Raw genomic sequence first — 57,671 nt, 5'->3', positions numbered from 1 at the left:
TCTCAACAATGCTTAATCCTGAATAATCACCAAACTGATCTATTTTCATAATCCTCCCAGATAAATAATTTGACCGGTAATAAAGTTGCTTTTCGGAGAGATAAAGAAGTCGATCACATTTTCCACATCCTCCAATTCTCCAAGGCGGTGAATCGTCTGCTGTTTCAGGAGCTCGTCAATTTTATCCTGCGGAACCGTTTTTATCAGATCGGTATAGATCGGCGAGGGTCCGATGGCATTCACAGTAATATTAAAGTCTGAAAGCTCCCTGGCAAGGATGGTCGTCATTTTTTCTACCGCCGCTTTGGAAGAAGCGTAGATCATTTCCCCTTCCAGATCCAGCGGAACCGCCACCGTGGAAAAATTAACGATTCTGCCGCCCGTATGCCTCATTACCTTGGCACATTCCCGGCTGAAGAAAAAACTTCCGTAAAAATTGGTTTCAAAAACTTTTTTTACCGTAGATCCCGGCGTCAGTAAGGAGTGGTTCAGCGAAGCAATTCCGGCATTGTTGATCAGGATATCGATTCCGCCAAACGCTTTTTTCGCCTGCCGGATCACTTCTTTTACATTTTTTTCGTCTGCAACATCACAGATAAAGTGGCGGTAATTTTCGTGGGAAAAACTGCTTTCGGTTCTGCTGCAGCCCAGGACATGATATCCCTGTTCGAGATAGTACCGGGTAAGATGAAGCCCGATGCCCTTGCGGTTGCCCGTTATAAATATGGTTTTATTCTTCATCGAGCTCCAGAATAAACTTTGTTAGCTCTGTAGGATTCAGAAAAGGGCTTGTAGTCCGGGACATGGCTTTTTCGGAAGAAAGATTAAAACTCCTGTCATACTTTTCTTCAAGCATTTCCTCCAGATCCACCAGAAAGTTTAAAAGGCCTATAGAATCAAAGATTCCGCTTTTTCCGATCAGTCTCTGATCGGGAGTAACTTCGTCAACTTCAATTCCGTTCGTCTCTACAAAATCCTGGAGGGCTTCTAAAACAAGGGTCTTTATTTCTTTCTCGTTCATTTGATTTTATTTTCTGCAAATCTAATGAAATTATTTCTTTCCGATCTATAATCAGCTGATGATAAACTTTAATAATCTATATTTTTTTCTAATTTTGCACAGCACTAAAGCTGACTTTAAAAAAGCCAAATGAAAAAAAAAATTCTGTTTATCTACTATCAGAATATAAAGCCTAACGGGGTATCCAAAGTCCTGAGCAACCTTGTTTCTGAACTTTCAGAACAGGAATATGAAATTGAAATCCTTTTTCTGATGGCCCCCCACAAGGATTTTTATCCTGTACGCCCTGATATAAAAAAACACTACATCGATTCTTTCGGACATCCATATTCAAGGATGGCCACCAACCTGTATAAAAATTTTAAATCCGTTCCAAAAATATACAGCCTGTACTCTTATTTATACGATTACGGATCATATAAGACATTAAAGAAATGGATCAGCGAAAATCATCATCCGTATGATACTATTGTATCCTGCTGGTACAAACTTTCTTCAATGCTGTCTACAGACCCGGAAGTCAGCAGGAAAACCATCGCCTGGGAACACATGGGCTATACTTCAGGGGGGTTTTTCTGGAATAAAACCATGCGGCCTTATTATAAAAACCTGAAACACATCGTAAGCACCAATATTCCCGGGGAACAACATTACCTGAAATTCAACAAGAATTCCCACACCATCTACAACCTCATGGACGATGCATTGGAAAACAACATGTTCATCCGGCCCGAGGATAAAAAAAATATCATCTCCGTTGTGGCAAGACTTGACCCTGAAAAGAACATCAGCGGATTTATAGATATTATTGCCCATACCCATCTGCCTCCCGGTTGGAAAGTCGTTATTATCGGAAGCGGCAGGGAAGAACAGAAAATCAGAAAGGAAGTGGCCGACAGAAATTTAGAGGATATCATTCAGCTTTTGGGCAGCCGGAATATGGATGAAGTGTACCGGCTTTTAAGAATATCCAGGATCAACTGCCTTACCTCAACGGAAGAAGCGCTTCCGACGATTTTAATTCAGGCGATGTTCTTTTCCAACGCATTGATCGCCTATGACTGCCAGTATGGCCCTTCGGACATCATCAATAAAAATAACGGTTTCCTGGTCCCTCTTCATAACAGGAAGGCCTTTATTGAAAAACTCGGGCATCTTACGGCAAACGAAGAAGCGCTTAACAGGCTGATGAAGTCGTCCTTCGATGAAACACACAAATGGAAAAAAGAAAAAATTATACAACAGTGGAAAAAAATACTTTAGCAGAAATAAAATTATCCATCATCGTTCCGGTTTACAATACACCCGTTCCCTTTGTTAAAGAATGTCTTGAAAGCATACAGAATTCGGGTATCCGGTATCCCTACGTAGTCATTATTGTAAACGACGGATCAACTGGTCCTGAAGTTACCCGGTTTTTAGATGAATCCTGTCTCCCACACTCAATAAAGATCAATAAAGAGAATTCGGGAGTATTGGCCACCAGAAATACAGGCTTAAAACTGGCAAAAGGCAAGCTTATTCTGTGTCTTGATTCTGATGACCTCCTGCTTTCCTCCATTAATGATGCCGTCAGCTACCTTAAGACCCATCGGAAATCCGACATTTTATACTGTGATCTTCAGTTTTTCGGAGATACCAGTTACCTTCATAAAAAGTGTGAATTCTCCAAGTTTCAGCTGATGTACGTAAGCAATATGCTCACGCCTTCCTCCACGCTTTTCAGAAGAGAAATCATCTCTGAGGTTTTATTTAATGAAAACCTTTCCTACTCGGAAGACCGGGATTTTTTTTCGAGAGCGGCAAGCCTGGGTTTTGCATTCAAGCATTTCTGCAAACCTTTCTGCAACTACCGGAAGCTCTATAACAACCAGTCTCTCTCGCAAAAAAATATCGGAATGAAAAATGAAGTGGAATCTTTTATCAAGGCTCAGTTCGATGCCCATCGGGAAATTACCCAGGAAGAAGTTAATAAATATGTTATCAATAATTTTACCGCACATAAGAAACATATTGCTAAATTGTTAATTATTATATTCTTCCCGTTTTTATATAAATTTTGGGTATCCAGAAAAATATATAAGAACAACATTGTCATAGATTAAAGATGAATAGCAAACTGAAAATCCTGATCCGCATCGGATCCCTCCGTCATGGCGGAGCAGAAAAAGTGCTGGTAACGTTTCTGAAAAATCTTCCGGCAGATAAATACGAGATCGATCTGCTGCTGAACCTGTATTCAGGAAAATACCTGCCGGAAGTTCCGGAGTGGATCAATATCCTGTACCTGCACAGAGGAGAGATGATTACGACTAACAGGCCGCATGAAATTCCCCGTAAGGCCGCCCGGGTACTGCACGAAAAAATCGTAAAGAAATTCCCGAACCTGCTGTATAAAAATAAATTAAAGAACAAACCCTATGACATCGAGTTTGCCGCCATTCACGGCATGAGGGATGAAATTCTGGGTTCTCCCCTTTCTTCCAAGAAAATTGTATGGATCCATAATGATCTTTCGGAGGTGAAAGGTTATACCGATGAGGAAATCCGGAAGTTTTTCGGCTTTGATAAAATTATGGTGATCTCAGAGAAAATCGAAAAGCTTTTTCACGGTCTGGCCAAAGATCAGGCGGAGCAAAGCAAAATTGTAAAAATCTACAATCCCCTAGATACGGAGGAGTTTGTTTCTAAAGCAGAAATGCCGGTAACCCATTACAGTTTCGATCAATCCGTCCCTACATTCATCTCCGTAGGGACCGTTTTTCCCCAAAAAGGCTTCGACCGGTTGCTGAAGGTTCATCAAAGGCTTCTCCGTGAAGGTTTCAGGCATAAAGTCATGATTGTGGGAGACGGTTATGATTTCGAAAATATCAGAAAACTGAAATCGGATCTCGGAGTAGATCAGACGGCGGTAATGCTGGGATTTACCGACAATCCGTATCCTTATTTTAAAAAAGCGGATTTTTACGTTTTAAGTTCCCGGTACGAAGGCTTTCCGACAGTTCTTTTTGAAGCCATCACTTTAAAAAAGAAAATTATTTCCACGGAAGTCTCCGGCTCGGCTGAAATGCTGAACAATGGCGAATTGGGACTGCTGGTTGAAAATTCCGAGGAAGGAATTTATTCCGGGATGAAACAGGCGCTCATCGATCCGGGAAGCTTTCAGAAGTATACCGAAAAGCTGAAATCCTATGAAATGCCTTTTACGCTTAAAAATTCTGTAGAAAAAATAATATCAGTCCTTGATGGTCTTTAACATTTCTTTTCAACCTAAACCGTAAATTTTTACTTTTGTGCTATGGCCGAAAAATATTCTACCCTTCAGAAAGACTTTTTCAGGGAAAGCGGAAAATGGCTTTCCACATTTCAGATCTGGAAGAAATGCATTAATCCTAATCTTCATTTTATCTATGTATTAAGGATGGCTCAGAAATACCGGAAGACACCGGGTTTCAATACTTTCTGGAGAATTGTTTTAAGGCATTATCAGATTAAATACGGATTCCAGATTTACCCGGAAACGGAGATCGGGGAAGGTTTTTACCTGGGGCACTGGGGAAGCCTTGTCATTAACCCCCAAACAGTCATCGGTAAGAACTGCAATATTGCACAGGGCGTAACGATCGGCCGGCAAAACCGCGGAAAAAATGAAGGATCGCCTGTTATAGGAAATGAAGTATGGATCGGAGCCAATGCAGTTATCGTAGGCGCAGTCACGATCGGAAATAATGTATTGATTGTCCCAAATTCTTATGTTAACTTTGATGTTCCTTCCAATTCTGTCGTCATAGGAAACCCGGCAAAGATCATTCCTGCAGACAATGCCACAAGAGAGTATATCAACCGCAAAGTGTAGTCATCCCCGGCACACTTGTATCAAAATTTCTACACGCAGATATCGGCTATTTCATATACTTTTGCAAAATGTATTGTTTAATTGTGACATCATGATCTAAATCCCGTTTTGTGAAAAATATTGTGTTTCACAATACCGATAGCATCAGTCCTTCAATGCAGCCTATTCTGAATAAACCGCTTCATCTTAAAAACATGATCCGGGCTTACTATTAATGTAAAAATAACCTTTGATGAAAAATATACTTCTTACGATATCCTCTCTCTACCTGATGCATTAGATAGTGGCATTCTTTTTTATAACCGAACTTTGAATGCGAAGAAACAGATTGGCATCATGAAATGGTCACCTTTGATCTTTTAAAGTTTTTTTAAACTGCTACAGAACCTGGATCTCAAAAATGATCTGATTTTAATGCTCTTCATTCAGCACATGATCCGATGGTCAGCAGATGACCGTAAAAACTACTTCTAACTGATCTTAACCGCTCAGAAAATCAACACAAATATGCTCAAAAAAATAATTCTTACCCTGCTTATCATTGTATACCTTACAGGTTTTCTTCTTTCTTTCCCCTATATCTTCGATCATCTTTTCGGAGCTGAAAAGCTGGACAGCATCCGAAATTTTTTTGAATATGGAACCATGTTTTGTTCCTTCCTCGTATTCAACGCACTTCTTTTTAAGAATAAATATACTTCGGTAATAGCGATTATCCTATGCCTGGTATTAAGTCTGAACTTTCTGATTTCAGCGTCCTGCTATCTTATTTATCATTCCGGATTTAATGTAGGAATGGCCATCAGTATTCTTGAATCCAATCCGGATGAGGTTATGAGCATGTCTTATATGTTTATCCTGCCGGGTATCTTGTTTTTAGTTTTTTTGGGAATGCTCCTCTACTCCGTCAGTTATCTTAAGAAAGACGTGGTAAAATTCAATGCGAAATTTATCATTATTGCTTTGTTATGGCTTATCCTCCCATTCGTATACCACTTCAAACATACTTATATAAGCAACAAAGGTGGAGGAAAGATGATCAAAAATGTATATTATCATCTCTCAGATTTCAATATGGCATTAAATATCCAGAGAGAAATCAATGAAATAAAAAGGAATGTTCCTGTTTTCGACATTAAAAAAATACAGCCCGGTATAAAAAATGTAATCCTGATTATTGGAGAATCAGAAAGAAATCAAAACATGTCATTGTATGGCTATCATAAAAAAACGACTCCACATATGGATGAGCAGGCGGGAAATATGATGATTTTTGACCATGCCGTTTCTCCCGCGGGAATCACCAATCTGAGTGTTCCCTTAATTCTTTCAAGCATTCATCCGGACGAATTCCGATATCATTATAACAGGTTGTCTTATAACATTATCAATCTGGCCAACCAAAGCGGATATCATTCTTTCTGGTTCAGCACACAGGCCAGCGCCAGAGGAATAACTGCCATAGCTTCTATGGCTAAAAATAAAAAATGGATCAATGGTTTTGATGAAGTGCTTGTCCCTGAGCTGAAAAAGGTCATTCAGAAGAAAGAAGATAAATTTATTGTTCTCCATATCACCGGAAGCCACCCTAACCCCTGCAACAGGACGCCTCCTAACTGGAATTCTGAAGGGATGGACTGCTATGACAGCTCTATAAGATACACGGATTCCGTTTTCAAAAATATTGTCAGCATCCTGAAAAGCACGAATTCCGTAGTGATCTATACATCCGATCACGGACTGAAAATACAAGGCGACAGGTTGCTTCATGTGGATTCTAAAGAATCTACACAGGTGCCGTTTTTTGTTTGGTACGGTGATAAAGTATCAGCAAATTACAGAATTACCGGACATGAACCTAAGCAGACCCAAACGACTTATATTTATCCGCTTATCATGAAATACATGGGACTGGAAGCTCCTCGGCACTATAAAAATGAAGGAAATAAATATCTGAATTTAGAGATGAAAAGTATAGAGTACGGTAAGCTGCCGGAATAATCAGTCACTTGAACTCAAATATCTTCATTCACCCATCTCAGATCTTCATTTTTGATTCGTAATTTTATCCCGGTATTTTCTATGTTTGGATTGCTGTCGTAAAGCCAAAACGGCAATGCATAATACCGGAAGACTATTCTTCTACCAGTTTCCGGTTGATCAGATACGCGGCCAGCAAATTGGGAACCCAGCACAGCCAGGCTACGGCAAGATAGGATCCTTCGGGATCTCCCGTTATATTTCTCAGTAAAGGAAGCCAGATCCTCAACGTAACGGCGGCAAAAGTACAGGCATAACTGTAGGTCATCCATTGCTGATGACGGGAAATGTTTTCATTTTTAATGCTGATTAGTGCGATGAGGGTTGTGACCAGCCAGATGATTCCCAGGATAACAAACCCTGTTGCAGCAACAATCCCACCATTGGCATAAAAGCCCATGTATATGGAGCAAACAGAACTGATGACTACGGCGATGACATACATCTTTCCAATCACCCGGTGCACACCCATGTATTTATTCCGGAACGAACTGCCGAACTGACGCCAGCCGATAAAAAGTGCAGTCCCTCCAAAAACAATATGGGCAACGAATGCGGTTCTCCAGATGGTGTTGCGGAGGATTTCGGGGGCTTTGGAACCGAGGAGCGTATATTTCTCTTCTACAAAAGCATACAATAAAGGGTACATCCCGATAAGCAGAGCCAGTATCCCCATAAGTACAAATCCTGTTTTCTTTATCATAGCTGTTCGTTATTTTTTGCAAATCTGAGGATAAAAAGAGTTCCTGCGGTTCCAAAATGAAAGATGGTATAAATTTGATAACAATTAAGAACCAACCTGTTAGCTCAGTTATGCATTCCGGCTATTCATCAATCTTAATCGCCTGGCTTTTCAGGAATTCCCTCGGCGAACAGTTCATGTATTTTTTGAAATTACGGTTGAAAGATGTTTTTGAATTAAATCCGCTTTCAAAGGCCAGCGACAGAATCGTGAACTTTCCGTTTTCCTGCAGCAGGACCATCCTTTTGAATTCTTCGGTCCGCTGGCGGTTGATGTAATCGTAGAAATTCTTGTTTTCAATAAAATTGATGGTTTGGGAAAGTGTGTTGGGATGAACACCGATCCGTTTTGCTACAGCGTTCAGGTTCAGTTCAGGATCTTTATACAGTTTTTCTTCATTCATTATCAGGCTCAGTTGATGATAGATCTCCCGTACGGTTTCTTCACCGGCAAAGGTTTTCTCATATCTCGAAACTTCCGGAAGTGCCGCGTTTACAGCAACTTCTTTCACATCTGATAATACAACGGCAGCAGGGCCATCCAGAATTCCGGCACGGCTGATTCCGAAATAAGCCGCAGAAAGGATGAAAACGACAACCAGCGAAAAGATAAGAAAATCGTTTTTTATAGCAACGGCCACCCAGATTACCGCAATTCCCGTGATAAGATGGTATATCCAATCGATTGTTATCTTCTTTCGGTCTGGATAAAGGCCGGATATCACAGCTTTATGTTTTCTGACGGCGACGATACTCAGAGTGACATACAAAACGCCTGACAGGATGATAAGTATTTTCAGATAAATTCCCGTCGACCGGCAGATTCCACCACCCTGCTGATAAACACGAAGCTTTTCTCCAGGAGACAGGATAAAAAATTTCCAGAAAATAAGATAAATGACCAAGACCGGAGCAAGGTGGAAAAGCCAGGTCTTTTTTCCGGGCCGGTGACCGGTAAGATACAGGATGTATAAATAAAGCATGGGCCCGTGGATCAGCGGGAACGGAACTTCCAGACCGAGCACATGAGGAAACTGGATATAGCGCTCTGAAAAAAACAGAACGAAAAAAATAAGATGGATGCCAATGATCACAAACCATACCGCAAGCACATAATCTGCACCGGTTTTTCTCCTTTTCCCCAGGATCAGAAGTGAGGAAAAAAAGGCAATGATGACTCCTGCTACATAAAAAACGGAAGGCACCGTGTAAGAATCAGGAGCAGCCATCAGATCTTGATATTAATTAGGTCCTTGTAATGATTGATGTTCATTGATATATCAAATAATCGGCAAGATACGGCCAGAATCGGTTAAATGCTTCTTATTATTAAAATAAAATGTAACTTAGGATTTTATTTAAAATAGATTTAATATTAAACTTTGTTAAATATCTTTGCATTTTCAGCAGAAATTCTATTTTTGCAGTATTATTGATTTAGTCTATTGATTTTAAAAATAATTTAAACGAAATAAATAATTAGACCCTATAAAAAATCTTATTTATGTCACAATCGTACAAAGTTATTTTTGAAAACAACAGGAAGTGGGTGGAATCTAAAATTGCAGACAATCCCGACTTCTTCCATGATCTTGCCAAAACCCAGCACCCCGATTATCTATATATCGGATGTTCGGACAGCAGGGCAACCGCGGAAGAACTGATGGGCGCCAAGCCGGGTGAAGTTTTTGTTCACAGAAATATTGCCAATGTGGTCAATACCCTGGATATGAGCTCAACGGCAGTGATACAGTACGCTGTAGAATATCTTCGGGTAAAGCACATTATTGTCTGCGGGCATTACAACTGCGGAGGCGTAAAAGCGGCAATGACGCCAGAGGATCTGGGATTACTTAACCCCTGGCTGAGAACGATCCGCGATGTCTACCGGTTGCACCAAACCGAACTGGATGCCATAGAAGATGAAGGAAAACGTTATGACAGGCTGGTGGAACTGAATGTTCAGGAGCAATGCATCAACGTGGTAAAAATGGCCTGTGTGCAGGAACGCTATATTCTGGAAGAATTTCCTGTGGTACATGGCTGGGTTTTCGACCTGAGGACCGGTAAAATTATTGATCTGGAGATCGACTTTGAAAAAATTCTGAAAGACATCCAGAAGATTTATAACCTTACCAGTTCAGATTGGGTCATGAGCAGAAAGAAATAGCTCAAAAAAATGTGAAATGAAACTTTGGAGTATAATTACATTGGTATTTTTTCTCAACTTTACGGCCTTACCGGGTATGGCCGCCGTATTCGGTTGGGATCTTACCCGTACCAATGTCGTTATCAGCGAAGAAGAACCGCACTCCCACCTCACCTCTTTTATTGTCTACGAAAAAACACTTCCCAAACCACTGGATGTTTTTGATTATCTGAAATTTTCCGAGCATTCAGATGAAGAGAAATCTTTTGTACTGATCGATGATTCCTTTCATCTTTCACCGCTTCTGACTATATTTTCCCCACCTCCGGAAGCTTAATTTTACCTTTCTTTTTTTACTGTTTATATCAGAATGCTGATATGAATACCTATGCTTTTTAAAAATTAAACTTCATTTATGCAGCCGATTTATTTCTTAAAATAAGCCGGTTATCTTTCACAGCTTTACATCATGAGAAAAACATCATTCATCGGAGGAATGAAGGAAAATTTCCCTTCAGGACTCGTCGTGTTTCTGGTGGCACTTCCTCTGTGCCTCGGAATCGCTTTAGCATCAGGAGCGCCGCCGTTATCCGGAATTATCGCCGGAATCGTAGGAGGACTGGTCGTAGGAACCATCAGCAACTCGAACGTTTCGGTTTCGGGGCCGGCCGCAGGGCTGACCGCCATTGTTTTAACAGCCATCAAAGACCTGGGGGCCTTTGAGCTTTTCCTTTGTGCCGGGATCATTGCCGGGCTGATCCAGCTCATCCTTGGATTTATCAGAGCAGGAAGCATTTCCAACTATTTCCCGAATAATGTGATTGAAGGAATGCTGGCAGCCATCGGGATCATCATCATTTTAAAACAGGTTCCGCATGCACTGGGATTCGATAAAGATTACGAAGGCCATGAATCGGTATTCGACAACGGGCTGAACTTCGGATATTTCACGGAGTTATTCGGAGCCGTGCAGCCGGGTGCCATTCTGATTACCCTGGTTTCCGTGGCTATTCTGATCACCTGGGACAAAGTGTATGCATTAAGGCGGATTAAAATGCTTCCGGGTGCCTTGGTTGCCGTCATTACCGGAATTGTCCTGAATGAAATTTTTAAAATGGCCGGCAGCCCTCTCGCCATCCGGTCCCAGCATTTGGTTTCATTACCGGTTCCACAGTCGTTTGACGATTTCAGGAATCTGGTTACCATGCCTGATTTTGCGGGATTTGCCAATCCGAAAGTATGGATCGCAGGTGCCACCATTGCTATTGTCGCTTCTATTGAGACCCTGCTTTGCATCGAGGCCTCGGACCGTCTGGATATCCAGCGGAGAATAACGGATACCAACCTGGAGCTCAAAGCCCAGGGAATCGGGAACCTCATCAGTTCATTTATCGGCGGGCTTCCGATGACTTCGGTGGTGGTAAGAAGTTCTGCCAATGCGAATGCTGGTGCTACTTCCAAGATGTCTACCATTATCCATGGCGTTTTATTGCTCATTTGTGTCCTGTCGATTCCTGTGGTATTAAATCTAATCCCACTGGCTACTTTGGCTGCTGTTTTGATTATGGTGGGGTATAAACTGGCCAAGCCTGCAACATTCAGGCATTTCTGGCAGCTGGGTAAATTCCAGTTTATCCCGTTTGTGGCAACGGTCGTAGCTGTGGTGGCCACCGATCTGCTGAAAGGGGTAGGCATCGGTCTGGGCATTTCAGTTTTCTATATCCTCCAGGGGAATATGAAAAGAGCCTATTATCTGAGCCGGAAAGAATTGGATGATGCCGATGGAATTACCATCAGGCTGGCCGAAGAAGTTTCATTTCTAAATAAAGCAGCCATTAAAAAGACCCTGAAAAATATAAAACCGAATTCTACAGTAACCATCGATGCAAGAGGGACATCCTATATTGCCACAGACGTTCTGGAAATGATCCAGGATTTTGCCAATATCAGGGCGAAAGAAGAAGACATTACCGTAGAACTCTTAGGCTTTAAAACTTCATACGGGGACTATGAAAGAGACGAAGATTCCCATATTCTGGTAACCCATAGAAGAGCCATGTAACATTTTCAGCCGAAAATTTTTAACTTTAAGAAAATAATTCAAAAAAAATCAATTTATATGAAAGCACATACACACGAAACCCAGGCAACCATCACTCCTGAAAGAGCACTGGAATTCCTGAAAGAAGGAAACCAGCGGTTTGTAAATAACCTGAAAGCCAACAGGGACCTGCTGGAGCAGGTGAATGCAACCCGCGAAGGACAGTGGCCTTTTGCCGTTGTTCTCAGCTGTATCGACAGCCGTACTTCTGCAGAACTGATATTCGATCAGGGCCTGGGAGATATCTTCAGCATCAGGATTGCCGGGAATTTCGTCAATCAGGATATCCTGGGTTCCATGGAGTTCGGATGCAATGTTGCAGGTTCCAAACTGGTGGTGGTTTTGGGACACACCAAGTGCGGTGCCCTGAAAGGCGGTCTTGATGCAGCCCAGATCGAAGGGATGGGAATGGACAACCTGAACCACCTGATCAACCATTTCGACCCGATTATCGACAAAATCATCGAAAACGGAGAAGAACGTTCTTCGGCCAATGCCGAACTTCTGGAAAGGCTGAACCAGCACAACGTGAAAAATGCCATCGAAGACATCCGTAAGCAGAGCTCTACCCTGAAAAGGCTGGAGGCTGAAGGAAAAATCAAGATCGTAGGCGCAAATTATGATGTGGAAACGGGTGTGGTCAACTGGCTGTAACAGTCTGATCCCGCAATTACGGAAGAATATTATCTTCTGATCCATTGGAAGTTAAATTTTTAAAATCACAATAGAGGCTGCCGGATCCGGTGGCCTTTTTATTTTTTAAAATACTTTTTAAAGCTGAAGGAACCACAGATCAGGCCTAAAAATGATTACATTTGAACTTATTAAAAAGAATTTTGTCTGTATGAAACGAACTGCCCCCATTCTCTTTATTATGGCTCTGGTTTTCTTAAGCGGCTCAGCCAAAGCCCAGAGAGCTGTCAGTGATACCCTGGCCTATGCTAAAAAGTTTGAAGTCAATAAGGAAAAATATATCGGAAAGAAGTTTTCCCTTTTACTAAAGGACATGACCCAGCTCCCGTTTAAAAAAGCGAAATCCGATATCAGACAAGACGGGAATGATCCCCTGCCAAGCACCTTATTCAGGTTTTCCGGTAAAGATATCGATGCTTCCGGCGAGGTCACTATGGTCATCCGGTGGAAACCCGACGATACGCCTACTACCCCCCTAGAATTTTTCGAGCAGGAACACAATTACGGGTTTACTGTCAACGAGAAAAACTTCTTCGAAAATAAAATCATCCGGGATCTTGTGGTCTATAAGCAGTAAAACCTCCGCTATGGGGGGCTTACTGATGGATTTTAGTTTGACCGGAAAAACTTACCGCTTATCTGCTCCAGCCCAATCATCCGATTTTCCTTCGGTTGATCCTATTTACTATGAACTTGGCCATATCAATATTGTATTCAAACATTTCCTTAATTCAAAAATAAAATTAAAGCTGATTCAGTCAGGATTATGAGTAGAATTTCTCTGGTTAAAATAAATAAAAGGTTTACGCTCCTGATAGGATTTTATTTTATCCTTTAATAAACCGTCCTTTCGGGACTTAAAACAATATAAATCAGACCTTGGCTTAAGGCTGTTTATTCAGGATTAAACAGGAATTTCCTTTGATAGAATAACAAAATGTTTTGTGATCATCAAGACCTTCATGATATTTTTGACGGGAAAGACTTCGTGCATCCAGCTTCCATCTTCCAGCTCCGGTCCTTCTTCGAGTTCACGTTATTTACCGTTAAATGCAGACATGGTGTTGCTGATGCCCGCAAAGACAAAGGAAAGAGCGGCTTTGGCAAACTTTTCAATCCGTTCGGCCAGCTTTGCGTTTTCTTCTTCATTCCATGTCCCCAAGACGTAATCTACCTGCCGGCCTTCTGAAAAATCGGCGGAAATCCCGAACCGGAGGCGTGCATAATTCTGGGTCTGCAAAACTTCATTGATGTTCTTCAGTCCGTTGTGTCCCGCATCGGAACCTTTGCCCTTCATCCGCAGGGTCCCGAACGGAAGTGCAAGATCATCCGTAACGATCAGTACATTTTCCAGGGGAATATTCTCCTTCTGCATCCAGTAGCGCACCGCATTTCCTGATAGGTTCATATAGGTATCCGGTTTCAGTACCAATACCCTCCTGCCTTTGTATTTACCGTCTGCCATCCATCCGAAATTGGTCGTATTAAATGAAACCTCCAGTGTTTCGGCAATTTTATCCGCTACTTTAAAGCCGATGTTGTGACGGGTATTTTCATATTCGGCGCCTTTGTTCCCAAGTCCGACGATTAAATATTTCATTACGGAATTTTTTGCAAAATTAAGCCATTCTGAATAAAAAAGCCCAATCCGGAAAGATTGGGCTTCGATATTATTTAAATTATTTTTTATAAAGGCTTGTAAATATAGTTTACGCCATACCCTTTTCTCATGTAGGTCTGAGCATCATAATTATAATTCGTTGAGAAAAAAACCGAAACAGGAACCGCCGGTGCCAGATTGGTAATGGAATATCTTGTCGGGCTGTTCGGTGATAAAATCCAGCTCTTTACCACATTACCATCCGTTGTTAAAAGCCTTGAAATCTTATAAACTGACGGAAGTAAGGTAAAAGGATTAATTTTATCGTCGTAATTGGAATATTCAAAACTAAGCTTTTCGTTAGCATTCCCCATTACGCCTCCTGTGATACTTCCTGCGAGTTTTGTCACTTTAGAAACATTGTCTCCTACATATTCATATTTTGTTTTTGAATACTTGCTGTAAGAAGGGGCTCCGGAAACTTCAAGTCCGGTTCTCATATTGATGGAATCAAGCTTCGCCGTTGCTGCTGAAAATTTTATACCGTAAATGGTTTTTGTTTTCTGGTAAAGCGTCTGCGGTCCAGGTGCTGCTACCGTATAAGGGGAAGTAGTGCTTCTTTTGAAAAATGACCGGCTTTCGGAAATGGTCTCCAGTCTTCCCGTACTCCCGTAGGTAAACTGCTGGGTGTAGGTGATGCTGTCTTTATTCAAATATCCGTTTCCGTCGAGATCAAGGAATCCTCTGAAATCGATCCTGCTGATCTTGTCTCCGCTCCAGGAAATATCTGCCGTGGAATTCATACTGTCGGTAACCACTTTGGATAGCTGCAGCCCATTATAATAATAGGTAGCTAATGTATCGGAGTCGGTGATTTCCCTGTATAGAGCCCTTGGCCCGTTAAGTCCTGAATTGCCGTTGATGTCCACCAGCGGATCTCCGTTTTCATCCATCACTTCTTTACAAGAATGCACTGAAGAAACACCTACCAGTAGTAAAATAAAATAAAAAAGTCGTTTCATTCCAAAGGGGGATTATTTATTTTGTCAAAAATATAATTTTTTTTTGAATAAAAAGTATCTTTTCACGTATATCGTGATAAAACCATTAAAAAATCATTCTCGTTTATAATGCCTTGTAGATATACTTTACGAGCTGGCCGAGATCGGAAACCGGATAATTTTGGGAATCGTATAAATAACCTTTCGGATAAGAGATCTGCGGACCGGCAGGACTTTGCATCGTCACCTTCCCAACATTATTCGCCGAAAGCATGGAGCCGTTAACCTGCGTCATTGTAGAAGCGACCATGAAATATTCTTTCGGCAAAGTGGTGTACGGATTGATTTTGCTGTCATAATTATCAAAGTAATACACCATGGTTGAAGCTGTAGAAGTATCGGGATTCCCTCCGCTCATCAACATCCGGATATAATCCAGCTTAACGATATTACCGGCAGAATAGGTAAATTTCATTTCATTATAAAAAGAATAGGAAGCACTTCCGCCTACTTTTTTCTTCTCTACGATCCGGTACAAGGTTCCGGCCGCATCATAATATACGGTAAAATCGCTGTGGTTGGCAGATCCCATGATCGTCTGATCCATCGTAAAGGCAGATAATTTTCCGCTTGTATAGGTAAGGGCGTAGGTGTTGTCAGTAACGTGAGGGTTCACATTATCCTGAATTTTAATCTGGCTGATTGTGGAACCTGTATAGGTTACCGTTGAGAGCGTCGCATTGGAAGATCCCGCATCCCTGACGTAAACCTGGGAAAGCATTCCTCCACTGGTAATATACTCCTCCAGGTCTTTGCTTCCGTTGTTCACTCTGCTCAGGATCCTTGGTCCTGTAATTGTAGCGGTGGACGTATTGTTTTTATTCTGGTTCGGCGGATCTTCTGTGGTATTATCACATGAAACGACAAAACCTAATGCCAAAGCGGCCAGAGAAGAAAGAAAGTATTTTTTTATCATAAATTATTAATTTTAATTCCGTCAAATATAATTGATTTTCATTTAACAAAAAGTTAAAATTCCCAAATAAAATTATTTTTAATTAAAAAACTGAAACGGACATGTTCAGAAGATCACGTTGATGATAAAACTGATCCTGTAAACTCTCCAAGAATAAAAGCCCGGAATTCGAAACGTTATTGAATTCCGGGCTTTTAGATCAGTCTTCACTTTTTAAAATCGACTTCAGCAGTGCATTCACCTCATCTACATTGACAATCCGGTCTTTTCTCATCATGAGCTGATTGCCTTCTTTTCCGGTCTTTTCTTTCAGCTGGGCCTGCGACGGATTCTGGGTGAGGTAATTGATTATTTTTCTGAATTTACTGGTCTGATAGAATTTATCCTGCGGATTACCCGGAAAGTAGCCCAGGAAAACACCGTTTTTCATCACAATTTTTTCAAAACCGATGTCCGAAGCCAGCCATTTTAGGCTTACGCTCTTCAGGAGGTTGACGGCTTCTTTAGGCAATTCCCCAAATCGGTCAACGAGCTCCGACTCGAATTTCAAGAGGCTTTCTTCATTATCGATCTCAGCCAGCTTCTGGTACAGTAGCAGCCTTTCTTCGGTATTGGAGATGTACCAGTCCGGCAGCATCAGCTCCAGATCCGTATCGATATTGACATCTTTGGTCGTTTTGAAGAGCTTGTTTCTTTCTTCTTCATTCTCAAAGAGATTTTCGAATTCCTGATCGTCTTTCAGTTCTTCCAGTGCTTCCTGCATCAGTTTCTGATAGGTCTCGAATCCCATTTCATTGATGAACCCGCTCTGTTCGGCACCCAGCAGATCCCCGGCGCCCCGGATTTCGAGGTCTTTCATCGCAATCTGGAATCCGCTTCCCAGATCGGAAAACTGCTCAATGGCCTCCAGCCGTTTCCTGGCATCGGAAGTCATCATATCATACGGCGGGGTAATCAGGTAGCAGAATGCCTTCCGGTTGCTCCGCCCGACACGTCCCCTCATCTGGTGGAGATCGGCCATCCCGAAACGCTGGGCATCATTAATGAAGATGGTATTGGCATTGGGAACATCCACGCCGCTTTCCACGATCGTCGTGGATACCAGCACATCATATTTCCCCTCCATAAAATCCAGGACATTCTTTTCCAGCTGTTTACCTTCCATCTGCCCGTGGCCGGTAATCACTTTCGCATCGGGAACAAGTCTCTGGATGAGTCCCGCGATATCCTTGAGGTTTTCTACCCGGTTGTTGATGAAGTACACCTGTCCGTCGCGCTGCAGCTCATAGGAAACCGCATCACGGATGATCTCTTCACTGAAACCGATAAGCTGGGTATCCACCGGCTGTCTGTTGGGCGGCGGTGTTTTGATCACCGAAAGATCCCGGGCCGCCATCAGAGAAAACTGCAGGGTCCTTGGGATAGGCGTTGCCGTGAGGGTCAACGTATCCACATCGGCTTTTAAGGTTTTCAGCTTATCCTTTACCGAAACACCGAATTTATGTTCTTCGTCGATAATCAGCAGGCCAAGATCTTTAAACTTCACAGAACTGCCTGCCAGCTGATGGGTTCCGATGATGATATCGACTTTCCCGTTTTTGAGCTCCTGTAAAGTCTCCGATTTCTGTTTTGCCGTCCTGAAACGATTGACATAGGCTACATTTACCGGGAAATCTTTCAGCCGGTCTTTAAAACTGCGGTAATGCTGAAACGCAAGGATGGTCGTAGGTACCAGGACCGCCACCTGCTTCCCGTCTGTTGCCGCTTTAAATGCCGCACGGATGGCGACTTCCGTTTTACCGAACCCTACATCACCACACACAAGCCGGTCCATCACGGTATCATTTTCCATATCCCGTTTCACATCAATGGTCGCTTTTTCCTGATCCGGAGTATCTTCGTAAAGGAAACTGGCTTCCAGCTCATTTTGCAGGTACGAATCCGGGGTGTATGCAAAACCTTTTGCCGATTTCCGCTGTGCGTATAATTTAATAAGGTCAAAGGCAATCTGTTTTACTCTGGCTTTCGTTTTCTGCTTTAAAGATTTCCAGGTTGGTGACCCCAGTTTGCTCAGGACGATTTCCCGGCCTTCCGGACCGTTGTACTTGGAAATTTTATGAAGGGAATGGATGCTTACATACAGCAGGTCGCCATTCTTATACGTCAGCTTGAAACATTCCTGTATTTTTCCGTCGTTATTTACCTTCACCAGTCCCATGAATTTTCCGATTCCATGGTCGATATGGGCAATATAATCGCCGATCTTCAGGGACATCAGGTCTTTTAAGGTAAGCTGTTCGGATTTGGCAAATGTGTTTTTGGCTTTATACCGCTGGTAACGGTCGAAAATCTGGTGATCCGTATAGACCAGGAATTTATGGTCGCTGTCCACAAACCCTTCATGAAGTTCAGAAGTAAAGCTTTTGAAAGGCAGTTCATGGTCCAGTTCTTCAAAAATAGACTCCAGCCTTTCTTTTTGTTTATCGGATGAAAATGAGATCCAGGTATCAAAGCCTTCCTTTTGTTTTCCTTCAAGATCCTCAAGCAGCAGTTCGAAATTTTTGTGGAAGGAAGGCTGTGCCGCCTGATTCATCTTGAGTTCCGCCAGCTCAATCAGCCCTTCGATCGGAACCGCCCCGAAATCTACGGTTTTGAATTTTTTATAATCAAACAGGAATTCCTGATCGGAAATAAACAGTTCCTGAGGAGCCTGGTGGGCAATATCTTTATTTAAGCCCTCATATTTTTCCAGGGATTTTTCATAAAATGCCCTCAGCTTCTGCATCCCGACAATTCCGTTTTTAGAAACCACATAACTTCCTTTCGGCAACAGCTGAAGCAGGGATACCCGGCTGCCGGTTACCGTAAAATTCATATTGGAAACCAACTGGAAACCGGTAACTTTATCCACCGAAAGCTGGGTTTCGATATCAAAGGTTTTAATGCTTTCCACTTCATTTCCGAAAAAGGTAATCCGGTAAGGCTTTTCATTGGAATAGGAAAAGACATCTACGATACCGCCCCGTACGGAAAACTCCCCCGGTTCGGAGACAAAATCCGCCTGCTGGAAATGGTAATGGCCCAGCAGTTCATCCACAAAATCGAAATCAAGCTGATCGCCCACGTTGATATGATGGGAAATCGCTTTGAAATCTTCCTTTTTCAGTACTTTTTCAGACAGTGCCCCGGCATAGGCCACAATGACTTTGGGTGATTTCTCAGAAGTAATTTTATTAATGGCTTCCGTCCTGAGGACGAGGTTGGCATTTTGTGTCTTTTCTACCTGATACGGTTCAAGATGGGTTGCAGGAAAATAGAGGATTTTTTCTTTTCCCAGCAGGTCTTCCATTTCCGTATTGGCATACAGTGCATCTTCTTTGTCATCTACAACGTACAGGATATGTTTTTTCTGCGTCAGGAAAAGTTCGGCTATAAACAGGGAAATGGAAGATCCCGCGCTTCCCTTGACAGAGATATGCTGATGGTTTTCCAATTGAATGAAAATCTCCTTTCCGAATTCTTTCTGTAGCAGGTCCGGAAGGAATTTTTCGCTGATGGTTTTTAATTGCATAAAATATTTTAGTATAAACGCCAAAAGCGATTCCGAAAGTTTCCGGAACCGTTTGATCTTCCCAAAGATAAGGATAAATATTTTTTTATGAAAAGGAAAAGAAGTTCTTAAATTTTTGCTAAAATTTAATCTTAAAAGTTAAAATTACTTTCATCAGGGCCCATGGCATCCTGTTTGAATAGTGAGTTTTACAAACCATTAGAAATATTATTATGAAAAAAGCAATCAGAATTTTAGGATTATTCCTGCTAACGTTTTTTGTAGTCACGGCCGTAACGTCATGTAGTGATGACGACGATCCTGCCAACAACGATTTCTTTGCGGGAACTTACAAGGGAAGTGTATCGTATAACGGCGACGGGAACAACATCAGCACCAATGACGGAAGTGTTTTCGTAACGAAAATTGCGAGTGGAACAAAATATAATTTTGCTTTCTCCAACAGCATTCCGGATCTTAACGGAGTTGAATTCAACCAGCAGGGTGACAATACTTTGGTTATGGTGGGATCTACTGCAACTTCTTACATCAGAATTGACAATAATGAATTGAAAATATTCTATACGAAAGATGGAAAGACATGGACAGCTAATGCTACGCGTTAATTAGCTTTTCATTTTTTATGTCAGGGCCTGCTTTTCCTTTGAGGGAAAGCAGGTTTTTTTAAACCTAAAGCGATGCAGTCATGCGTACAATCTTTAAAGTTTCTATACCTTAAGCTTTCAACAGTTCCATTTCTATTAAATTCCGGTGGCTTTCTGCCATCATAGTACCACGGTTTAATCTTTTTTTAATCTGTAATAAACTTTAGTTAAGTTTGAGAAACAATGCTTTTCAGTCTGTTTTTTGTATAACTTTGAATCAACAAAAAAAACAAACGTATCCATTATGAAAAAATTTTTAACCGCAATGTCTGTTGTTTTAGGACTGGGACTTGCAACGGCTCAACATACAACAGCAGCTGTAAAAACTCAAACGGTAAAAACAGTAAAACCGGTTAAGCAAAATATGCCTGCAACAACGGCAAAACCGGCGGCATCCATGAAACCGGCAGCAGCACCTGCTGTGGCAAAGATGAAAAAAGACGGAACTCCTGACAAAAGATACAAGGTGAACAAAAACCTTAAAAAGGACGGAACGCCTGATAAAAGGTACAAAGCCAATAAGTAATCAACATTATAGTTGTTATTTTCATAATCAAATTTCGAAGACCGATGCATACTCATTCATCGGTTTTTTTGTGCCTTATTTCCTGAAAATGTCCTCCAAGTCTCCAGTTATTTATAAATTTGACCCATGCTAAACTTCCTAAAGAAAACAGCCGCTTTGATCTGGGCCGGAAAACATGTCCGGAAGGCAGAAGAATTCAAGAGAAATTCAGAGAAGAAGCAGGAGGAACTGCTGCTGTCCTTAACATCTGCAGCTCAGAAAACCCTGTTCGGAAGAGAACATGATTTTGAAAATATCCGGTCGGTGAAAGATTTTCAGAAACGGGTACGAGTTTCGGATTATGAAGCCCTGAAACCCTATATCGAAAGGGTAAAAAGAGGCCAGGCCAATATCCTGTGGACGGATGTTCCCGAGTATTTTGCCAAAACTTCCGGCACTACTTCCGGCTCCAAGTACATTCCCATTTCCAAAGAAGGCATGCCTTTCCAGGTAAAAGGAGCCCAAAGCGCCCTCTTTCATTATATCGCCAAAAAAAATAATGCCGACTTTGTGAACGGAAAAATGATCTTTCTTCAGGGGAGCCCTGAACTGGAAGAAGTCTTCGGGATCAAAACCGGGAGGCTTTCCGGGATTGTTGCCCACCACATTCCTCAATATTTACAGAAAAACAGGCTGCCGAGCTGGGAAACCAATATGATGGAAGACTGGGAGGCTAAAGTAGATAAAATCGTAGAAGAAACCGAGAACGAAAATATGACCCTGATCTCGGGAATTCCGCCCTGGCTGATCATGTATTTTGAAAAGCTTACCGGAAAGCATGGAAAAAAGATCAGACAGATTTTCCCCAATCTTCAGCTTATCGTTACCGGAGGGGTAAATTACGAGCCTTACCGCGACAAAATGGAAGAACTGCTTGGCGGCCCCGTGGATATCGTCCAGACCTTTCCTGCATCAGAAGGTTTTTTTGCTTTTCAGGATGATTATACAAAAGAAGGGTTACTGCTTCTTACCGACCATGGTATTTTTTATGAATTTATTCCGCTGGAAGAATACGGAAAGCCGGATGCCAGACGGCTGACCCTGAAAGAAGTGGAGCTCCATAAAGATTACGCCCTGATTTTATCCACCAATTCGGGACTGTGGGCCTATTCGATCGGCGACGTGGTCAGGTTTACCGATAAGAAGCCTTACCGGATCCTCGTGAGCGGCAGGACCAAGCATTTCACGTCTGCATTCGGTGAACACGTCATTGCGTTTGAAGTGGAAGAAGCTCTGAAGGCTACTCTGGAGAAATACCCCGCACAGATCACCGAATTCCATCTTGCCCCACAGGTAAATCCTGCCGAAGGACTGCCTTATCATGAATGGTTCATCGAATTTGAAAAAGAACCGGAGGATGCCGAACTCTTCAGGCAGGAACTGGACAACCAGCTGAGAAAACGCAACACTTATTACAACGACCTGATTTCCGGTAACATCCTTCAGAAACTGCAGATTACCCGGCTGAAAAAATATGCGTTTCAGGAATATGCCAGATCGCAGGGCAAACTGGGCGGGCAAAATAAAATCCCCCGGTTGGCGAATGACAGGAAAATCGCGGATTTGCTGGAAATAGATAAACTTTAATGACATTTTTTCAATTCCGGAAACGTATATTGGAAAAAAATTATAAATTTGGAAAACTAAAAAATAATAATGAAAGCATCTGTACTTTTAAAATCATCTTTACTGACGTCACTGTTTGTCATTTCATCTTGTGCCACCACAAAATACAGTATGGATACGGCTAAAAACGATTACTCCAATCTTGAGGCAGGGAAAATGTATACGGTCATGATGAGGGATGGTTCGAAAAACCAAAAAATGTTATTCCGTAATGTGGAAGGAGACAACCTGATCGGAACGGCAGGCAAAAAAGACAGTGCAGTGGTAACCATTCCTAAGGCGAATGTAGCAGCTGTAAGAGACAGCAGGAAAGCTGGTATTGCTACCGGAGCCGTAGTTATCGGTGCAGCCGGTGTAGCCGCTCTGGTATTCAGTGCTTCAAGAGCCGACTAAAATAGATTTTATCTTTTGGTCCTCATTTAATTTTTCATTTAAAAAATTATACATAAAAATAGCCTCAAATCAATATTTGAGGCTATTTTTGTCGGATGATGTCGTTTACCCCGTTACAGACGTTGAAAAACGTTGAATTCAGGAACCTTCTTACGGGAAGATTTTTTATTGTTCTTGCTTTCAGAATGCTCGCTACGTTACTCGGCTGGTGGGTGTACCAACTTACAAAAGATCCTTTTTCTATCGGACTGATCGGACTGTCGGAAGTGATTCCGGCAGTAAGCTGTGCCTTGTATGCAGGGCATGTGATTGATATGAATGAAAAGAAAAAACTGCTGCTGATCTGCAATTATGTTTATATTTTCCTGATCGGGCTTCTGCTGATCCCTGCATTTCTGGATGTCAGGATGCACTTTACCGGACACGAGATTACCTATTTTATTTATGGGGTGATTTTCTTTACAGGCATTGCCAGAGCTTTCATCGGACCGATTATTCCGGTCATGATTCCCAAAATTGTAAAAAAGGAAAACCTTCCGAATGCCGTTACCCTGAATCAGGCAACTTTTCTGATCTCTTCAGTCTGCGGGCACGCTGCAGGCGGTTTCCTGATCGGCTATTTCGGGATCAAATGGACCTTGCTGGTGATTATTTTCCTGATATTTCTGGCCTCATTATTCTTTTTTCAGTTAAATAAACAGTACTCCGGATACAAAAAAGAGAATATTAACGTTATGGATAGTATGCGGGAAGGAATTTCCTATATTTTCAAAACGAAAGAAATTCTTGGAGCGCTGTGTCTGGATATGTTTGCCGTTCTTTTCGGAGGTGCTGTTGCCATGATTCCGGTTTATGCAACCGACATTTTAAAGGTGGGAGCAGAAGGCTTCGGACTGCTGAATGCGGCCTCTGATATCGGATCGATGTGTATCATCACCCTCTTGTCGGTCATTCCTTTAAGGAAAAACCAGGGGAAGATTTTACTTGCCGTTGTTACGGGGTTCGGACTCTGCATCATCGGCTTCGGATTATCAACCTGGTACTGGCTGTCTTTTATGTTTCTCGTCATGAGCGGCATGCTGGACGGAATTTCAGTAGTCATCCGGGGAACCATCGTTCAGCTGAAAACTCCGGATCACATCAGGGGGCGGGTAATGAGCGTGAATTCCATATTCATTATGTCGAGTAATGAGATGGGACAGTTTGAAAGCGGTCTTTCCGCAAAACTACTGGGGGTAGTACGCTCGGTTGTTTTCGGAGGAACGATGACGGTACTGATTGCATTGGTTGTAGGAAGTACCAATCCGAAACTGAGAAAAATGCAATATTAAAAAAATATATGCGATATTATTAAATTAATCTTAAAAACTTTAAATCAAAGTTAATAATTTTTTATATTTGCTTAATAAAATATTTTCTATTATGATAAAACAACTATTTATTTTCTTGTCATTAGCGACGGGTGTATACGGTTATGCCCAGACGTCTACTGAAAAAGCATTGGCGGGCCAAATCACCAAGTTGGAATCTGCAGAAAAACCTGAGGATCTTCAGCAGTCCAGGGATTATTTTATGAAATATGTAAATACCCTTTCCAGAGGTACTGAAACCAAAAAAGAAGATTGGAGGGCTTATTATTATGCCGCTCTTTCTATGGTAAGGAGCGAGATCAATTCCATGAAAGCAGGTAATATGCAGAATATCGAGGAAACTTCGGCTCTGGCAGAAAAATACATCGGCGGAATCTTTGTGAAAAACCCGAATAATGCAGAAGCCAATATTCTTTTGTCACAAATTTATGTATTGAAATCCTTAAACAATACTTCCGGAAGTGCTGCCAACCTTGCTAAAGCCAATGACTATCTGGCCAAGGCCAAGGCAGAAGACAAAAACAATCCGAGAATTGACCTGATTCAGGGAGAAATCGTATTGAATTCTCCGTCAAAAAACGCAGGAGATAAGGAACTGGCAAAAACCCATTTCAATTCAGCCCTGGCTAAATTCAAAACCTACACTAAAAAATCCAATCTGGATCCGAGCTGGGGAAAAGAAGATGCCAATTATTACCTTTCAACTCTTAAATAACTGCTCATAATTAAGATAACTTTATCATTATGAAGAAACTCTACCTTATATTACTGTTAGCCTTTTCACAGATCTTTTTTGCACAGTCGGATTGCGCTTCTGCCATACCGGTCTGCGGCAACTCGGATGTCTCTTATTTTCCTACGGGTCCGGGAGTGATCGATGATCAGGTGAATGCCAACGGAAGCTGCCTGAGTGCAAACGAGCACTTCTCGGTATGGTACCAGTTTACCATAGCCACTTCAGGAACACTAACGTTTACCATTTCCCCACAGGCTCCTTACAATGCCGATTACGATTTTGCCGTATACGGACCGAATAAGACCTGCGGTACCAAAGGAGCTCCGATCCGATGTAACTACGCAGGCGTACAGGCCGCTCCGAACCAAACCGGATTGCAACTTGGTCTTACCGCCAACTCCGGGGCATGGAGTCCGGCAATGAATGTGGTTGCAGGCGAATCGTACTATCTTATTGTTGATAACTGGTCCGGTGCCAATGCGGCATTGGCCTTCTCCATGACCTGGGGAGGAACTGCTACGTTAACCTCACCGTTTAATGATCCTGCCGTTCAGCCCAATCCGTTTAACCCGATCGGAATTCCCGGTGCAGCACCGTCCGATCCAAGACTGATCGAACTTTGTAATATTGTGCCACCGTACAATTTTGAAGTGAACAGCACCAATATTATTAACGGAAACCCGAATTTCTTTGTTAAGTATTACCGGACATCCAACGATGCTCTGTCCGACACGAATGCCATTACCGCTCCGATCGTCGTAAATACTACAGACACCTATTATTACGCTATCCGTTATCAGGACCCTTCCAATCCTAATAACCCGACGAATAAATGCTTCAACATCAATGCATTCAAGTTTAAGGACATAACCTTTAAAGCGACGAATGCTACCCTGACAGCATGCAACAACAATAATAACGGGGTTGCAGTATATGACCTGATGTCAACCACGTTGTATACCCCGTCCCCGGGATACACCTATACCGTCAAGTACTACCCGACGATTGTGGATGCCAATAACGGAACCAATGAAATTACGACTCCATGGGCTTACACTTCTTCCACCGGAGATGTATATGCAAAAGTAACAACCAATTTGGGATGTTCCGATATTGCCAAGATTACCTTAAACTTTTTCCCTGTGGTAACGGTTCAGGATGTTACGCTGAGATCATGCTACATAGAAACAAATCCGGCAACGGCTTCCTTTGATATTACCTTAGCACCGGTAACTTCGCAGACCGGTACCAAAACCTATTATCCATCCATGGCCGATGCCATTGCAGGAACCAATCAGATATTAAATCCACAGACCTATATTTCCCCGAACGGAGTGGTCTATGTAAAAGTAACCAACTCCAACGGATGTTATGCCGTAGCAAAAGTAACCCTGGTTGTTCTTCCTCCGGTTTATTCCAGCCTGCTGGAAGATAAAATCATCTGCATGGAAGATACGACAACATTGGATGCAGGTCCCGGATTTACTTCTTACAAATGGAGCACCGGTGCCACGTCACAGTCCATCAATAACGTATCGGTAGGAACCTACTGGGTAGAACTGAAAACCGGAAACTGTATCACAAGACAGACGGTAAAAGTTTACCCTTCCGAACAGCCTGTAATTTCAAACATTGATATTACCAACAATACCGTAACGGCAAATGTTGTCGGAGGAACAGCACCTTACAAATATTCATTGGACGGCATCAAATGGCAGGATTCCAATGTCTTTAACGATGTTCCGAGAGGAGATAATACCATCTATGTAAAAGATGATTATGATTGTGACCCGATTACGGTAACGGTCGTAGTTCCTAACCTGGTGAATGTCATTACGCCAAACGGAGACGGAGTGAATGATGTTATTGACTATTCTGCCTTAGCCGGCAAGAAAGGCCTTGTGTTAACGATTTATGACCGATATGGTGTAAAAGTTGGCCAGGCTGATAAATCCAACGGCTACAAATGGGACGGAACGACACTGGGTAAAAAAGTGCCTACCGGAACTTACTGGTACTCGGTAGAGTGGAACGAAAACGACAAGAAGAATACACCATTTAAATTCTCCGGATGGGTAATGGTGAAGAACAGAGAATAAAAACTACTGACAGTAGAGAAAAACCGCTTGGTAAAAGCGGTTTTTTTCACATTTAATAAAAAAGAAATTTAATCCTAAAAATCAGTTATAATGAAGAAACTATTACTTCTGACTGTCTTATTTCTGTCACAATTCATGTTTTCCCAGTCGGATTGCGAATCAGCAATACCGATCTGCGGAAACTCTGATATTTCCTATTTCCCTACAGGATCAGGAACCGTTGATGACCAGGTGAATGCCAACGGAAGCTGTTTAAGTGCCAACGAACATTTCTCCGTATGGTATCAGTTTACCATTGCTACTTCGGGAACTTTAACATTTACCATTTCGCCTTCGGCACCTTATAATGCTGATTATGATTTTGCGGTATACGGACCCAATGTGACCTGTGCGACCAAAGGAGCTCCTATCCGGTGTAATTATGCCGGCGTTCAGAGTGCTCCCAACCAGACCGGATTACAGCTTGGCCTGACCACGACCACCGGTGCCTGGAGCCCCGCAATGGATGTGGTTGCCGGCGAAACCTATTATCTTATTGTAGACAACTGGTCCGGTGCCAATGCAGCTTTGGCCTTCTCTATGACGTGGGGAGGTACCGCTACTTTAACTTCGGCCTTTACAAATCCTGCACTGACGCCGAATCCTTTCATTACACCGGGTACACCGGCGGCTAATCCGGCCGATCCGAATGAGATCCTGAAATGTGCCTTACCGACGATGTTTGATTTCAGCACATTATCTGCAGGAATCATCAATAATAACCCGAACTTCACCGTAACGTATCACCTGACCAGTAATGATGCCATCACAGGAAATGCACCGATTACCACTCCGATTATGGTGAATGCTACAACCGTTTATTATTACAGGCTTAAATACACAGACCCAGCAAACCCTGCCAATCCGATCAACGGCTGTTTCCAGATCGGGAAGTTCAAATTCAGATCGGGGAATATTGTGGTCAACAATGCCACCATCACCGCCTGTAATTATGATGACACAGGGATCGGCTATTTCGATCTGAACTCGGCAAACGTCTATGGTCCGACCAACGTAACAAGAACCTATTACCCGACGATGGCGGATCTTAACGCCGGTACGAACCAGATTACGACGCCTTCGTCTTATGCATCGGGACCGAAAAAAGTTTATGTAAAAATCGTTACCAGCGAAGGTTGTGTGGGAACCGGTGAAATCACCCTGCAGTTCCTGCCACCGTTAACGGTAGTTGCGGCTACGGTAAATGCCTGTAACAACAACAGCGCCGGAACCGGAGTCTTCAACCTGACGACACCGGATGTGTATCCTACCTCCACCAACGTTACGAAAAAATATTATCCTACGGTTGTGGATATGAATGCAGGAACCAATGAGATCACCAACCCTGCTGCTTATACTGCTGCTGCACCGAAAACGGTTTATGTAAAAGTAAGAACGCCACAGGGCTGTACCGGGTATAACCAGATCAAACTGGAGTACTTCCCCGTAGTTGTCGTGAATGATGCCAGCGTGGAAGAGTGTTATATTGAATCCAACATTACCAATGCTGCATTCAACCTGACTCAGGTAAATGTAACTTCTCAAACCAGCGTTATAAAAACATATTACAAGACTCTGGCCGATGCGGTAGCAGGAACCAATGAAATCCTGAATGCGGATACTTATATTTCAACCACAGGGGTTGCTTATGTAAAAGTAACCAGCATCCAGGGCTGCTATGCGATTGCTAAAGTCAGCCTTAAAGTCCTTCCTCCGGTAAAATCAAATGTTCTTAAAGATAAGATCATCTGTATTGAAAATAAAACGACCCTGGATGCAGGTCCCGGATTCGATGCTTATCAGTGGAGCACCGGCGCAACGACTTCGTCCATCACCAATGTAGGAGCAGGCGCTTACTGGGTAAAACTGAAAACAGGAAAATGCTGGACACTGCAGGAAGTGAAAGTCAATGCTTCAGAGCAGCCGGTTATTACCAATATTGAAATCAACAATGACTCATTTACGGTAACGGCTAACGGCGGAAAAGGTCCTTACCAATATTCACTGGACGGCACCAACTGGCAGGATTCCAATGTTTTCACCGGTCTTCCGAGAGGAGAAAACAAAGTGTATGTTAGGGATTCTTACAACTGTAACCCGATCAGCGTTCAGGTAACGGTACCGAATCTTCTGAATGCCATCACACCGAATGGGGACAATAAAAACGATTATATCGATTATTCTGCCCTGGCTTATAAGAAAAATCTCGTTTTCACAGTTTTTGACCGGTATGGAAACATGATCTACAAAGCAGACAAAATCAGGAATTATACCTGGGACGGAACTTCCAACGGGAAGAAAATCTTAACCGGCACCTACTGGTATACCATTACCTGGACTGAAAGTGATAAAAACAATACCGAAACGAAATACAGCGGTTGGGTATTGGTAAAAAATATCAATTAAAAGGAACTCATTATTTTCAGATAATCATCACCTCAGTTTTTGAGGTGATTTTTTTTGCACATCGACTTAATCCCTTTCCTGCAATAAATCCGCTTCAAATTGTGTTTATAAATTGTTGAATACTATTTTTAATTCAATTTTCAAAAAAACTATCTTTGCAGAATTATGGCGCAGAAAGAAACATTATCTACATTGACGAACGGAAACTTTGCAAAAGAACTCTCTATTGCCGACGGGAAAATGCCGCCCAACGCGCTGGACTTCGAAAGGCTGGTTATCGGAACTTTTTTAATTGATAAAAAAGGGCTTGACCATTCCATCGATTTGCTGACTCCGGAGGTTTTTTATGATCCGCGACATCAGGTAATTTTTTCTACCATCCTGAAATTATACGAAGGCAACCAGCCGGTCGATTTAATGACGATTATTCAGGCGCTGAAAAAAGAGGAACGGCTGAACCTTGCCGGCGGAGATGCCTATATTATCGATCTGACCATGGGAGTAAGCTCATCGGCCCACATCGAGTACCACGTCCGGGTCATCCTTGAAAAATATATTTTACGAAGCCTGATTAACGTATCAGCCAATGTAATCGACGCTTCTTACAAAGAATCTACCGATGTTTTTGAACTTTTGGATAAAGCCGAGCAGTCCTTTTTTGAAATTACCAACGGAACCATTAAGAAGGGGTTCGATACGGCCAACTCGTTGGTAAAGCAGGCTATCGACACCATTAAGTCGCTGAAAGATAAAGAAGGGCTTTCCGGAGTACCTTCCGGATTCCGTGATGTGGATAAAGAAACCGGAGGCTGGCAGAATTCCGACCTTATTATTATTGCGGCACGTCCGGCGATGGGGAAAACGGCATTCCTGCTTTCCATGGCGCGGAATATTGCGGTCGGCCATAAAATCCCGATGGCGCTTTTTTCACTTGAGATGGCCTCGGTACAGCTGATTACCAGGATGATTGCTTCCGAAACCAGGATTTCCTCGGAAAAGCTCAGAAAAGGAACACTGGACGATGAAGAATGGCAGAGGCTGTTCTCCAACGTATCCGAACTTGAAAACGCACCGTTATACATCGATGAGACCCCTTCCCTTTCCATCTTCGACTTCCGGGCAAAATGCCGGAGACTGGTGATGCAGCATGGGGTAAGGATTATCATGGTCGATTACCTTCAGCTGATGACCGCAGGGGGCGGCAGTGGAAAAGGTGCGGGAAACCGGGAACAGGAAATCTCCATGATCTCGCGTTCCTTAAAGGCTATTGCCAAAGAACTGAATGTTCCTGTAATTGCCCTTTCGCAGCTTTCCCGTAGTGTGGAAACCCGTCCCGGAAAACGGCCTCAGCTTTCCGACCTCAGGGAATCCGGAGCGATCGAGCAGGATGCAGATATCGTATCCTTTATCTTCAGACCGGAATATTATAAAATTACCGTATGGGACAATGATGATGAAGGACAGGAAACCTCAACGGAAAACCAGGCCGAGCTTATTATTGCCAAGCACAGAAACGGAGCCACTGCCGATGTACGGCTATCGTTCCTGAAACACTTTGCAAAATTTGCCGACATCGAGATGGCATTCGATGGCGGCGGCGGATCGATGGGATATGGTTCTGCCGGCGGATTAAGCGGAGAGCCGAGCGGTTTCGACAAGATCAAAACCACCATTCAGCCGGGAGCAGCTTTCGACCTGCCGGACAGCTCAAAACTTTCCGGTTCTTCCATGAATGATTTTGATGACGATGATGATTTTCCTTTTTAAATAAGGTTAAATAATTAAACTAAAATTTAGCTTTAGCCATAACCTGACATGAGAATAGAAATATATACCGACGGAGCATGCAGCGGAAATCCCGGAAAAGGCGGATATGGAATTCTCATGCGCGTTCCTGAAAAAAATTACCAGAAAACATTCTCCAAAGGCTTCCGCAAAACCACCAACAACCGGATGGAACTGCTGGCAGTCATTACGGCACTGGAAAAATTGAAATCCCCTGACAACGACATCCATGTTTACACAGACAGCAAATATGTAGCGGATGCCATCAATCAGAACTGGCTTGCCGGATGGATCAGACGGGGCTGGAAAAACGTAAAAAATCCGGATCTGTGGCAGAAATTCGCAATCCTTTACAATCTCCATAAGCCTGAGATGCACTGGATCAAGGGACATGCCGGGCATTTTGAAAATGAGCTGTGCGATAAACTGGCTGTAGCAGCAGCGGCTTCACCGGATCTGGAAACAGATGCCTATTTCGAAAATCAGGAAAGCAATACTTTATTTTAAATTGAATTTGATACTATTCAACGTGAACTCATAGAGGAACCCGGATTAATAGATTGGAAGCTGGATGCGGCAAGTTTCTCTTGTCAGAATTACGGTCTAAGGCCTTGATGATCAAACGAAGGTTTTGTCAATCTATTAAAGGAAATTCTATTTAATGTGGGCTCAATGTAGAAATGTCATCGTAAGGCTGGAAGAGAGATGCCGGATGCTGGAAGTTACTTTTGTTAAAAGTATAATCAGAGGTTCTAATAATCAGCTGAATCTCTTGTCGTTCGATCTGAAAGTATTTTATTTAAAATCATGACTGAATAGCATTAAATTTTATTTTTTAATTAATTAAACAAGTTAATATAGGCTGGAACGTTAAATTCATATTATCTTAGATCATTGAAGAAGAAAAGGAGAAAGTGGTAATTTAATAATTTTAAATAAAAATTCCTTTATACGATAAGAAACATACCATGGAAAAGCTCCAGCTCTCCGGTATGATATCCATAAATACTTCCAGTATCCGGCTTCCCTCTTCAGGTTCTGTCATCCTTTTAAAACCGCCACCTACCATCCCGATCGAAAATTTTCATTATTTACTCCTTAAACTTATCATTTTTTGATGAATACCCATCCTTTCCGGCAAAATTAACATTGAATACGTATTTATTGGTTAGGATTTAATATCTTTGGCAAGTCTAATTTTAAGTATCATATCATATGAATAAAAAACTATTGGCTTGTTTTATCCTGCTTCTCTCCTGTTTTGTAGGAAAATTCTCTTCCCAAACCTATCAGCTGACCGGCAACCCTGTTGTAACTACAGGATGGGATATAGTTCCTTCAGCAGTCGTTAACACCGATTTCATCCAGCTTACTGCCGATCAAACTTCCCAGGTGGGCGGTATCAAGTTAAACGCTCCCATCAATCTTAAATTCTGTGATAAATGGAGAGTGGAATTCGATTTCAGAATCGATGGAAACGGAACCACCAGCTACGGGCGCGGTGACGGTTTTGCTTTCTGGTACTTGGCCAATCCTCCAGCTGCTTACACTGCAGGGGGCGGTTTAGGGATTCCTGCCAACTCTACCGGACTAATGGTGGGATTTGATATCTTCAACAACAGTACCGAAGGACAGATGAGCAAAGTGCACGTTCTTTACGGAACCAACAATACAGCCGGATCAAATATTGAATACAACAATACGCCCGGCAGTACCTTCCATACGGCAGACCTTAACCCGACCCAGCCCTTTGTAGGGGCCACCTACAAGCATGTGGAAGTACTTGGGCAGGTAGATCCCGCAATACCGGCCAACTGGATCATCAGCATTAAGATCGACGGAAATACGGTGGTCAACCAATCGTTTGCCCCTTCGGGAGCGGCCGTCGGAATGACCCAGGGCTATTTTGGATTTTCCGCCTCTACCGGAGCGGCAAGTGCCAGACACTCGATTAAAAATGCCAAAATTTTCACAGACAAGGTTTCCATTGCCCAGCCTACCGTTTCGGCAAGTGTATGCCCGAATCCCTCCAACGGACAGGGAACTATCAATTTAACGACTTTTCAGAGCCAATTTGTGACCAATCCGGCAAACTATACCTTTACCTACAGCGTTGGCGGAACACCGATTACCAACCCTACGAATTTCCAGTTCAGCGGAAACACGACGGTTTCGGTACGGATTAAAGACAACGCAGGGCTTTTATGTGATAATCCGGACGGCAAAATCCTGCTGACCTTATCTCCATTTACGGCAACTGCCGCTACCCTTACCCAATGTAACAACAATAATGCAGGAACGGCCACTTTCAACCTGACGCTGGCCAATGTAAACGAACCGGCCGGTTCTACCAAGAAGTTTTATACGACGCTGGCCAACCTTAATGCAGGCACCAATGAAATTACCAATCCGACAGCTTATGTTTCGGCAGCCGGAACCGTCTATGTAAAAGTGACGACTCCTCAGGGCTGTCAGGGTTCCGCTCCTATCACCCTTGCTTTTTATCCGCAGATCGCCTCGCAGGATGCCCTTATAGAGTCCTGCTATATTGATGCTGCTCCCACGACCGCTTTATTCAACCTTACACAGGCGAATGTGACTTCAGCTACGGGAGTAGTGAAGCAATATTTTAAAACCCAGGCGGATGCTTTGGCCGGGACCAATGAAATCCTTAACCCTCAAGCCTATATTGCCACCTCATCAACGGTGTATGTAAAAATTACCAATGTGACGAATTGCTTCGTGATCGTGAAAATAACGTTGAAGGTTTTACCTCCGGTCTATTCTTCCGTCCTGAAAGACAAAACCATCTGTATCGATGCCAAAACCAGCCTGGATGCAGGACCTGGCTTTGACACTTACCTGTGGAGCACGGGAGCAACCACCCAGGCCATCCAGAATATTGCCCCGGGACAATACTGGGTACAACTGAAAACGGGGAGATGCACGACTTTGCAGACCGTTAAGGTGAACGTTGCTGCCCAGCCGGTAATTTCAGGCATCGATATCAGCAACAACACCATTACCATTAATGTAAAAGGAGGAAAAGGACCTTTCCAGTATTCTCTCGACGGAATAAAATGGCAGGATTCCAATGTATTTACCGGGCTTCCGAGAGGCGAAGTGACAGTGTATGTTAAAGACTCCTACAACTGTACACCGATCCGCGTCCAGATCACGGTTCCGAACCTGATCAATGCCATTACGCCAAACGGAGATAATGTAAACGACTTTATCGATTACTCAGCTTTAGCCTACAAGAAAAACCTGGTATTTACGGTATATGACCGATACGGAAACAAGCTCTATGAAGCCAATAAAATCAGAGACTTCAAATGGGACGGAACTTCCGGTAACAAAAAAATAATGACCGGCACTTACTGGTACACCATCACCTGGAACGAAAATGACAAAAACAATACGCAAACGTCTTACAACGGTTGGGTATTGGTAAAAAACCGGGAATAATACACACAAAAGATCACTCTTACCGGAGTGGTCTTTTTTATTTCCATGCCTCCACTTTCAGATGCAAAATGGATCATCACCATTTTCACTCCAAATTTTGAAAAGACCCGTGTTCTTGAAAAGACATGATGCTGTCATTATTGATCATTTTAATCATCAGCCAACCTGCTCCAATGAAAAAACATTTACTCCTTAATTTTTTTATCATTTTTCTCTGCTTCAGCGGAAAATTTTCGGCCCAGACATATCAGCTTGCCGGAAATCCGGTAAATACAACGGGATGGGATCTCGTTTCCAATGCTACGGTAAATACCGACTTTATACAGCTCACCCAGGATCTTACCAGCCAGTTCGGAGTGGTAAAACTATCGACGCCCATCAATCTGAAATACTGCGACAAATGGAAAGTAGAATTCGATTTCAGGATCGACGGAAACGGAACCACCACTTACGGCCGCGGTGACGGCTTTACCTTCTGGTATCTGAGCAATCCTCCGACCGGCTTTACCGGCGGCGGCGGTCTGGGTATTCCGTCCAATGCCAACGGACTGATGGTGGGTTTTGATATTTTCAACAATTCCACGGAAGGCCAGATGAGCAAAATCCACGTTCTTTACGGTACCAATAATTTACCCGTAGGAAACAACAATATCGAATACAACAATACTGCGGGAAGCACTTTCCACACCGCCGACCTGAATCCTACACAGCCTTTTGTAGGATCCACTTACAGGCATGTAATCGTAAACGGAACGATAGATCCTTTGAATCCGAATATCTGGAATATCAAAATCCAGCTGGATGGTGTGGTTCTGGTAGACCAGGCGTTTACCGCTTCCGGAGGTGCTGTCGGTATGACGACCGGCTATTTCGGGTTTTCTGCTGCTACAGGAGGGGCCAGCGCGAGACATTCGATTAAAAATGCTAAAATCTATATCGATAAGGTTCCCATCCTTACCAATACCATTACCCCTTTCGTCTGTTCAAATCCTGCAACAGGCAGCGGAACGGTAAATTTAACTTCTTTCCAGAACCAGTTTGTTACCAATCCGGCCAACTATGTATTTACCTATTTAGGACCCGGAGGTACACCGATTACCAATCCTTCAAATTACGTTTACCCTGCAGGTATAACGACCATAACCGTTGTTGTAAAAGATCCTTCATCTACGCTTTGCGATAACGGAGACGGAAAAATCGTCCTTAATCCAAGCCCGTTTGCAGCTACCGATGCCACGCTGACCGGCTGTAATAATGACAATGCAGGCGGTGCGGTTTTCAATCTTACCAATGCAGCGGTATCTTCAGTTCCGGGAAGTACGGCGGTGTTTTACAATTCCATGTACGACCTGAATAACCATATCAACCCGATTGCCAATCCTTCGGCATTTTTCTCACCGGCCGCTACCATTTATGCCCTGGTAACCACGCCTCAGGGCTGTACGGATGTTGCCGATATTACCCTTACCATCGCGCCGGTTGTGATGGTACAGAACGCTACCTTAAGAACCTGTGCCATGGCTGCCAACCCGTCTACCGGCGTATTTGACCTGACTACCGCTCCGGTCTCTGCTCAGCCGGGAACGAAAACCTATTTCCCCTCATTAACGGATGCACAGAACGGCACCAACCCGATCCCGACACCGGGCACTTATACGTCCCCGAACGGAACGGCCTATATAAAAGTAACCAATACCAACGGCTGCTATGCCATCGCTAAAGTTACCCTGATCGTTATTCCGCAGGTTTTCTCCACCATCCTGGAGGATAAGATCATCTGTATGGAGGATACCACTACCCTGGATGCAGGACCTGGATTCACCTCTTACAAATGGAGTACCGGTGCTACCGGCCAAAGCATCAGTAACGTAACCGTAGGAACCTATTGGGTAGACCTGAAGACCGGAAACTGTACCGCGAGACAGACGGTAAAAGTATATGCTGCCGAACAGCCTGCCATTACCAGTATCGACATTTCCAACACGACGGTGACGGTATATGCCAACGGGGGAACCGCTCCTTACAAATATTCCATGGACAACATTCACTGGCAGGATTCCAATGAATTCAAAAATGTGCCGAGAGGAGACAGCCAGGTATATGTAAAGGATGCGTACGACTGCGATCCGATTACCGTTACCATCGTAGTCCCGAACCTCATCAATGTGATTACTCCGAACGGTGACGGAGTAAATGATGTCATCGATTATTCCGCCCTTGCCGGAAAGAAAAACCTGATTTTCAATATCTATGACCGGTACGGGGCAAAAATTCATGAAGCTGACAAATCCAACCGTTACAAATGGGACGGAACCGTGGGCGGAAGAAAAGTATCTACCGGAAACTACTGGTATTCCGTCTCTTGGAATGAAAATGACAAAAAGAATACGCCGGTCAAATATTCCGGATGGATTCTGGTGAAAAACAGAGATTAACAGAATAACCATTCCCTATATATGAAAGGATCACTTCGGATTTATTCCGGGGTGATCTTTTTTTTGCCGGATTAACAGGCAATACCATTGATACTTCAAAATATAGATTGTCGTAGTAATATGTGATAACTTCCGGTCTCCGGCTTTCTTCTTCCAGCCTGTAAATTCAATTTCCGCTTCGGGTTCCCTTAATTTAGAATAAGATATTTTCTTTTATGCTTACTTAATTCGCAGTCAATGATTAAATTTGTCCTATGAATTACTTGGAAGCTTTAAGCAGAAGATATTCTGTAAAAAAATTTAACAACGGTACCATCCCTCAGGAAATATTGCATAATATTCTTGAATCGGGGAAATTATCCGCGAGCTCCCTCGGTCTTCAGCCTTATGAAATCCTGATTGTGGAAAGTGAGGAAATGAAGAAGAAATTAATCCCGGCTTTTTACAATCCGTCGCAGATTTCCACCTGCTCCCATCTGATCGTTATCGTGGCTAAAAAAAAGGTGGACGACCATTACATCAACGCGTATTTCAGGCATATTTCCAAAGTAAGGGACACGCCTCTGGAAAAACTGGATCTTTTTAAAAACAGCATCAATCAACATATTAACCAAAAGACTCAAGATGAAATTTTCAGCTGGGCAGAAAAACAGGCTTACATCGTTCTGGCAAACCTCATGTATGCCGCAGCAATTGAAAATGTAGACACCTGCCCGATGGAAGGCTTCCGACAGGAACTGATTGAAGAAATTCTGGACATCAACCCTGAAACCGAAAAAGCAAGCGTTACCCTTGCATTAGGCTACCGTTCGGAGGAAGATCATTTTCAGCACATGAAAAAAGTGAGAAAACCAAACGAAAAATTGTTTAAATTTATTTAATTATTTAGACATTTTGTCTTAAACCAAGGATATGATAAAAGCGGATGTATTAGTAATCGGTTCCGGAATCTCGGGACTTTCTTATGCCATAAAAATTTCTGAGCAGCTTCCTGATGCCAAAATAATCATCGTAACAAAATCGGATGAAGACGAAAGCAATACCAAATACGCCCAGGGCGGCCTTGCGGTAGTGACGGATTCTAAAAATGACAATTTCCAGAAACACATTGAAGATACCATGCGTGCCGGAGACGGCGAAAACAAACGCGACGTGGTGGAAATGGTGGTTACGGAAGCCCCTGCAAGATTTAACGAGATCGTGGAATGGGGCGCGAATTTCGACATGAAAAACGGAGAATTTGCATTGGGAAGAGAAGGCGGGCATACCGAGAACAGAATCGTGCACCACAAAGACATTACCGGGTTTGAGATCGAAAGGGCCTTACTGGAAACAGCTAATAAAAGTGAAAACATTGAGATCCTGGACCATCATTATGTGATTGATATCATCACGCAGCACCATGTTCCCGGAAAAGAACTGAACGAAGGCGACATCCATTGCTACGGAGCCTATATCCTGGATGAAAAGTCTAAAAAGATAAAAAAAATCACCTCAAAGATTACTTTGGTAGCCACCGGCGGGGCCGGACATGTATACAAGAATACCACCAACCCGACCATTGCTACCGGAGATGGAATCGCATTTGTAGCCAGAGCCAAAGGGAAAGTTTCCAATATGCAGTACTACCAGTTCCATCCGACGGCTTTATACAGCAAGATTGACGGGATGCTGTTCCTTATTTCGGAAGCCGTCCGCGGTGACGGTGCGAGACTCCGGACCAAAAGAGGCGAAAAATTCATGCATAAATACGATGAGCGTGAAGAGCTTGCTTCCAGGGACATTGTTGCCAGAGCCATTGATGCTGAAATGAAAATTACCGGTGACGAATATGTAGGACTGGACTGCCGCGAAATGAACCGCGAAAAATTCCTGGAACATTTTCCCAATATTTATAAAAAATGCAAAGACGAAGGCATTGATCCTTTCATCCAGCTGATTCCCGTGGTTCCTGCCTGCCATTACTTAATGGGCGGAATCGAAGTCGACCGGGACGGACAGTCTTCCATCAGAAACCTGTTTGGCGTGGGAGAATGTACGAACTCAGGGCTTCACGGAGCAAACCGACTGGCTTCCAATTCCTTACTCGAAGGTCTTGTTTTCGGCCATAATGCGGCGATGAAGACCGTAGAACTTCTGAAAGAAAACAATTTTAACTTCGACGATCTGAAAGCGGTTCCGGAATGGGATGAAGAAGGCATGAAAATCATGGATGAAATGGTGATCGTTTCATACCTCAGGAAACAGCTTCAGGAAATGATGAGCGACCTGGTAGGTATCGTACGAAGCAACCGCCGTCTGAACATGGCCTTGCAGAAACATCAGGAAATTGCAGCGGCGGTGGATGAAATCTACCACTACTCCATTCTCTCCCCGCAATTATCGGAATTAAGGAATTTAACTACGGTGGCGCACCTCATCATTACCCAATCCATGGAAATGACAGAGAATAAGGGGGCGTTTTATAATAAAGATTTAGCTTAAAAACATACCAATGAAAAGACCGGCTTACGTTACTGATAAAGTCTTAAAACAATTTATTAAAAACGCTCTGGAAGAAGACATCCAGGATGGCGACCACTCTACCCTTTCCACCATCCCTAAAGACCTGGAACAAAGTGCCAGGCTTCTGGTAAAACAGGATTGTATTCTTGCCGGAGTTGAACTGGCTGAAATTATTTTTAAAACTTTTGACAAAAATTTGAAGATTGAAACCTTCGTAAAAGATGGAGATGCTGTAAAAGTTGGTGATGTTGCCTTTATTGTAACCGGAAGCGCAAGGTCGATTCTTTCTACGGAAAGGCTGGTGCTGAACTGCATGCAGCGGATGAGCGGGATTGCAACACTGACCCATGACTGGGATTCCAGGTTGGTGGGAACCAAAACAAAGCTCTTGGATACCCGGAAAACCACGCCGAACTTCAGGGTTTGTGAAAAATGGGCGGTGGCCATCGGCGGCGGTACCAATCACCGTTACGGGCTGTATGATATGATCATGCTGAAAGACAATCACATCGATTACAACGGAAGCATTACCAATGCGGTAAAGATGGCCAAAGATTATATCAAGAAAAATAAGAAAAAACTGAAAATAGAGGTTGAAACCAGAAACCTTGAAGAAGTACAGGAAGCCATCAATGCAAAAGTCGACCGTATTATGCTAGACAATATGGATGTGAAGACCATGAAAAAAGCGGTGAAACTTGTCAACGGCAGCTGCGAAACCGAAGCATCGGGTGGAATTACCCGCGAACAGCTGAAAGAAATTGCTTCCACAGGCGTCACCTACATCTCTGCGGGAGCCCTTACCCATTCTGCGGACAATATGGATTTAAGCCTGAAAGCCGTTAAATAGGGATTGAATTTTCAATAAAAATAAGCATATTCTGTTAAAAATTCAATAATGTGATTTTTTTCATACGGAATCTCGATTATTATTCAATGCATTGTAAATCAGAAATTTATACCTTATCAAGAATGGTTAAAAATTAACATACAGTTAATATTAGTTAAAATATATTTCCTCAATTTTGCAGAAAATTTAATCTAACTATTACTAACGATTATGAAATTAATCAACAAATCAATGCTTACTGCGATAATTACCTTATCCACGGCAAGCGTTTATTATGCTCAACAGGTTCAGGATACCGTGAAAGACACAAGATCCAAAGACATTGAGCAAGTTGTACTTACAGGAGTTGCCGATATTGCTAAAGAGAGAAAGACTCCGGTAGCTGTTTCTACAATCAAAGAAGCACAGATCGTACAAAGATTGGGTAACCAGGAATTTCCTGAGATTTTAGCTTCAACTCCTTCCGTTTATGCAACAAAAGGCGGCGGTGGTTTTGGAGATGGACGTTTGAATGTAAGAGGTTTTGATACTTCCAATACTGCTGTAATGATTAATGGAGTTCCCGTTAATGATATGGAAGGCGGTACTGTGTATTGGTCTAACTGGGCCGGACTTTCTGATGTCACTTCTGCGATGCAGATACAAAGAGGTTTAGGAGCTTCAAAATTAGCAATTGCCTCTGTTGGGGGAACAATTAATATTATTACAAGAGCTGCGGATAAAAAAAGAGAAGGTAACGTTACAGTAGGTCTTGGTAATGATGGCTATCTTAAAACTTTATTTTCGTATAATACAGGAAAATCCGCTAAAGGCTGGTCTACGTCATTCTTGATGAGCAGGACAGCCGGAGCAATGTACATTGATGGTTCAGATTTTGAGGCATATAATTATTATTTCGCTTTAGGCTTCCAGCCAAATCAGAAGCATGATTTCCAATTTACCTTTACAGGAGCTCCACAGTGGCATAATCAAACCTTTAATAATACCATCGCCACTGATTTGGATATGGGTGATGGAAGATTAGATGGTGTTTTGTCTGATAAACCAAACAGAAGATATAATTCTAACTGGGGTTATCTGAATGGAGAACAATATTCACAAAGTGTAAATTTCTATAGCAAACCGGTTGCATCAATCAACTGGGACTGGAATATTTCTGAAAAATCAAAATTATCTACTGTGGGATATGCATCTTGGGGTAGAGGAGGAGGAACCGGAATTTTAGGTTCCATCAACGGAAAGGGGATTAACGCTTTGCCAAAAACAGCAGATGGCCTAATTCGTTTTGATGATATTTATGCTTGGAATACGGGACAAACCGTAGCTGATTTCGGGGCAAACAATAAAACCCCTTTTATTGGTACAACTTCTAATGGTATTACCAGAAGAGCAAGTATAAATTCACATGACTGGTACGGAGTTTTGTCTAATTTCCAACACAAGGTAAATGATAACTGGAATTTCTCCTTAGGTTTAGACGCCAGGTACTATTATGGATATCATCCAGGTCTTGTAACAGGTTTCTTAGGAAATAGAGAATATAGAGAAGCCGGAAACTTTAATCAATATCCATATTATACTGTTACGCAGGCATACGAGCCAACACCTCCGGCAAACCCATTTGCAGCTGCAGTAAAAGATAAATCACAGATTGTCTATAGAAATTATGATGGTAAAGTTCTTTGGGGAGGGGTATTTGGACAATTGGAATATACAAACGATAAAATTTCAGCGTTTGTTCAAGGTTCAGCTTCTGAGCAAAGTAATCAAAGAATTGACAACTGGGTAGGTACGCAAGATCTGTATGCGGTAATTAATGGCGTCAATACTTTGGTAGCAAGCCATCTACAACAAGGACAAGAAGTTAGCCGGACGACAGAGCAAAAATTCAGATTCGGATATAATGCAAAAGCCGGTGTTAATTACAATATTGACGAACAGCATAACGTTTTCGTAAATCTTGGTGTTTATTCCAAACAGCCGAATCAGAATGCTATTTTCCCTTACAACTTACCAACAAAAACATTCGGTTCTTTGTATCAACAAATCGAAAACAAAGATTTAAGAAACGAAAAAATATCATCTGCTGAAGTTGGTTATGGATTTAAAAGTGGGAAATTCAGAGCTAATGTGAATGCTTATTATACAGATTGGAAAGATCGATTTGTTCGTATTACAGGCATTACTTACATCAACCCTGATAATACTACCGGTACCAATGGTACTGCAAGTTTGACCGGTGTACGAGAAGTGCATATGGGTGCTGAATTAGAAACATTTTATAAACCGTTAAACTGGTTGGAATTTAATGGAATGCTATCTATCGGAAACTGGAAATACAAGAATAATCCAACAGGAAGAATTGCTAATGTAAATGGAGACCCAATCACTACGAATGGAAAAGATGAAGTTACCCTGGCATTGGATGGATTAAAGGTAGGAGACGCTGCACAAACAACAGCTGCTTTGGGAGCCACAGTGAAGCCAGTTAAAAATCTAGATATTTTCGGAACTTGGAGATATTATGACAATTTATACGGAACATTCAGCATCAATAATAGTTTTATAATTAGAGACGGGAATATTCCAGCTGCTAGAGCTGAAAAAGGATCTTTGCAAGCACCTTCTTATAATTTAACTGATGTAGGAGCATCTTATACATTCAATTTGAATAATGGTAGCAGACTAATAGTTACGGCAAATATCTATAACCTATTCGATACTACCTATATTTCAGATTTGAGATCATCAGTGAAGAAAACATTCTCAGATTTCAAAACTGCTACAAATACCAGTGAGCAGGCACAAGCATTGTTAGACGCTTACAATGCAAATCCTAAGAACTTCTATAAAGGCTTAGATGTTAGCAACAATGTTTATTTCGGATTCGGAAGAACTTGGGCAGCATCTCTTTCTTATAGATTCTAATCAATATAAAAACATTAGATTTTATACCTATGCATCCCGGCATTTCGCCGGGATTTTTTGTTATCTTTGTGTACTTTAAAAAACAAAAAATAGATTATGGAATTTTACAACATTTTGCTTAATGCGCATAAGGGAATCGGATATCTGGAAATCCTTTTGGTGACCTTGTTTGTGATTGCCCTTTTAACGACGATGTTCGGCTACAGCGGGAAGGTGAATAAGTTTCTGAAAAAGATTACCCTTTTTACGATGATCTTCTTCCATGTGCAGTTTATAGCGGGAATTATTCTACTTATCGTATCGCCAGGCGTTAAAGCCGCATTATCTGCTGGAACTCTGATGAGCGATTCTTACTCAAGATTCCAATATGTAGAACACCCGTTTTCGATGCTGATCGCCGCGGTTCTGATGACGGTCGTTAACAAAAAAGTAAAAACAAACCCTACCATTACCCTGGCGGTAGTGATTATGGGGTTAATCGCCGTAGGTTTATTTGCATTCGCGTTCCCGTGGGCCAGAGTCTTCGGGGCATAAATATATTTTAACAAAACAATTTTTATTTAAATCAATGAAAGTAGCTGTAGTAGGTTCAACAGGAATGGTTGGACAGGTTATGCTTAAAGTTCTCGAGGAGAGAAACTTCCCGATCACCGAACTGATTCCGGTAGCATCCGAAAAATCCGTTGGCAATAAGGTGAAGTATAAACAGGAAGAATTTACGATTGTAAGCATGAAAGACGCTATAGCTGCCAAACCCGATATCGCGATCTTCTCTGCCGGAGGCGGAACTTCCCTGGAATTTGCCCCACTTTTTGCAGAAGCGGGAACCACGGTGATCGACAATTCTTCAGCCTGGAGAATGGATCCCGACAAGAAACTGGTGGTTCCGGAAATCAATGCGGACGTACTGACGAAAGAAGACAAGATCATCGCCAATCCGAACTGTTCCACCATTCAGCTGGTGATGGTATTGGGACCGTTGAATAAAAAATATGATCTTAAAAGGGTGATCGTTTCCACCTACCAGTCCGTTACAGGAACCGGTAAAGCAGCGGTTGACCAATTAAACGGGGAAATCGGCGGCGACGAATCTACCGCAAAAGTATACCCTTACCAGATCTTCAAAAATGCATTGCCGCACTGCGATGTTTTTGCAGACGACGACTACACGAAAGAAGAGATCAAGCTGATGAAGGAACCTAAAAAGATCTTAGGGGACGACACGTTCAATTTAACGGCCACGGCCGTAAGGGTTCCGGTACAGGGAGGCCACTCGGAAAGCGTAAATATTGAATTTGAAAACGAATTCGACCTGGATGAAGTACGGAAAATCCTGGCTGAAACCCCGGGTGTCGTGGTGATGGATAACGTGAAAAACAATGAATATCCGATGCCGCTGTATTCCGAAGGGAAAGATGAGGTTTTCGTCGGCAGGATCCGGCGGGACCTGTCGCAGCCCAAGACCCTGAATCTCTGGATTGTGGCGGACAATCTGCGGAAAGGTGCCGCTACCAATGCGGTACAAATTGCAGAATACCTGGTAGAAAAGAACTTAGTATAAACTAACAAATTTAAAAAGAGTCTCAATATTGAGATTCTTTTTTTTATCAAACCTATGAACGTTCAGCAGAATAAAAATAAAGATAAACTGGCCTTTCAGAAACTGATTGCCGTTTTTGGGGTCATCCTTTTTATCGGAAAAATCGTGGCATGGAAACTGACGAACTCCGATGCCGTTTTCTCGGATGCAATGGAAAGTATCGTGAATGTAGTCAGTGCTTTTATGGGATTATATTCCCTGTATCTGGCCGCAAAGCCCAGGGATGAAGACCACCCGTACGGCCATGGAAAGGTAGAATTTGTAACCTCCGGAATCGAAGGGGCCCTGATTGCCATAGCCGGGATTATGATCATTTATGAAGGTATCAACAGCCTAATTGTCGGGAAAGTCCTGAGCAAGCTTGATCTCGGAATCTGGATCATTGCTGCCACAGCTGTGGTGAATTACCTGCTGGGCTATATTTCCATTAAAAAAGGAAAGGCGGAAAATTCTCTGGTGTTGATCTCGTCAGGAAAGCACCTGCAGTCCGACACCGTAACAACCCTTGGGGTAGTGATCAGTTTGATGGTCGTTTATTTCACTAAAATTTACTGGCTGGATTCGGTGGTTGCCCTTATTTTCGGGCTTTACATCATTTTTGTCGGCTACAGGATTGTCCGGAAGTCTTTGAGCGGGATTATGGACGAACAGGATCCTGAATTGCTCAGCCAGATCATCAAAGTCCTGGAAGAAAACCGCCGCACCGAGTGGATCGATGTCCACAACATGAAAATCCAGCAGTTCGGCGCCAACCTGCATATCGACGCCCACATTACCCTACCCTGGTATTACAGCCTCCGCGATGCCCACAACGAAATGGAGAAGATGATCATCCTCCTGGCTAAAAATACAAACAGAAGTGTCGAGTTCAATTTCCATATGGATGACTGCAAGCCCATTTCCTGTCCGGTCTGCCAGATCGCGGAATGTACGGTCCGTGAAAAAGATTTTGTTAAAAGACTAACCTGGACCCCGGAAAATGTGACCAACGTGGAAAAGCATACGGCGGAATAAAATATTATAGTTGCTAAAAATCTACCTGTAAGTTGCAAAAAATTTTAACTCGTTTTATAATATCCACATTAAATTTCATTAGACTCATGTAACTTTTACTAATAGAAAATCAGTATAATGAAACATCTTAAAAAAATTTAAAATGATATTAAATTATTTATACAAAAATTTTAATAATTTCACATCGTATTGAAAAATTTATTATTTTAGTACAAATTAAAGCGGTATCCGAAAAGCTTGACAAAGAGTAGGAAAATATTTTACAAAATTTATTACATAACTATGAAAAACTTAAAAAAACTTTCCAGAGAAGGATTAAAATCAATTAAGGGTGGTTATACTCCTGAATGTATAAATGCTTGGAACAGTATGACAAAATGCTATAGCTCAAAATCTCAATGTGAGATGGACCCATCCTCTCCTACTACAGATCTTGATGATCCTAATAGTCCTCATTTTTGTATTGTAATTTGTAATAGATATTGCTACTAGTATTATAACATTTTATCTGTCGTCAAATAATTGACGACATTTTTTTTAAAACTTTTTTAAAATGAATTCTAAATACTAATTAGAAATATGATATACCATGTTAGCATATGCAGATAGCATTATACACTTAAAAGCATATGGATAAAAGATAATTTTAGAATATTAAAAAAAATGCTTTTTAATATTCTTTTAATCTATTAATTTGTCTTCTGTAATAAAACATCGGGATAATCAGCAGCAGAATCAAAGGCTGGATCACAAACCGCCGCATGTAAAAGGAAAAGAGGTATCCGACTTCAAGCCGGCTGTAAATGCAATACAGGTAAATCGGGAAGGTCATCAGAAAAATGATTGATATTAGAAGCGCTCCCTGGATGGTCCATTGCCTGTTTCTGAACCAGAAATGAATGATCAGGCAGGAGAAAAAAAGATTTAAGATAAACCGGAAAAGATGGCCGGCAATTAATTTTCCCCATTCAAAATCGGGAAAAGGGATGTTCTTCCGGGCTTCATGGAAGTAATCCAGGAAAGGATCATAAAAGAGATCGCCTTCCAGTACCCTGATACCAATTAATCCCAATATTCCGAGGGCCACTAAAAACCAGCTGAGCAATTTCATCTTTTCAGGGCAAAAAATTTAATCCAGATCAGCCACAGGGCCACTACCGTTCCGTAAATAATCGCCGGAAAAATAAAATCATGTGAAATTTTCCCGTATTGTTTGTAATCGGCCATAACAATATTTAAGCCTGCAATCCGGAGCAGATTCATCACATACAGCAGGATTAACCCGGTAAGTGCAAAAAGAAAAGTCCCGGAACCTTTATAAAAAGCAAAAACAAAGGCCACAAAAAGAATCATGACCGATACGGCATTGCAGCCTTCGACCATGCGCGTTACATATTCCCGCTTTACATAAAACCATACCTGTTCGCCTTTTACATCATCGTACAGTTGCGTAGGGAAGCCGATGGAATTCTGGATACCGCTCACCTGCTCTGCAACCATCCGGGAAAAAGGATCAAGGCCGCTTCCCTGAAAACAGTTCAGAAAGAACTGATAAGCAAAAAGCAGCACCAGGTAAATGATGATGAAACGCAGCAAAATGCCCAAAACCGGTTTGAAATCCTTTAACATACTGCAAAGATAGAAATTAACCGTAAATTACTATCTTTGTTTCACCTATGATTTCCGGATACGCCCAACAATTTTTTGAAAATTATACAAATACATCAGCTTCTGTTTTTTTCGCTTTGGCTCAAAGCGGTTCTGCAAGAGTTAATTTTCTGGCAGCAGCCGGAACTGAAAAATACATCGTTACCTGCAATGATAATATTCAGGAAAACGAAAGCTTCCTGTATTATTCGGATGTCTTTTCACGTTTAAAGCTGAACACTCCGGAAATATTTACCGTTTCCGAAGAACGGAAAATGTACATCCAGGAATTCCTAGGAGAGCAGACACTTTCCGATATTATTACCGGAGAAGGACTTTCTAGCCGTGTAAAATCTTTGGTCCGGCAGACGCTGGAACAATTGTACCGGTTACAGGTTTTAACCCAAAATGAAATAGATTTTACCCGAACTTTTGAATATGAAAGTTATGACGAACTTCCGGTAACCCACGATTTATATTACTTTAAAAATTTTGTGGCGGATGTCCTTGAGCTGGAATACCATAAATCAACCTTACTCAAAGAATTCAAAAGCATTGTCAACGTCATTGAAAGCCTTGAACCGAAAGGGTTGATGATCCGGGATTTCCAGTCCAGGAATATCATGGTGAATGATAAGGATAAGGTTTCTTTCATCGATTACCAGTCGGCAATGAAAGGTCCGCTGATGTATGATGTCATCTCTTTTCTTTTCCAGGCCAAAGCCGGTTTTCCTGAAGACTTTAAAAAGGAAATGGTGGAGTTTTATATTCAACAATTTGAAGATCAGGGAGCCAGGAATCAACTAAAAAATTCGGTAAAGCCGGTTCAGATGATGAGGTTTCTTCAGGTATTGGGAGCCTACGGCTTCAGAGGGCTGATCCAAAGAAAGCCTCATTTTATCGCCAGCCTCGAAAAAGGCATTGAGAATATAACGGCATTTGCAAACACGTGGGATGAGATGAAAAATTATCCCGAACTGGAAAAAGTAATCGGACAGCTACACCTGGAAAAAACGAGGCTAAAAATTGAAGAAATATTAAATAATTGAGTATTACTTATTAATAACTATGCGATTGTCATTCCATAGGAATTTCAACAACGTATTAAAGAACTATCGTGAGAGATTCAAGTTTAGGTTCGTACGGGAATCGCAGATTCGACTTACTTGATAACAGAGAAAATAATTAAAATCAAGCACAAAACCAGACTTGCTTATTAATAATCTAAAAACAAAATAAAATGCTACACATCGATATACACAGTTTCTCCTACAAGAAAGGAGGAATCCCGAAAGACGAAACAGGGAACGGGGGCGGATTTACCTTTGACTGCCGCGGAATCCTGAACCCGGGAAGAGTGGAGGAATATAAAATCCAGACCGGAAATGACATTGGTGTTCAGGAATACCTGGAAACTAAAACGGAGATGCCTAAATTTTTGGAATTGATCAAAAGCCTGGTCTCCATCAATATCGATAATTACCTGGAACGGGGATTTGAAAACCTCCAAATCAATTTCGGGTGTACGGGCGGCCAGCACCGTTCGGTATACTCTGCCATCAGGATCGCTCATTTCATTGAAGAAAAATATGGCAATCAGGTTGAAATCAGCCTGCACCATGATGAGCAGCACCACCTTAATATAAGTAATGAATAATATTTTTATTTCATTACTACGAATGGCTATGCATTTTATTACTTGTTACCCATTACTCCTTACCCACAGACTATGAAAGCCCTTATTTTTGCAGCAGGAAAAGGTACCCGGCTGAAACCTTTTACCGATCATCATCCGAAAGCGCTGGCTAAAGTAAACGACATTCCGCTTCTGGAAAGAAATATCCGCTATTTAAAAAATTTCGGAATAACCGATTTTGTTATTAATATTCATCACTTTGCAAATCAGATTGTTGATTTTTTAAAGCAAAACGATAATTTCGGGTGTAAAATAGAAATCTCAGACGAATCCTCAGAACTGCTGGAAACGGGAGGCGGCTTGATTTTTGCCAGAAAATTCCTTGATCATGGTGAAGATTTCCTGATCATGAATGCCGATATTCTTACCGACATTAACATCACGGATTTTGTAGAATACCATAAAAAGATAAAAGATTTTGCTACATTAGCCGTTTCGGACAGAGAAAGCTCAAGAAAATTACTTTTCAACGATGATCTGGTATTGAGAGGCTGGCTGAATGTACAGACCGGCGAACAGAGGCTGGCCGAATTCAATAAAGGATTTAAGCCTTTGGCTTTCAGCGGCGTTCACTGTATCAATCCGGTGATTTTTGAAAAAATAAAAAGAAAAGGCAAATTTTCTGTCATGGAAGAATATCTGGACCTGATGCAGACCGAACCTATTCACGGTTATCTGCATGACCGCATCCTGATTGATGTCGGAAGACCGGAATCCGTAACAGAGGCCGAAAAACATTTTAAATAATTTGCAATGGGAATGGAAGGAACCCGGGATGAAAGTTTGATAAATCCCGAATTTGATGCTAATGAAACCAGGCTGCATGACAGCCTGAAACAAAAAACCTGGGACGAAACCGTAACGAAGGACAGCTGGATGGTTTTCAAGGTGATGGCAGAATTTGTAGATGGCTATGAAAAGCTTGCGAAGATCGGCCCATGCGTTTCAATATTCGGATCAGCCAGGCTGCAGCCGGAGAGCAAATATTATGAAATGGCCGTAGAAATCGCTGAAAAGATTACCAGAATCGGCTTCGGGATCATTACCGGTGGCGGACCGGGAATTATGGAAGCGGGAAACAAAGGGGCTTTCAATGCCAAAGGAAAATCGATCGGACTGAATATCGACCTGCCCTTTGAGCAGCATTTTAATCCGTACATCAACCGATCCTACTCCATGAACTTTGATTATTTCTTCGTTAGGAAAGTAATGTTTGTAAAATATTCGCAGGGATTTGTCGTAATGCCCGGAGGATTCGGTACCCTGGATGAGCTTACGGAAGCTTTAACCTTAATTCAGACCAATAAAATCGGGAAATTCCCTATCGTATTGGTGGGATCGGAATTCTGGGGCGGCCTGCTGGAGTGGTTCAAGGCAACTTTGCTGAAGGAAAAAATGATACATGAGGAAGACCTGGATCTATATCGTGTGGTAGATACAGCAGATGAGGCAGTAGCCCACATCAAGGCGTTTTACGATAAATATTCCGTCAATGTCAATTTTTAGTTGGCATATTATTTGTGATTAAAATAAGGACCATGAGTGCAAATTTATTTTTTAAGATGAAAAAAATTTTATCTATATCAGGAATATTAACATTTCTTATGTTAATGAGTTTCACGAATGTAGACTTTTTCTCTTCAATGACCAAGGTGGATTATATCGATGGAAGCAAAACATTGAAGTTCACGACAAAAATGAATACAAATCATATTTCCGACGCTATCAAAATCAACCCTAATACGGCAGGATTTGAAGCAGAGGTTAAAAAGTATGTAAACAACAATTTTGATGTGTACGTCAACGGAGTTCCGAAAACCATTACTTTCACAGGAAGCCAGGTAAGCGGAGAAACAGTATGGGTCTATTTTGAAACCGGAAGCGTTTCAGACATCAGTACCTTAAGAATAAAAAATACGATCCTTCTGAGCACTTTTCCCAAGCAGATTAACCTCGTTAACATTGCTTATAAAGGAAGCCAGAAAACAATGAATTTCCAGCGCGGAAAAGAAGTGAATGAAGTATCTTTTTAAAGAACATTTAAATTATTTGAAAACCACTGCAGTTGCGGTGGTTTTGTATTTTTAGGGATGAACTAAAATGATATTTCCCGGATTTATCATTAATATTAAATATCAAGGATAAAACGAAATCTCTATTTTACAAATAGGAAATAAGGCAAAGAGAATCTTGTTAAAATAAATCCTTGAAATTTATTTCTTATTGAAAAGAGATTGTTTCACTGAAATACGGATCATATATTACGCGTAAAAGTGTCATAAACCAAAATTATCAGTACATCTTAAAAAAAAGACTGCCTTATAAAAGCAGTCTTTCAATTTATATTTGATACAATTCGTTATTGAACGGTAATATCATCCAATTGGTAAGTCGTAGTAATACTTGAACTGTTTCCTTCATACTTAAATACAATGAATCCGTTTCCTGTAAGCGATGCAGGAAGACTGTACGTACCGGCAGAGGCTAAAGTGCCATAACCGCTAGTCGGTGCAACAGGAAAACTGAAATTTGATGTAATCTCATTTAGGGTGGCTGTTGTAATGTCTGCACCCGGCGTATAATTTGTTGTAGTATATACCTTAAGTGCGGCACCATTATAAAAGCCTACATTAACTTTAAACGCCAAAGTGTTAGCAGCTGTGAAGTCTACAGGAACCATGAAATAGTTAGTATAAGCGGTATTAGCAGCACCTCCGTTAGCCGATAACTGAATATATTTGTTATTACTGAAGGTTTTTACCTGCCAATATCTGTTTCCAACGAAAGCATAGTTAAGATATTTAGGGAAAAGAGCATTATCATTGGCATAGCTTTCAAAATTTTCAGTAAACGAGCCGGAATAAGTGATCGCAGTACCTCCAATAATACCTTCAGCAAATCTTGTATTTTTAAAGTTAATATCGTTAATTCCTCTGATGGCTCCCTGATAAGTTGCATTATAACGGGTTAATACAAAAGTAATATCTCCGCTGGCATTTGGAATCTGGTAAGCAGCAGGCTTGAAGAAGGCATCGGTTCTGATAATTGTAGTTCCTCCGTTAGCATCAACCAAGTTTCTGCTTGTATCAACATTATTTCCGGAAATATCCACATCCACCAATGGTTTTCCGATTTCAGTTTTTGTAAACTGAACATTTTTCACGGTAACCAAAGTATTAATCCAGTTGCTGTTGCTATTACCGATATCGGAAAGTTTTATTTCTCTTGGTACAATTTTAACGATTTCCAGCCCGGATCCGTTACATACTCCTGACACATATCTTCCGATAATAGATTCCGGAATTCTGCCAATGGAATAATTAGGATCTTCAACTCCCAGCGTAATGGCTCCGGAAGATTTACCGATCAACATTCCGTTGGCCTTGATTCTGATATGAGCACCTACAGGATAGTCTGTATAATTCATGGACTTGTTGATTCCTATGGTCAACCCAACCGTTGGATTTTCCGGCTTATCCTGAAAAGTAATCGTTTTATAAAAGTTTCCATTTTCATCTGATGATACTACGTAGCCATCAAAAATTACGGCAGGATGCGTTGCATCTTCCACGGGAATTTTATAAACTGTGCCTGTATAAGTAGTTGCAGAAGTAGCTGGTGCTAATGACACCACCTCAGCCATAGTCTTGGTAGGCGCTGCAAACTTATTATTACACACAATCTCCGGTGCATCCCATTTGTCTTCATGGATACAAGAAATCTGGGCAGCTCCCAATACCGCTGCACCCAAACTGATTTTTAAGAAATTCTTTATATTCATTTTTTTATATTTCTGAGTTATTTTTAGAATCTGACCTGTAAATTAATAAAATAAGAACGACCCTGGTTGTACCAGTATTTCGGAGCAAAATTAGGATACTTGCTGTTGTAGTCGTTTTCAAAATCCACATTTCCGTTTGAACTGCGGATCTGTTCAAAACCGCCTGTAATGTATCTTGTATTATCAAGGATATTATTTACGGAAGCGGAAACCAGAACGTAGTATTTACCAAGCATCCAGGATTTTCCTGCATTTGCATTTAAGAAAAATGCGGAAGGAAGCTGTACCTGTCTCATATAACGGTCTACTTTCTCGTCGTTAAGGTTGACGAAAGGGGTATTGCTGTTATTGTTCTGGATAAATTCATTGGTTCTGAGGATCGCGGAAGGATCAAGGTTGTTATCATCCATATAATTCCAGCTTCCGCCAAACCACCAGTATTTCGGAGAATTATATCTGAATCCTGCGGAGAATGCTTTTTGAGCAGTTCCACCCACCTTGAAATCTTTGATGTAGGCCGTACCCAAATTGGCAAACGGAGCCGCCATTACGTCGGAAGAGATATATACATTCGGGTTGTTTGTATATTTATAATCTCCCCAGCTGGCAACTCCCTGTAAAGATAAGGTAGGCAATACTTTAACATCCACACCCAATTCAGCTCCCATATTCCGTTTGCTTACGTTGGACATCGTTTGAGTAACAAATGCACTGGCCGTTTTGTCTTCAGATCCTCCGGTATCGGTATTGTCGACACTAATCGTCAGTCCGTCTGCAAAGAATCGCTGAACATTGGTGTCATTCTGCGTGTTCACGATATAGGCTGTGGCTCGTAATTTTAGGAAAGGCGTAGACATTACATAGCTGATATCGTTTGCGCTTATTACCGCACTTTTAATGTTCGGAACCGAATAGTTATTCAGCCTTGCATTAACGAAGATATCATCCAGGAAAGGGGCCTGTGAAAAATAGGCGCCGTTGTAAACAAAGAAATTTCTTCCGTTCAGCCTGTAAATTACCTGGCCTTTAAGACCATAATTCCAGTAGTTGAAATCTTTGCTCTCTCCTAAAGAATTGTTTTGGTACAGGTAGTTCTGGAATAGCCCTTCCCTGTTGGAAGTGGAATATCCTGCCATAGCACTGGCAAAAACATCAAACTGCCCGATAGACAGCTTTAGTCCTGGATTGATCTTTACCTCCTGTCTTCTCAGGATGTAGTTGTAGTTTATTTTGTCTCCCTCATGCTTTTGGGTCTCTGTATCAGCAATGTTATACAGACCTGACGATCCCCTTCTGTTGGAATCTGCAAAAGGATCAACATTCAGGGCGTATTGCGCTCCCAATAAATCGTTGATCTCTCTATAGTATTCAGACTTAAAGTTCTGATAAGAAACATTTAATAAAAATCTTGTCTGATCATTGAAGTTATAAGTATAATGGGTAGCTGCATTGAACACTTTATCATCGCTTACATCGTTGACAAGGAAATATTTGGCACTACCGTTGGCACTGTTCCGGTTGGCTGCATACAGATTATTCCAGTTAAGCTGAGTAACATCCGTATTGTTACTGGTCCAGTCCTGAAGTGCCTGATCGTATCCTTCTTTTAACTGTGTATAAAGTGAAGGGTCCGTATTATTATGATAGGCATTATAGGTAATGCTGTTCATGTAATAGCTTGGCAATTTCTTATAATAAGTCGGAGACGGGTTTTGTGCGTTCTGCCAGTCCAGTCTTGATCCTTTATCCTTTCCGAACTGATAAGAAACGGAAGTCCATAAATTCGATTTTTTATTGATTTTCCAGAAATCCTGTAACTGGAAAATCGGCTGAAAGCCTTTTCTTACCCTTTCATTTCTTTTTTCGCCATTCTGCCATCCCCAGTAAGAATTGTAATGCACCCCTCTGTAATCGTATACTTCCTGCGTATTCGGGCTGGAGGTAGATCTTCTGAAAGGTGAAGCAAAGGCGTTGAAAGTAATCGTGTGATTATCATTAAATCTCTTTTCTACTCCTAAATAAGTACCATAAGCATCATAAAATGTACCTTCCTGGATCCCTTCTTCCGCCCATCTTTTAGCTCCCATCACGGTAAATGCCCAGCCTTTTTTACTCATACCCGAAGTATATCTCAAAGAAACCCTCTGGCGGTAATTCCTGTTGGTAATAGAATAAGTCGCCTGAAATCCTTTTCTGTATTCGCTGGCTTTCGTATTCTTATAAATAATCCCGCTTGCTCCGCCAAATGCATATTCTGACGGGGAATGATTGGTAGAGATTTCCGGATATCTTACGATTTCATTAAGCCCTCCCCAATTGGAAAAGTCTACATTTCCGTTGTCTGATTTTACCATCGACACCCCATTCAGCATATTTTCGGAAGTTCTGCCGTCAATTCCTCGCGGACGGAACCAATAAAACCCCAGGTCGAAAGCCGCAATTCTGTTGAAAATATCCTGGGATGACTGTAGTAAGCCTACCGTAGAAGCCTGGCCGCTGCTGCTGTCTTCACCATCGCTGCCGCTGTTATCAATAATAGCTAAGCCCTGGTCCGCGCTGGTAAGTGCAGAATATAGGGTAACGGTCCCTAAATCCTTTCTTTTCTCATTGTCCATCACATCAAACTCCATTACTTTGGTTTCGTAATTCGGTTTTGTAATCACAATTTGGTAATGCCCCGGCTTCAGGTCTACAAACTGGAAGTATCCGATTTTGTCAGCCGTTACATCATTGTCATTCCCTTTCAGATCTACTTCTGCCCTTTCAACGGGCTTTCCTTCAGCATCTTTCAGATAAGCAGAGACCGTAGTCTGTGCAAAATAATAAGATGCCGGAAGCAAAGTAAATAAAGAGACTAATGATAGTTTTTTAATCATGAGTATATTTATTTTTTAAATACTTTTCGCGTTAATTCTCAACAGTTTAAAAGTTGGGGCGACAAATTTAGTCAAAATTTAGAATTTACAACCTTTTTAACGTTATTTTTTCTTAACATTGCAAACTTTTAAGAATGATTATAGATAAAAAACAGGAATACCATATTTTAAATTTACAAATATTTAAAATGGGGTGAATTAAAAAAAAGTAAATTTGCAGATTAAATAATATTAATACAACTCTAAGAGAATGAAGAAATTTTTGAGTTTTTTTGCCATCATTTTGTCAGTCATGGCATTTTCACAACAGCAGGGAAAACTGAGGAAAGTAGCCACCGTTGGTTTTTTGAATGTAGAAAACCTATGGGACACCATTCGCTCGGCAGATTATATCGACGGGACCAAAGACATCAGGAATCCGGCTTTCCACAGAAGCATCCCGGTAGATTCGGTGAAATTTCTGGAAGCAGAAAAATACGACGGCCCGTGGAGCGACGGTGCCCTGAACGGCAAGAAAGTGGTCCGTTACCAGAGCGGTGCCGATGAATTCACCCCGAAAAGCGCAAAGAATTACAATTCCAAAATTTATAAAGCAAAATTAGCCAACGAAGCCAAAGTAATTTCCGAATTAGGCGCTCAGTATACCAAAACGGCACCGGCAGTGGTAGGCCTTATCGAAGTTGAAAACCGGCAGGTGATCCAGGATCTGATTAATGAGCCGGCCTTAAAAAAATACGATTACGGAATTATTCACTACAATTCCTACGATTACAGGGGAATTGATGTGGCTTTAATTTATCAGAAGAGAAGATTTACCCCTACCAACTCCCTTAAAAAGGAACTGAAAGTTTTCGGTGATGACGGCCGGAGAGAATATACCCGGGATATCCTGGTGGTAACGGGGTTTCTGGATAATGAGAAAGTGGCTTTCTTTATGAACCACTGGCCCTCCAGAAGAGGAGGCGAAGCGATTTCCTTACCTAAAAGAAATGCAGCTGCCGCTTTACTGAAACAGCAGATGGACAGCGTGAGAGCAGCCGACCCGTCCACCAAGTTATTTGCTATGGGCGACTTTAACGATGATCCGGTAAGCTCAAGCTTAAAAAACTATCTTAAGGCCCAGCCAAGTCCGAAAGATCTCAGCGACGCCAATCCTTATTTAAACCTGATGTATCCTTTATACAAAAAAGGGGTTGCTTCACTGGCTTATCAGGATGCACCGAACCTGTTCGACCAGATTATCGTTTCCAAAAATTTAATCTCCGATCAGGTAACGAAAGACTATTCCGTCTATAAAGCCGAAATCTTTGCACCGGCCTATCTGGTAAATAAAGAAGGGAATTATAAAGGCTACCCTTTCCGGTCCTGGAACGGCGATCAGTTTACAGGAGGATACAGCGACCACTTTCCGGCGTTTGTCGTTCTCCAGAAAGAACCCTAAAAATTTAAGGCACTCATT

Annotated in this window: 49 protein-coding genes (1 of these 49 only partly in view); 36 read left to right on the top strand and 13 right to left on the bottom strand. The window is 41.9% G+C overall.

Annotated features, from left to right (window positions below; genetic code table 11):
* The 3 genes in view from CHA01nite_RS03435 to CHA01nite_RS03425 are tightly spaced (each overlapping or abutting the next) and all read right to left on the bottom strand, a layout consistent with a single transcriptional unit that may run on beyond the window.
* Nucleotides 1-49, bottom strand: the beginning of a protein-coding gene (locus CHA01nite_RS03435; RefSeq protein WP_146939829.1) for an ANL family adenylate-forming protein. The gene continues 1,286 nt to the left of window position 1, outside the view; only the first 49 of its 1,335 coding nucleotides appear in the window; its start codon is at nt 47-49; the stop codon falls past the left edge of the window.
* Nucleotides 46-741, bottom strand: a complete 696-nt coding sequence (locus CHA01nite_RS03430) for an SDR family NAD(P)-dependent oxidoreductase (protein ID WP_146939828.1) — start codon at nt 739-741, stop codon at nt 46-48. Before CHA01nite_RS03430 ends, CHA01nite_RS03435 begins: the two co-directional genes overlap by 4 nt.
* Entirely contained in the window at nt 731-1,021 is a 291-nt protein-coding gene (locus tag CHA01nite_RS03425; RefSeq protein WP_146939827.1) for a hypothetical protein, read from the bottom strand. The genes CHA01nite_RS03430 and CHA01nite_RS03425 overlap by 11 nt, the downstream gene beginning before the upstream one ends.
* Nucleotides 1,022-1,150: 129 nt before the next feature.
* Between CHA01nite_RS03425 and CHA01nite_RS03420 the strand changes: the two genes are divergently transcribed.
* The 5 genes from CHA01nite_RS03420 to CHA01nite_RS03400 all read left to right on the top strand — a co-directional run bounded on the left by CHA01nite_RS03420 (nt 1,151) and on the right by CHA01nite_RS03400 (nt 6,878).
* Nucleotides 1,151-2,284, top strand: coding sequence for a glycosyltransferase (locus CHA01nite_RS03420; RefSeq protein WP_146939826.1), 1,134 nt, complete (start codon nt 1,151-1,153; stop codon nt 2,282-2,284).
* On the top strand, nt 2,239-3,126 hold the full coding sequence (locus CHA01nite_RS03415) for a glycosyltransferase (RefSeq protein ID WP_146939825.1): 888 nt from the start codon (nt 2,239-2,241) through the stop codon (nt 3,124-3,126). Before CHA01nite_RS03420 ends, CHA01nite_RS03415 begins: the two co-directional genes overlap by 46 nt.
* 2 nt (nt 3,127-3,128) lie before the next feature.
* Nucleotides 3,129-4,277 carry a glycosyltransferase gene (locus CHA01nite_RS03410; RefSeq protein ID WP_146939824.1) on the top strand — a complete coding sequence of 383 codons (1,149 nt, stop codon included), beginning with the start codon at nt 3,129-3,131 and terminating at the stop codon, nt 4,275-4,277.
* Between the two features lie 42 nt (nt 4,278-4,319).
* The gene (locus CHA01nite_RS03405) at nt 4,320-4,877 is read left to right on the top strand and encodes a serine acetyltransferase (protein ID WP_146939823.1); all 558 of its coding nucleotides are present in this window, start codon (nt 4,320-4,322) and stop codon (nt 4,875-4,877) included.
* Nucleotides 4,878-5,384: 507 nt separating this feature from the next.
* Complete coding sequence (locus tag CHA01nite_RS03400) at nt 5,385-6,878, top strand: phosphoethanolamine transferase (protein ID WP_146939822.1); 1,494 nt, start codon at nt 5,385-5,387, stop codon at nt 6,876-6,878.
* Nucleotides 6,879-7,011: 133 nt separating this feature from the next.
* Here CHA01nite_RS03400 and CHA01nite_RS03395 read toward each other — a convergent pair whose 3' ends face one another.
* Complete coding sequence (locus CHA01nite_RS03395) at nt 7,012-7,620, bottom strand: DUF2306 domain-containing protein (RefSeq protein ID WP_146939821.1); 609 nt, start codon at nt 7,618-7,620, stop codon at nt 7,012-7,014.
* A 121-nt stretch (nt 7,621-7,741) separates the two neighbouring features.
* On the bottom strand, nt 7,742-8,887 hold the full coding sequence (locus tag CHA01nite_RS03390) for a helix-turn-helix domain-containing protein (RefSeq protein ID WP_146939820.1): 1,146 nt from the start codon (nt 8,885-8,887) through the stop codon (nt 7,742-7,744).
* Nucleotides 8,888-9,162: 275 nt separating this feature from the next.
* On the opposite strand from CHA01nite_RS03390, the gene CHA01nite_RS03385 reads away from it, so the two are divergent.
* The 5 genes from CHA01nite_RS03385 (at nt 9,163) to CHA01nite_RS03365 (ending at nt 13,178) form a co-directional block, all read left to right on the top strand.
* Complete coding sequence (locus CHA01nite_RS03385; RefSeq protein WP_146939819.1) at nt 9,163-9,828, top strand: carbonic anhydrase; 666 nt, start codon at nt 9,163-9,165, stop codon at nt 9,826-9,828.
* 16 nt (nt 9,829-9,844) lie between these two features.
* On the top strand, nt 9,845-10,144 hold the full coding sequence (locus CHA01nite_RS03380; RefSeq protein ID WP_146939818.1) for a hypothetical protein: 300 nt from the start codon (nt 9,845-9,847) through the stop codon (nt 10,142-10,144).
* A gap of 132 nt (nt 10,145-10,276) precedes the next feature.
* Nucleotides 10,277-11,869, top strand: coding sequence for a SulP family inorganic anion transporter (locus CHA01nite_RS03375; protein ID WP_146939817.1), 1,593 nt, complete (start codon nt 10,277-10,279; stop codon nt 11,867-11,869).
* 57 nt (nt 11,870-11,926) lie between these two features.
* Nucleotides 11,927-12,562, top strand: a complete 636-nt coding sequence (locus CHA01nite_RS03370; protein ID WP_146939816.1) for a carbonic anhydrase family protein — start codon at nt 11,927-11,929, stop codon at nt 12,560-12,562.
* A 190-nt stretch (nt 12,563-12,752) separates the two neighbouring features.
* Nucleotides 12,753-13,178 (top strand): hypothetical protein, encoded by a 426-nt coding sequence (locus CHA01nite_RS03365; protein ID WP_146939815.1) that lies wholly within the window; start codon nt 12,753-12,755, stop codon nt 13,176-13,178.
* A 459-nt stretch (nt 13,179-13,637) separates the two neighbouring features.
* On the opposite strand, the gene pth is transcribed toward CHA01nite_RS03365, so the two are convergent.
* The 4 genes from pth to mfd form a co-directional block, all read right to left on the bottom strand.
* Nucleotides 13,638-14,201, bottom strand: a complete 564-nt coding sequence (gene pth / locus CHA01nite_RS03360; protein WP_146939814.1) for an aminoacyl-tRNA hydrolase — start codon at nt 14,199-14,201, stop codon at nt 13,638-13,640.
* A gap of 86 nt (nt 14,202-14,287) precedes the next feature.
* Nucleotides 14,288-15,223 (bottom strand): hypothetical protein, encoded by a 936-nt coding sequence (locus CHA01nite_RS03355; RefSeq protein ID WP_146939813.1) that lies wholly within the window; start codon nt 15,221-15,223, stop codon nt 14,288-14,290.
* Between the two features lie 103 nt (nt 15,224-15,326).
* Nucleotides 15,327-16,178 carry a hypothetical protein gene (locus tag CHA01nite_RS03350; RefSeq protein ID WP_146939812.1) on the bottom strand — a complete coding sequence of 284 codons (852 nt, stop codon included), beginning with the start codon at nt 16,176-16,178 and terminating at the stop codon, nt 15,327-15,329.
* Nucleotides 16,179-16,377: 199 nt separating this feature from the next.
* Nucleotides 16,378-19,749 (bottom strand): transcription-repair coupling factor, encoded by a 3,372-nt coding sequence (mfd, locus tag CHA01nite_RS03345; RefSeq protein ID WP_146939811.1) that lies wholly within the window; start codon nt 19,747-19,749, stop codon nt 16,378-16,380.
* Between the two features lie 212 nt (nt 19,750-19,961).
* Between mfd and CHA01nite_RS03340 the strand changes: the two genes are divergently transcribed.
* From CHA01nite_RS03340 to CHA01nite_RS21115, 20 genes are all read left to right on the top strand, one after another.
* On the top strand, nt 19,962-20,354 hold the full coding sequence (locus CHA01nite_RS03340) for a hypothetical protein (RefSeq protein ID WP_146939810.1): 393 nt from the start codon (nt 19,962-19,964) through the stop codon (nt 20,352-20,354).
* Between the two features lie 283 nt (nt 20,355-20,637).
* Nucleotides 20,638-20,919 (top strand): hypothetical protein, encoded by a 282-nt coding sequence (locus tag CHA01nite_RS03335; protein ID WP_146939809.1) that lies wholly within the window; start codon nt 20,638-20,640, stop codon nt 20,917-20,919.
* Between the two features lie 126 nt (nt 20,920-21,045).
* On the top strand, nt 21,046-22,545 hold the full coding sequence (locus CHA01nite_RS03330) for a GH3 auxin-responsive promoter family protein (RefSeq protein ID WP_146939808.1): 1,500 nt from the start codon (nt 21,046-21,048) through the stop codon (nt 22,543-22,545).
* Between the two features lie 69 nt (nt 22,546-22,614).
* Nucleotides 22,615-22,977 carry a hypothetical protein gene (locus CHA01nite_RS03325; protein ID WP_146939807.1) on the top strand — a complete coding sequence of 121 codons (363 nt, stop codon included), beginning with the start codon at nt 22,615-22,617 and terminating at the stop codon, nt 22,975-22,977.
* A 95-nt stretch (nt 22,978-23,072) separates the two neighbouring features.
* Complete coding sequence (locus CHA01nite_RS03320) at nt 23,073-24,308, top strand: MFS transporter (RefSeq protein ID WP_170234679.1); 1,236 nt, start codon at nt 23,073-23,075, stop codon at nt 24,306-24,308.
* A 91-nt stretch (nt 24,309-24,399) separates the two neighbouring features.
* A complete protein-coding gene (locus CHA01nite_RS03315) occupies nt 24,400-25,062 on the top strand; it encodes a hypothetical protein (protein ID WP_146939806.1) in 663 nt (220 codons plus the stop codon).
* A gap of 29 nt (nt 25,063-25,091) precedes the next feature.
* Nucleotides 25,092-27,182 (top strand): FIDD domain-containing protein, encoded by a 2,091-nt coding sequence (locus CHA01nite_RS03310; protein WP_146939805.1) that lies wholly within the window; start codon nt 25,092-25,094, stop codon nt 27,180-27,182.
* A 90-nt stretch (nt 27,183-27,272) separates the two neighbouring features.
* Nucleotides 27,273-29,627, top strand: a complete 2,355-nt coding sequence (locus CHA01nite_RS03305; RefSeq protein WP_228458327.1) for an FIDD domain-containing protein — start codon at nt 27,273-27,275, stop codon at nt 29,625-29,627.
* Between the two features lie 165 nt (nt 29,628-29,792).
* Complete coding sequence (gene dnaB, locus CHA01nite_RS03300; RefSeq protein ID WP_146939804.1) at nt 29,793-31,394, top strand: replicative DNA helicase; 1,602 nt, start codon at nt 29,793-29,795, stop codon at nt 31,392-31,394.
* Nucleotides 31,395-31,442: 48 nt separating this feature from the next.
* Entirely contained in the window at nt 31,443-31,919 is a 477-nt protein-coding gene (rnhA, locus tag CHA01nite_RS03295) for a ribonuclease HI (RefSeq protein WP_146939803.1), read from the top strand.
* A 708-nt stretch (nt 31,920-32,627) separates the two neighbouring features.
* Complete coding sequence (locus tag CHA01nite_RS03290) at nt 32,628-34,880, top strand: FIDD domain-containing protein (RefSeq protein ID WP_146939802.1); 2,253 nt, start codon at nt 32,628-32,630, stop codon at nt 34,878-34,880.
* 173 nt (nt 34,881-35,053) lie between these two features.
* The gene (locus CHA01nite_RS03285) at nt 35,054-37,315 is read left to right on the top strand and encodes an FIDD domain-containing protein (protein ID WP_146939801.1); all 2,262 of its coding nucleotides are present in this window, start codon (nt 35,054-35,056) and stop codon (nt 37,313-37,315) included.
* A gap of 254 nt (nt 37,316-37,569) precedes the next feature.
* Nucleotides 37,570-38,196 (top strand): NAD(P)H-dependent oxidoreductase, encoded by a 627-nt coding sequence (locus tag CHA01nite_RS03280; RefSeq protein WP_146939800.1) that lies wholly within the window; start codon nt 37,570-37,572, stop codon nt 38,194-38,196.
* A 31-nt stretch (nt 38,197-38,227) separates the two neighbouring features.
* Nucleotides 38,228-39,799, top strand: a complete 1,572-nt coding sequence (gene nadB / locus CHA01nite_RS03275) for an L-aspartate oxidase (RefSeq protein WP_146939799.1) — start codon at nt 38,228-38,230, stop codon at nt 39,797-39,799.
* Between the two features lie 10 nt (nt 39,800-39,809).
* Nucleotides 39,810-40,670 carry a carboxylating nicotinate-nucleotide diphosphorylase gene (gene nadC, locus CHA01nite_RS03270; RefSeq protein WP_146939798.1) on the top strand — a complete coding sequence of 287 codons (861 nt, stop codon included), beginning with the start codon at nt 39,810-39,812 and terminating at the stop codon, nt 40,668-40,670.
* Between the two features lie 210 nt (nt 40,671-40,880).
* Nucleotides 40,881-43,598, top strand: a complete 2,718-nt coding sequence (locus CHA01nite_RS03265) for a TonB-dependent receptor (RefSeq protein WP_146939797.1) — start codon at nt 40,881-40,883, stop codon at nt 43,596-43,598.
* Nucleotides 43,599-43,694: 96 nt separating this feature from the next.
* Nucleotides 43,695-44,132 carry a hypothetical protein gene (locus CHA01nite_RS03260; RefSeq protein WP_146939796.1) on the top strand — a complete coding sequence of 146 codons (438 nt, stop codon included), beginning with the start codon at nt 43,695-43,697 and terminating at the stop codon, nt 44,130-44,132.
* A gap of 34 nt (nt 44,133-44,166) precedes the next feature.
* Nucleotides 44,167-45,159, top strand: a complete 993-nt coding sequence (locus CHA01nite_RS03255; RefSeq protein ID WP_146939795.1) for an aspartate-semialdehyde dehydrogenase — start codon at nt 44,167-44,169, stop codon at nt 45,157-45,159.
* A 54-nt stretch (nt 45,160-45,213) separates the two neighbouring features.
* Nucleotides 45,214-46,212: a cation diffusion facilitator family transporter gene (locus tag CHA01nite_RS03250; protein ID WP_146939794.1), complete on the top strand. Its 999-nt coding sequence runs from the start codon at nt 45,214-45,216 to the stop codon at nt 46,210-46,212.
* A 282-nt stretch (nt 46,213-46,494) separates the two neighbouring features.
* A complete protein-coding gene (locus CHA01nite_RS21115) occupies nt 46,495-46,704 on the top strand; it encodes a bacteriocin-like protein (protein WP_444979413.1) in 210 nt (69 codons plus the stop codon).
* Between the two features lie 178 nt (nt 46,705-46,882).
* On the opposite strand, the gene CHA01nite_RS03245 is transcribed toward CHA01nite_RS21115, so the two are convergent.
* Both CHA01nite_RS03245 and xrtF read right to left on the bottom strand, forming a co-directional pair.
* Nucleotides 46,883-47,323: an exosortase F system-associated membrane protein gene (locus tag CHA01nite_RS03245; protein ID WP_146939793.1), complete on the bottom strand. Its 441-nt coding sequence runs from the start codon at nt 47,321-47,323 to the stop codon at nt 46,883-46,885.
* Nucleotides 47,320-47,841, bottom strand: a complete 522-nt coding sequence (gene xrtF / locus CHA01nite_RS03240) for an exosortase family protein XrtF (protein ID WP_146939792.1) — start codon at nt 47,839-47,841, stop codon at nt 47,320-47,322. The genes CHA01nite_RS03245 and xrtF overlap by 4 nt, the downstream gene beginning before the upstream one ends.
* Before the next feature lie 47 nt (nt 47,842-47,888).
* Between xrtF and CHA01nite_RS03235 the strand changes: the two genes are divergently transcribed.
* From CHA01nite_RS03235 to CHA01nite_RS03215, 5 genes are all read left to right on the top strand, one after another.
* Entirely contained in the window at nt 47,889-48,908 is a 1,020-nt protein-coding gene (locus CHA01nite_RS03235) for an aminoglycoside phosphotransferase family protein (protein WP_146939791.1), read from the top strand.
* A gap of 191 nt (nt 48,909-49,099) precedes the next feature.
* A complete protein-coding gene (locus CHA01nite_RS03230; protein ID WP_146939790.1) occupies nt 49,100-49,516 on the top strand; it encodes a RapZ C-terminal domain-containing protein in 417 nt (138 codons plus the stop codon).
* A gap of 72 nt (nt 49,517-49,588) precedes the next feature.
* Nucleotides 49,589-50,302 (top strand): nucleotidyltransferase family protein, encoded by a 714-nt coding sequence (locus tag CHA01nite_RS03225; protein WP_146939789.1) that lies wholly within the window; start codon nt 49,589-49,591, stop codon nt 50,300-50,302.
* Nucleotides 50,303-50,308: 6 nt separating this feature from the next.
* Nucleotides 50,309-51,061, top strand: a complete 753-nt coding sequence (locus CHA01nite_RS03220) for an LOG family protein (protein ID WP_373869015.1) — start codon at nt 50,309-50,311, stop codon at nt 51,059-51,061.
* A 104-nt stretch (nt 51,062-51,165) separates the two neighbouring features.
* Nucleotides 51,166-51,588: a DUF6702 family protein gene (locus CHA01nite_RS03215; protein ID WP_228458326.1), complete on the top strand. Its 423-nt coding sequence runs from the start codon at nt 51,166-51,168 to the stop codon at nt 51,586-51,588.
* Between the two features lie 326 nt (nt 51,589-51,914).
* Here the strand turns inward: CHA01nite_RS03215 and CHA01nite_RS03210 are convergent, their stop codons facing one another.
* Nucleotides 51,915-53,336, bottom strand: a complete 1,422-nt coding sequence (locus CHA01nite_RS03210) for a M949_1556 family lipoprotein (protein ID WP_146939787.1) — start codon at nt 53,334-53,336, stop codon at nt 51,915-51,917.
* Nucleotides 53,337-53,359: 23 nt separating this feature from the next.
* Complete coding sequence (locus tag CHA01nite_RS03205; protein ID WP_146939786.1) at nt 53,360-56,212, bottom strand: carboxypeptidase-like regulatory domain-containing protein; 2,853 nt, start codon at nt 56,210-56,212, stop codon at nt 53,360-53,362.
* 250 nt (nt 56,213-56,462) lie between these two features.
* Between CHA01nite_RS03205 and CHA01nite_RS03200 the strand changes: the two genes are divergently transcribed.
* On the top strand, nt 56,463-57,653 hold the full coding sequence (locus CHA01nite_RS03200) for an endonuclease/exonuclease/phosphatase family protein (RefSeq protein WP_146939785.1): 1,191 nt from the start codon (nt 56,463-56,465) through the stop codon (nt 57,651-57,653).
* Nucleotides 57,654-57,671 lie beyond the last annotated feature (18 nt).

Source organism: Chryseobacterium hagamense, from assembly GCF_007991455.1.
GTDB lineage: Bacteria > Bacteroidota > Bacteroidia > Flavobacteriales > Weeksellaceae > Chryseobacterium > Chryseobacterium hagamense.
The sequence above is the reverse complement of the archived record's forward strand: the minus strand, read 5'-3'. Positions and strand labels throughout refer to the sequence as shown.

Bases quoted from the DNA above. Each gene is read 5' to 3' on its own strand.
- CHA01nite_RS03430 (WP_146939828.1), bottom strand. From the start codon at position 741: ATGAAGAATAAAACCATATTTATAACGGGCAACCGCAAGGGCATCGGG.
- CHA01nite_RS03425 (WP_146939827.1), bottom strand. From the start codon at position 1,021: ATGAACGAGAAAGAAATAAAGACCCTTGTTTTAGAAGCCCTCCAGGAT.
- CHA01nite_RS03420 (WP_146939826.1), top strand. From the start codon at position 1,151: ATGAAAAAAAAAATTCTGTTTATCTACTATCAGAATATAAAGCCTAAC.
- CHA01nite_RS03415 (WP_146939825.1), top strand. From the start codon at position 2,239: ATGGAAAAAAGAAAAAATTATACAACAGTGGAAAAAAATACTTTAGCA.
- CHA01nite_RS03410 (WP_146939824.1), top strand. From the start codon at position 3,129: ATGAATAGCAAACTGAAAATCCTGATCCGCATCGGATCCCTCCGTCAT.
- CHA01nite_RS03405 (WP_146939823.1), top strand. From the start codon at position 4,320: ATGGCCGAAAAATATTCTACCCTTCAGAAAGACTTTTTCAGGGAAAGC.
- CHA01nite_RS03400 (WP_146939822.1), top strand. From the start codon at position 5,385: ATGCTCAAAAAAATAATTCTTACCCTGCTTATCATTGTATACCTTACA.
- CHA01nite_RS03395 (WP_146939821.1), bottom strand. From the start codon at position 7,620: ATGATAAAGAAAACAGGATTTGTACTTATGGGGATACTGGCTCTGCTT.
- CHA01nite_RS03390 (WP_146939820.1), bottom strand. From the start codon at position 8,887: ATGGCTGCTCCTGATTCTTACACGGTGCCTTCCGTTTTTTATGTAGCA.
- CHA01nite_RS03385 (WP_146939819.1), top strand. From the start codon at position 9,163: ATGTCACAATCGTACAAAGTTATTTTTGAAAACAACAGGAAGTGGGTG.
- CHA01nite_RS03380 (WP_146939818.1), top strand. From the start codon at position 9,845: ATGAAACTTTGGAGTATAATTACATTGGTATTTTTTCTCAACTTTACG.
- CHA01nite_RS03375 (WP_146939817.1), top strand. From the start codon at position 10,277: ATGAGAAAAACATCATTCATCGGAGGAATGAAGGAAAATTTCCCTTCA.
- CHA01nite_RS03370 (WP_146939816.1), top strand. From the start codon at position 11,927: ATGAAAGCACATACACACGAAACCCAGGCAACCATCACTCCTGAAAGA.
- CHA01nite_RS03365 (WP_146939815.1), top strand. From the start codon at position 12,753: ATGAAACGAACTGCCCCCATTCTCTTTATTATGGCTCTGGTTTTCTTA.
- pth (WP_146939814.1), bottom strand. From the start codon at position 14,201: ATGAAATATTTAATCGTCGGACTTGGGAACAAAGGCGCCGAATATGAA.
- CHA01nite_RS03355 (WP_146939813.1), bottom strand. From the start codon at position 15,223: ATGAAACGACTTTTTTATTTTATTTTACTACTGGTAGGTGTTTCTTCA.
- CHA01nite_RS03350 (WP_146939812.1), bottom strand. From the start codon at position 16,178: ATGATAAAAAAATACTTTCTTTCTTCTCTGGCCGCTTTGGCATTAGGT.
- mfd (WP_146939811.1), bottom strand. From the start codon at position 19,749: ATGCAATTAAAAACCATCAGCGAAAAATTCCTTCCGGACCTGCTACAG.
- CHA01nite_RS03340 (WP_146939810.1), top strand. From the start codon at position 19,962: ATGAAAAAAGCAATCAGAATTTTAGGATTATTCCTGCTAACGTTTTTT.
- CHA01nite_RS03335 (WP_146939809.1), top strand. From the start codon at position 20,638: ATGAAAAAATTTTTAACCGCAATGTCTGTTGTTTTAGGACTGGGACTT.
- CHA01nite_RS03330 (WP_146939808.1), top strand. From the start codon at position 21,046: ATGCTAAACTTCCTAAAGAAAACAGCCGCTTTGATCTGGGCCGGAAAA.
- CHA01nite_RS03325 (WP_146939807.1), top strand. From the start codon at position 22,615: ATGAAAGCATCTGTACTTTTAAAATCATCTTTACTGACGTCACTGTTT.
- CHA01nite_RS03320 (WP_170234679.1), top strand. From the start codon at position 23,073: ATGATGTCGTTTACCCCGTTACAGACGTTGAAAAACGTTGAATTCAGG.
- CHA01nite_RS03315 (WP_146939806.1), top strand. From the start codon at position 24,400: ATGATAAAACAACTATTTATTTTCTTGTCATTAGCGACGGGTGTATAC.
- CHA01nite_RS03310 (WP_146939805.1), top strand. From the start codon at position 25,092: ATGAAGAAACTCTACCTTATATTACTGTTAGCCTTTTCACAGATCTTT.
- CHA01nite_RS03305 (WP_228458327.1), top strand. From the start codon at position 27,273: ATGAAGAAACTATTACTTCTGACTGTCTTATTTCTGTCACAATTCATG.
- dnaB (WP_146939804.1), top strand. From the start codon at position 29,793: ATGGCGCAGAAAGAAACATTATCTACATTGACGAACGGAAACTTTGCA.
- rnhA (WP_146939803.1), top strand. From the start codon at position 31,443: ATGAGAATAGAAATATATACCGACGGAGCATGCAGCGGAAATCCCGGA.
- CHA01nite_RS03290 (WP_146939802.1), top strand. From the start codon at position 32,628: ATGAATAAAAAACTATTGGCTTGTTTTATCCTGCTTCTCTCCTGTTTT.
- CHA01nite_RS03285 (WP_146939801.1), top strand. From the start codon at position 35,054: ATGAAAAAACATTTACTCCTTAATTTTTTTATCATTTTTCTCTGCTTC.
- CHA01nite_RS03280 (WP_146939800.1), top strand. From the start codon at position 37,570: ATGAATTACTTGGAAGCTTTAAGCAGAAGATATTCTGTAAAAAAATTT.
- nadB (WP_146939799.1), top strand. From the start codon at position 38,228: ATGATAAAAGCGGATGTATTAGTAATCGGTTCCGGAATCTCGGGACTT.
- nadC (WP_146939798.1), top strand. From the start codon at position 39,810: ATGAAAAGACCGGCTTACGTTACTGATAAAGTCTTAAAACAATTTATT.
- CHA01nite_RS03265 (WP_146939797.1), top strand. From the start codon at position 40,881: ATGAAATTAATCAACAAATCAATGCTTACTGCGATAATTACCTTATCC.
- CHA01nite_RS03260 (WP_146939796.1), top strand. From the start codon at position 43,695: ATGGAATTTTACAACATTTTGCTTAATGCGCATAAGGGAATCGGATAT.
- CHA01nite_RS03255 (WP_146939795.1), top strand. From the start codon at position 44,167: ATGAAAGTAGCTGTAGTAGGTTCAACAGGAATGGTTGGACAGGTTATG.
- CHA01nite_RS03250 (WP_146939794.1), top strand. From the start codon at position 45,214: ATGAACGTTCAGCAGAATAAAAATAAAGATAAACTGGCCTTTCAGAAA.
- CHA01nite_RS21115 (WP_444979413.1), top strand. From the start codon at position 46,495: ATGAAAAACTTAAAAAAACTTTCCAGAGAAGGATTAAAATCAATTAAG.
- CHA01nite_RS03245 (WP_146939793.1), bottom strand. From the start codon at position 47,323: ATGAAATTGCTCAGCTGGTTTTTAGTGGCCCTCGGAATATTGGGATTA.
- xrtF (WP_146939792.1), bottom strand. From the start codon at position 47,841: ATGTTAAAGGATTTCAAACCGGTTTTGGGCATTTTGCTGCGTTTCATC.
- CHA01nite_RS03235 (WP_146939791.1), top strand. From the start codon at position 47,889: ATGATTTCCGGATACGCCCAACAATTTTTTGAAAATTATACAAATACA.
- CHA01nite_RS03230 (WP_146939790.1), top strand. From the start codon at position 49,100: ATGCTACACATCGATATACACAGTTTCTCCTACAAGAAAGGAGGAATC.
- CHA01nite_RS03225 (WP_146939789.1), top strand. From the start codon at position 49,589: ATGAAAGCCCTTATTTTTGCAGCAGGAAAAGGTACCCGGCTGAAACCT.
- CHA01nite_RS03220 (WP_373869015.1), top strand. From the start codon at position 50,309: ATGGGAATGGAAGGAACCCGGGATGAAAGTTTGATAAATCCCGAATTT.
- CHA01nite_RS03215 (WP_228458326.1), top strand. From the start codon at position 51,166: ATGAGTTTCACGAATGTAGACTTTTTCTCTTCAATGACCAAGGTGGAT.
- CHA01nite_RS03210 (WP_146939787.1), bottom strand. From the start codon at position 53,336: ATGAATATAAAGAATTTCTTAAAAATCAGTTTGGGTGCAGCGGTATTG.
- CHA01nite_RS03205 (WP_146939786.1), bottom strand. From the start codon at position 56,212: ATGATTAAAAAACTATCATTAGTCTCTTTATTTACTTTGCTTCCGGCA.
- CHA01nite_RS03200 (WP_146939785.1), top strand. From the start codon at position 56,463: ATGAAGAAATTTTTGAGTTTTTTTGCCATCATTTTGTCAGTCATGGCA.